Source organism: Pseudomonas sp. LB3P14 (assembly GCF_054898045.1).
This window is the reverse complement of sequence record NZ_CM142714.1, coordinates 6686140-6743810: the sequence shown is the minus strand read 5'-3', so window position 1 is coordinate 6743810 and position 57671 is coordinate 6686140. Positions and strand designations below refer to the sequence as shown.

Genomic DNA, 57671 nt, shown 5'->3' with positions numbered 1-57671 from the left:
CGTAGCGAAAGGCGATGGAGAACAAGGTGTCTTTAGGTCGGACGACGTATTGACCCGTGGTCACTGCCGGACGCTGCGCGACGGCGTTGTTGCGATCGACGACGCGTACATCACTCGACTTGTTGCTGGAGCAACCGACCAGCAAGGTGCTCAAGACAAGGCCAGTCACCAGGCGCTGAAAGCTCGTTTTACCCATTCGCTGCGCAATGACTGTGAGACTCACCCGCCGCTCCCTTTGTGGTGGCTGAAAATGTGGATTGCCGTGTTCCGGCATGAAATGTCGCAAGTATAACGGGCCGTGCAGGCTTTACCTTTAATGAAGCGAAAGGGCTTCGCGCACACGTTTGCTGCCTGACGATGAATCCCGTTTAACTTATCGATGCCGCTGTAAGACAGGAGCAATCGAAGAGAATTCAGCACGCTGAAACAAATGCTCAGGCGAGTGGCCCATTGAGTAATGGGACGAAGCGAACAGCCCCCAGAACACGCCTGGAAAAGCCCTGCTCTTCCCGGATGATCAGCATCAATTGTTGAACCTCACCCGACCCGACCGGGATCACCAGCCGTCCTCCCGGCGCTAGTTGATCGAGCAGCGCCTGAGGTACATCGGTCGCCACCGCGGTCACGATAATACCGTTGTACGGCGCCAGAGCCGGCCAGCCTTCCCAACCATCGCCCCAGCGGAACACCACGTTGCGCAGGTTCAGTTCCACCAGGCGTTCCTTGGCCCGATCCTGCAGAACCTTGATGCGCTCGACGGAAAATACCCGCTCGACCAGTTGCGACAGCACCGCCGTCTGGTAGCCCGAGCCGGTGCCGATTTCCATCACCTTGTCGAGAGGACCTGCCTCCAGCAGCAACTCGCTCATGCGAGCCACCATATAAGGCTGCGAGATGGTCTGGTTATTCCCGATTGGCAGTGCAGTATCTTCGTAAGCGCGATGGGCCAGCGCCTCGTCGACGAACAGGTGGCGCGGTGTACGGCGGATGACTTCCAGCACCTTGGCGTTGGAAATCCCCTCCTCATACAGGCGCTGAATAAGGCGTTCGCGGGTCCGCTGAGAGGTCATCCCGATGCCGCGACGCAGAATATCGTCTTGTTCACGAGCCATTATTTCAGCCCCTCCAGCCAGCCATCGAGACTTCTGAAGGCATCATTAAAGGTGCGATCCAGTTGCAGTGGTGTGATTGAAACATAGCCTTGCATCACCGCATGAAAATCGGTACCCGGGCCGCCGTCTTCGGCATCCCCCGCCGCCGCAATCCAGTAACCGGATTTACCGCGCGGATCGACCACTTTCATCGGCGCTGCAGCACGTGCGCGATGCCCGAGGCGGGTCAGCTGAATACCGCGGATGTGGTCCAGCGGCAAATTGGGAATGTTCACGTTCAGTACCGTACGCGGTGGCAGTTCAAGGTCCGCGTGAGCTTCTACCAGTTTGCGCGCAAAGTACGCGGCCGTGGGAAGGTTCTCCACTTGCCGTGAGACCAACGAAAATGCAAACGAGGGACGCGTCAGGAAACGCCCCTCAAGGGCCGCCGCCACGGTGCCGGAATACAACACGTCGTCACCCAGGTTGGCGCCCAGGTTGATGCCCGAAACCACCATGTCCGGCTCGTGCTCCAGCAAGCCGTTGAGGCCCAGGTGCACGCAATCGGTCGGTGTGCCATTGAGGCTGATAAAGCCATTGGCCAGGGTTTGCGGGTGTAACGGACGGTCGAGCGTCAGCGAGCTGCTGGCGCCGCTTTTGTCCTGGTCCGGGGCAATAACCACGCACTCGGTGTAATCCGCCAGCGCAGCATAAAGCGCGGCGAGACCGGGTGCGGTTACCCCATCGTCGTTAGAAATCAGAATACGCATGGGCTGTCCGTCTGCCCCACCGGCACCAGATCAACGAGCTCGCGCACCAATACGGTGGCGAAGCATCCGGCCGGGAGGACGAATTCCAGTTGCAGAATGTCAGGCTCGGGATAATGCCACGTCAACCCACCAATGGGCAGCCGCAGGATGCGACGTTCGTGGCTCATACCGGCGTTAATCAACCAATCACGCAAGTCCGCTTCGCGAGTGGCGATTGCCTGCTCCAGTTCATGGACAACGCCAGTCGCCGGCGAGTCACCTTCGCCCCACTGCGGACCGGTCGGGTGCAGATCGAGAATCGCCAGACGCGGGTCGCTGCACTCGGCAACACCTGCCGGAAAGAAGCTGCGGCTGTCGGTAAAGGCCAGCAGATCACCGACCTGGGCACGCTGCCAGGTGCCATCAGCGACGCGCGCCGCCAACACCTGATTGAATAGAAAACTGCGCGCGGTGGAGAGCAACCGCGAACGCACGTTGCGTTGTTCCGGCAAGGCCTTGCGAGCAGCCCACGCACGGGCATCGACCACGTTACCGCCGTCAAACCCAAAACGCTGAGCGCCGAAATAATTGGGAATACCTTGCTTGGCGATCAGTTGCAGACGCTCCTCGATCGCCGCTTTGTCACCAGCGAATTGCGTCAGTCGCAACGTGAAGCCATTGGCCGAGTGAGCACCGCGTTGCAGCTTGCGTTTGTGCCGGCCGGTCTTGAGGATTTTCAGCGTATCGTTTTCCGCCGCCGACAGGTCAGGATCGGCCTTGCCCGGCAGCTGCACGCTGAACCACTGGCGAGTCAGCGCCTGACGATCCTTGAGGCCCGCGTAACTGACGGTGCGCAATGGCACGCCTGCCGCCTTGGCGATCCGCCGTGCCGCTTCTTCGGTATTCAGACCGCGCTTTTCCACCCAGATCCACAGGTGCTCGCCATCGCCACTGAGGGGAATATTAAGGACTTCATCGACCTGAAAATCTTCCGCCGTGGCTTTCAACACCGCGGTGCCGAGAGCGTCACCATAGGCCCGCGGGCCAAGCAGTTGCAGTTCGTTCATGCGCGCAGCAACAAGGCAACGGAGTGCACGGCAATGCCTTCTTCGCGACCGACAAAGCCGAGCTTTTCGGTGGTGGTAGCTTTCACGTTCACTTGATCCAACTCAACTTGAAGATCCGCGGCAATCAGCGCGCGCATCGATTCGATATGTGGGGCCATTTTCGGGGCCTGGGCGACGATGGTGTTATCGACGTTGCCGACCTTCCAGCCCTTGGCGTGGATCAGTGCGACGACGTGACGCAACAGCACGCGACTGTCGGCGCCCTTGAATGTGGGGTCGGTGTCCGGGAAATGTTTGCCGATATCACCCAACGCAGCGGCGCCGAGCAAGGCATCGCTCAAGGCGTGCAGCAGGACGTCACCGTCGGAATGAGCGAGCAGCCCGAAGCCGTGTGCAATCCGCACGCCGCCCAGAGTAATGAAATCGCCTTCAGCGAAACGGTGCACATCATAGCCGTGGCCAATACGCATAAAAAAAACGCCCCGATTTTTGTCAGGGCGTGATTCTACCTGCTTTGTCGGACATTAGGGTCTGTTGACGTTTGGTGGCGAGCCGCGTTGCAGTGCCAAGTTGTGCGAGGCAAGGCGGGGGATGCCGCCAATGGTTGTTCCCTTGGCAAATCCCCCAACGCAGCATCGCGCAACTTGGCGCGCAACGCGGCCGTGACCGAACGTCAACAGACCCTACGCGCTTAGAGCGCGCCCGTGATGCTGCAAGTGGTCGTCGATGAAGCTGGCGATGAAGAAATAGCTGTGGTCGTAGCCGGGTTGCAAGCGCAACGTCAGCGGATGACCTGCCAATTTGGCGGCCTGTTGCAAGGCTTCAGGCTTGAGCTGGGTGGCCAGGAAATCGTCGCGATCACCTTGGTCGACCAGCAACGGCAGCTTCTCGTTTGCCTCGGCGATCAAGGCACAGGCATCCCACTCGCGCCATTTCGATCGATCTTCACCCAAGTAGCGGGAAAAGGCCTTCTGACCCCAAGGGCAATCCATCGGATTGTTGATCGGCGAGAACGCCGACACCGACTGATAACGCCCCGGATTACGCAACGCGCAGACCAACGCACCGTGGCCACCCATGGAGTGACCGCTGATGCCGCGCTTGTCCGACGCAGGGAAATGGGCTTCGACCAATGTGGGCAATTCCTGCACGACATAGTCATGCATCCGATAGTGGCGGGACCAGGGTTCCTGCGTGGCATTCAGATAAAACCCGGCACCGAGACCGAAGTCCCAGGCGCCATCCGGATCACCCGGCACATCGGGACCGCGAGGGCTGGTGTCCGGTGCAACGATGATCAGCCCCAGCTCGGCGGCCATGCGCATCGCACCGGCCTTTTGCATGAAGTTCTCGTCGGTGCAGGTCAGGCCGGACAACCAATACAGCACCGGCAGTTTGCCGCCCTGCTCCGCTTGCGGCGGCAGGTACACGGCAAACACCATGTCGCAGCCGAGTACATCGGAGCGGTGCCGGTAGCGCTTGTGCCAGCCGCCGAAGCTTTTCTGACAGGAGATATTTTCCAGGCTCATGACCGACCTCAGAAATGGATGACGCTACGGATGCTTTTGCCTTCATGCATCAGGTCGAAAGCCGTGTTGATATCTTCCAGGCCCATGGTGTGGGTGATGAAAGTATCCAGCGGGATTTCGCCGGTTTCGGCCATTTCGACATAGCTCGGCAACTCGGTGCGACCACGCACGCCGCCGAACGCCGAACCGCGCCAGACGCGACCGGTCACCAGCTGGAATGGACGAGTGGAGATTTCCTGGCCGGCACCGGCAACACCGATGATCACCGACTCGCCCCAACCTTTGTGGCAGCACTCAAGTGCAGCACGCATCAATTGGACGTTGCCGATGCACTCAAAGGAAAAGTCGACGCCGCCGTCGGTCATGTCGACGATGACTTCCTGGATCGGACGATCGAAATCTTTCGGGTTCACACAATCAGTTGCACCCAACTGCTTGGCGATCTCGAACTTGGCCGGGTTGATGTCGATGGCAATGATCCGCGCAGCCTTGGCTTTGACGGCACCGATCACTGCCGACAGACCGATGCCGCCGAGGCCGAAAATGGCGACGGTATCACCTGGTTTCACTTTGGCGGTATTGAGGACTGCACCGATGCCAGTAGTGACACCGCAGCCCAGCAGGCAGACTTTTTCCAGTGGCGCTTCTTTAGGAATCTTGGCGACGGAGATTTCCGGCAATACGGTGTACTCGGAGAATGTCGAAGTACCCATGTAGTGGAAAATTGGTTGGCCCTTGTAGGAAAAGCGCGAAGTGCCATCTGGCATCAGGCCTTTACCCTGAGTCGCGCGAATGGCCTGACACAGGTTGGTTTTGCCCGACAGACAGAATTTGCACTGGCGGCATTCCGGGGTGTACAGCGGGATCACATGATCGCCGACAGCAACGGAGGTCACGCCCTCGCCGATCGCCTCAACCACCGCGCCACCTTCGTGACCGAGAATCGACGGGAAGATGCCTTCCGGGTCCGCGCCCGACAGCGTGTAGGCGTCGGTATGGCAGACACCGGAGGCAACCACGCGCAGCAGGACTTCACCGGCCTTGGGCATGGCGACATCGACTTCAACGATCTCGAGGGGTTTCTTGGCCTCGAAGGCAACGGCAGCGCGCGACTTGATCATGTGGATTCTCCAGTGAATAAAAACGAGACAGGGAGTGTAATACAGCGCTCCACGGTGAATAATCCGGACAAAAGCAAAACATTATTGCTGCACAGGGATAATCCTCGATGTCCGAAAACCGCTGGGAAGGTATCGACGAATTCGTCGCCGTCGCCGAATGCAGCCAGTTCACGGCTGCCGCGGAACGCCTTGGGGTTTCGTCCTCCCATATCAGTCGACAAATTGTACGCCTTGAAGAGCGGCTGCAAACCCGCCTGCTTTACCGCAGTACCCGCCGGGTCACCCTCACCGAGGCCGGGCAAACCTTTCTTCAACATTGCCAGCGTTTACAGGATGGTCGCGAAGAAGCACTGCGAGCGGTGGGTGACTTGACCAGCGAACCCAAAGGCATGCTGCGCATGACCTGCGCCGTGGCGTATGGCGAACGATTCATCGTGCCGCTGGTGACCCGCTTCATGGGGCTCTATCCGCAACTGCGAATCGACATCGAACTGAGCAATCGTCAACTCGACCTCGTGCACGAAGGCCTGGACCTGGCAATCCGCCTCGGTCGCCTGCAAGACTCGCGGCTGGTGGCGGCACGTCTGGCGCCACGGCGCATGTACCTGTGCGCATCGCCGTCCTACCTGGAACGGTATGGTCGCCCGCATAGCTTGTCGGAACTGAGCCGCCACAACTGTCTAATCGGCAGCTCGGACCTCTGGCAACTGGAACAGAACGGGCGGGAATTTTCACAGCGGGTACAGGGAAACTGGCGCTGCAACAGTGGGCAAGCGGTGCTGGATGCGGCGCTACAAGGGGTTGGATTGTGCCAACTGCCGGACTACTACGTACTGGAGCATCTCAAAAACGGTGAATTGATTTCGCTGCTGGAAGCCCACCAACCGCCGAACACCGCCGTGTGGGCGCTTTATCCACAGCAGCGGCATCTGTCGCCGAAGGTGCGCAAGTTGGTGGATTATTTGAAGGAAGGACTGGCCAAACGGCCGGAGTACGCAGCCTAGCGACGGGTAGACCAACGCTGACGCAACCATTCGAGGTCTTCAGGGCGAGTGACCTTGAGGTTGTCGGATCGACCTTCAATCAGCCGCGGCGCCAAGCCTGCCCACTCCATGGCCGAAGCCTCATCGGTGATAACCGCATCAGCCACCAGACTGTCCGCCAAGGCCCGATGCAACGCGCCAAGTCGAAACATCTGCGGTGTGTACGCTTGCCAGATCACACTGCGATCCACGGTTTCAACTACACGACCGAACTTGTCGACCCGCTTCAGGGTATCGCGAGCCGGAACCGCCAACAGTCCGCCGACCGGGTCGTCAGCCAGTTCAACCAGCAACTTGTCCAGATCATCACGGCTGAGATTGGGCCGCGCAGCATCGTGGATCAACACCCAATCCTCGTCGCCAGCACCCAGCGCATGCAGATGCAGCAAGGCATTGAGCACCGACCCGGAACGCTCGGCGCCGCCGTCAACGCGTTGAATACGCGAATCGCCAGCGCACGCCAGATTCGGCCAGTAAGGATCATCCACAGCAAGACTGACCACCAACCCCTTCAGGGAAGGATGATCAAGGAAACAGCCGAGGCTGTGTTCGAGAATAGTGCGCCCGCCCAGTTGCAAGTATTGCTTGGGACGGTCCGCGGCCATACGGGCACCGACGCCCGCGGCAGGAATCACGGCCCAGAAGGCCGGTAGCGAGGGGTTCATTGAGCCAACTGGTAAAGGGTTTCACCGTCCTTGACCATGCCCAACTCATGGCGGGCCCGTTCTTCAACGGTCTCCATGCCCTTTTTCAACTCACTGACTTCAGCGTCCATCACCCGATTGCGCTCAAGCAGCCCCTCGTTCTCAGCGTGTTGATCTGCGATCTGCTGAGTCAATTCGGCCACTTGCGCCAGACTGCCATTACCCACCCACAGGCGGTATTGCAGGCCAGCCAGCAGCAGGAGCAAGACGAGGAACAACCAATTGGGACTGCGCATCGAATATCAGGTATCCAGTGAAAAAAGACAGCCATGCCAAAACTTTGAAGCTTCTGATAGCACGAAGCCTGGAAAAACCAGGCTTGTGCACTTAAGGCATCAGATTAGTGGCAAAAACGTCGCTGTAGCGATTTTTCCGACACAATCCGGTGTCTTTTTACTATCCAGTAATCAGCCGCGGAATTCGCTGCGACCGTTGTACTTGGCTTTGCCATTCAACTGCTCTTCGATACGCAGCAGTTGGTTGTACTTGGAAACGCGGTCGGAACGGCACAGGGAACCGGTCTTGATCTGGCCAGCCGCAGTGCCCACAGCCAGGTCGGCAATGGTCGAATCTTCGGTTTCGCCGGAACGGTGCGAGATTACGGCGGTGTAACCAGCGGCCTTGGCCATCTGGATGGCTTCCAGGGTTTCGGTCAGGGTGCCGATCTGGTTGAACTTGATCAGGATCGAGTTGGCGATCTTTTTATCGATGCCTTCTTTCAGGATCTTGGTGTTGGTCACAAACAGGTCGTCGCCCACCAGCTGAGTCTTCTCGCCGATCTTGTCGGTGAGGATTTTCCAGCCAGCCCAGTCGGACTCGTCCAGACCGTCTTCGATGGAGATGATCGGGTAACGCTCGGTCAGACCTTTCAGGTAGTCGGCGAAACCTTCAGCGGTGAACACCTGGCCTTCGCCGGACAGGTTGTATTTACCGTCTTCGTAGAATTCGCTGGCCGCGCAGTCCAGTGCCAGGGTCACGTCGGTGCCCAGCTTGTAACCGGCGTTGGCCACGGCTTCAGAGATCACTTTCAAAGCGTCTTCGTTGGAAGCCAGGTTAGGTGCGAAACCACCCTCATCCCCCACAGCAGTGCTCAGGCCACGGGCCTTCAGAACAGCTTTCAGGTGATGGAAAATCTCGGTGCCCATGCGCAGACCTTCCGAGAAAGACTTGGCGCCAACCGGCTGAACCATGAATTCCTGGATGTCGACGTTGTTATCGGCGTGCTCGCCACCGTTGATGATGTTCATCATCGGAACCGGCATCGAGTAAACACCCGGGGTGCCGTTCAGGTTGGCGATGTGAGCGTACAGCGGCAGGTCCTGGTCCTGTGCTGCTGCCTTGGCCGCGGCCAGGGAAACGGCGAGGATCGCGTTGGCGCCCAGGGAACCTTTGTTTTCAGTACCGTCGAGCTTGATCATCGCGTGATCCAGCGCTTTCTGGTCGCTTGGGTCTGCACCTTTCAACAGGTCGCGGATCGGGCCGTTGATGTTGGCGACGGCTTTGAGCACGCCCTTGCCCAGGTAACGGCTCTTGTCGCCATCACGCAGCTCGAGCGCTTCACGCGAGCCAGTGGAAGCACCGGACGGCGCGCAAGCACTACCGATGATGCCGTTATCGAGAAGCACGTCCGCTTCCACGGTGGGGTTGCCACGGGAGTCGAGAACTTCACGACCTTTGATGTCGACGATTTTTGCCATTGTTGTAAACACTCCAAAGTTGACGAAAACGACGCAGCTGAAGGAAATCTTGTATCGCCGGCAAGTGATGTGCAGCGGGCAGACTTGCGGACGATAAGGCCCAGGCCCGAAGGCCTGAGCATTAATTCGTGCGGTACTTTACCGGAGAAATGAGGATTACGCGGTTTCTACCGTCGGAAAACTCTTCACCAGTTCGTCCAAAGCTTTGAGCTGGGCCAGGAATGGCTCCAGTTTGTCCAGACGCAAGGCGCAAGGGCCGTCGCATTTGGCGTTGTCCGGGTCCGGGTGTGCTTCGAGGAACAGGCCAGCCAACGACTGGCTCATACCGGCCTTCGCCAGATCGGTGACCTGGGCGCGGCGACCGCCGGCGGAATCGGAGCGACCGCCGGGCATTTGCAGCGCGTGGGTCACATCGAAGAACACCGGGTATTCGAACTGCTTCATGATGCCGAAGCCGAGCATGTCGACGACCAGGTTGTTGTAGCCGAAGCTCGAACCGCGCTCGCAGAGGATCAACTGATCGTTACCCGCTTCCACGCATTTGCTCAGGATGTGTTTCATCTCATGAGGCGCGAGGAACTGGGCTTTCTTGATGTTGATCACCGCACCGGTCTTGGCCATCGCGACCACCAGGTCGGTCTGGCGCGACAAGAAGGCCGGCAGCTGGATGATATCGCAGACTTCAGCGACGACCGCGGCCTGATCAGGCTCGTGGACGTCGGTGATGATCGGCACGCCGAAAGCTTGCTTGATGTCCTGGAAAATCCGCATGCCCTCTTCCAGGCCGGGGCCACGGTAAGAGGTCACGGAGGAACGGTTGGCCTTGTCGAAGCTGGCCTTGAACACGTAAGGGATACCGAGTTTCTCGGTGACCTTTACGTATTCTTCACAGACCTGCATCGCCATGTCGCGGCTTTCCAGCACGTTCATGCCACCGAAAAGCACCATTGGCTTGTCGTTGGCAATCTCGATATCGCCTACGCGGATGATCTTCTGGGCCATTGGATTTACGCCTTCTTCTGGTGTTGAACCAAAGCTGCTTTAACGAAACCGCTGAACAACGGGTGACCGTCGCGTGGTGTCGAGGTGAACTCAGGGTGGAACTGGCAAGCGACGAACCATGGATGATCCGGGGCTTCAACCACTTCAACCAGCGCGCCATCACCGGAACGACCGGAGATTTTCAGACCGGCCTCCATGATTTGCGGCAGCAGGTTGTTGTTCACTTCGTAGCGGTGACGGTGACGCTCGACAATCACGTCCTTGGCGTAGCAATCGTGCACCAGGGAACCCGGTTCCAGCAGGCAATCCTGAGCGCCGAGGCGCATGGTGCCGCCCAGGTCGGACGCTTCGGTACGGATTTCGACAGCGCCGGTGGCATCTTCCCACTCGGTGATCAGACCCACGACCGGGTGACCGCTTGCACGATCGAACTCGGTGGAGTTGGCGTCTTTCCAGCCCAGCACGTTACGAGCGAACTCGATCACGGCCACTTGCATGCCCAGGCAGATGCCCAGGTAGGGAACCTTGTTTTCGCGAGCGTATTGAACGGCAGTGATCTTGCCTTCCACGCCACGCAGACCGAAGCCGCCAGGTACCAGAATCGCGTCGACACCTTCCAGCAGCGCGGTGCCCTGGTTTTCGATGTCTTCGGAGTCGATGTAGCGCAGGTTGACCTTGGTGCGGTTGCTGATGCCGGCATGACTCATCGCTTCGATCAGCGACTTGTAGGCGTCCAGCAGTTCCATGTACTTGCCGACCATGGCGATGGTGACTTCATGCTCAGGGTTGAGCTTGGCGTCGACCACGGCTTCCCACTCGGACAGATCGGCGCCGCCACATTGCAGGCCGAAACGCTCGACAACGAAATCATCCAGGCCCTGGGAGTGCAGAATGCCCGGGATCTTGTAGATGGTGTCGGCGTCTTCCAGCGCGATCACCGCACGTTCTTCAACGTTGGTGAATTGCGCGATCTTGCGACGAGAAGAGATATCGATCGGGTGATCGGAACGGCAGACCAGCACGTCGGGTTGCAGGCCGATGGAACGAAGTTCCTTGACCGAGTGCTGAGTAGGCTTGGTTTTGGTTTCGCCGGCAGTGGCGATGTACGGCACCAGTGTCAGGTGCATCAGCATCGCGCGCTTGGCGCCGACTTCGAAACGCAGTTGACGGATCGCTTCGAGGAACGGCTGGGATTCGATGTCACCCACGGTGCCACCGATTTCGACCATGGCCACGTCGGCATCGCCGGCGCCCTTGATGATCCGGCGCTTGATTTCGTCGGTGATGTGCGGGATCACCTGAATGGTGGCGCCCAGGTAATCACCACGGCGCTCTTTGCGCAGGACGTGTTCGTAGACACGGCCGGTGGTGAAGTTGTTGTTCTGGGTCATGGTCGTGCGGATGAACCGCTCGTAGTGGCCCAGGTCCAGGTCGGTCTCGGCGCCGTCGTGGGTGACGAACACTTCACCGTGCTGGAACGGGCTCATGGTGCCCGGGTCAACGTTGATGTACGGGTCCAGCTTCAGCATGGTGACCTTAAGTCCCCGCGCCTCCAGGATGGCCGCCAATGAAGCCGATGCGATGCCTTTCCCCAATGAAGAAACAACACCGCCCGTGACGAATATGTAGCGCGTCATGAAAAACCCTAGAAGTCTGCGTTAAAGCGGTCCGAGCCGCCGGGGAAAGCGAAGGAAGGCCGAAGCCCCCGATCACCTGCATTAATCACAGCGCACCTTTCAAAAAAACCGCCGCGTTGGGACAGACCGGAAAATGAAACACCGGTACGTTGCTCGCTACACATTTTTTGGAATCGCCCAGCAAAGACTGCTTGGTAATCGGCAACTCCTGCAATTCAGGCGAATCCACAGAAGTTGTATCAAGAAGGGAGCGTAGTCTACCGGAAAGCCCCTTTCAGCTCAAACCTTGATCTTCGGTCAGTGGCTGCCAATGCAAATTCCAACGCTCCTTTGCACTGCCGTCCAAGCCCCGCAGGTTGGCCACCGCCAGCAATTGCTCGCCTCGGTAGAGCAGCGGCAATCTGCCACGGGCGAAACCCGGCACGCCGCTTTCGTTGAGCAATCGCTTCAGATCGCGATGACCGCGACCGGGCAGACTCATGACCTCACCTCCCTCACGATAGCGGATATGCAGCGGACCATCGGGGATTTGGCCGGTGAGTGTGATCCCACCGTTGTCCGGCAACCCCAGCGATAGCGAGGGATCAGGCCAGTTTCCGACGGCGGGCGGCGTGCGCAACCAACTACCGGACAACCACCAGATACGCCCACCCGCGCGATGCAATTCGCCATCCGCCAGCCGCCAGATCGGACGGGCATCGCCGGTGGCATCGCGTAAATCCTCCCAACCCGACCAATGGTCACTGTCTGGCAGTCGCGTCAGCGGTTCGAGCCAATGGCTTAACGCATTACGCTGACGAGCAGCGGACAGCATTTCCAATGCCGCCAGCTCCAGCGACGGCAATCCCAGCCAATCAAAATCATTGGCAGTGCTGGCGTCAGTCAGGTCGATTTGCGCAAGTTCATCGAGCAATCCCTGCGCTTCACTCAGATGTGCAACGCTGCGGGCCATGGTCGCCAGCGCTTGCGGCCAGCGCTCGGTCAACACAGGGAAAACCTGATGCCGCAGGTAATTACGCGAGAATTGGCGGTCCTGGTTCGAAGGGTCTTCGATCCAGCTCAGCCGATGCTCGGCCGCATAGGCTTCAAGTTCAGCCCGCGTGACATCGAGCAATGGCCGAAGCAGCTGCCCTTTACCGAGCGGGCGCTGGCGTGGCATCCCCGACAAACCCCTCACCCCTGCCCCGCGCAGCATCCGAAACAACAGGGTTTCCGCCTGATCGTCACGGTGCTGGGCGGTCATCAACACTTCATTGGCCTGAGTCGCCTCGATGAACGCGGCATATCGCGCATCCCGAGCTGCACGCTCAAGGCTGGCGCCGGGTTGAACCTGCACGCGAACAACTTGCAGCGGCACACCCAGAGCATCGCAGACCGACTGACAATGATCCGGCCACGCATCAGCCACAGCCTGAAGGCCGTGATGGACGTGGATGGCGTTTAGCGCCGGCAGGGATTCGGTTTTTGCGAGGTGTGCGAGAAGGTGCAGCAGAACGGTGGAGTCGAGACCACCGGAGAAGGCGATGCGCCAGGTTGTAGCGTTGCGCCAGGGGGCAAGTTGCTTGAGAAGTACTGCGCTGAGAGTCATGAACGCACCAAAACCTGTAGGAGCCGAGCTTGCTCGCGATAAACGATAACGCGGTCGGCCTGTTAAACCGAGGCGTCCCGATCGCGGGCAAGCCTTGCTCCTACATGATGGAGGAGCGTTCGATCAGAGACCGTAGCTCATCAGACGCTCGTAACGACGGGCCAACAGCGCTTCGTTGTCGAACTTCTTCAACATCGCCAGCTGAGAGCTCAGCTCGGCACGGATCGATGCAGCCGCAGCGGCTGGATTACGGTGCGCGCCGCCCAAAGGCTCGCTGATCACTTTATCCACAATACCCAGGCCTTTGAGGCGCTCGGCAGTGATGCCCATGGCTTCAGCGGCGTCCGGTGCTTTCTCGGCGGTCTTCCACAGAATCGAGGCGCAACCTTCCGGCGAAATGACCGCGTAGGTCGAGTACTGCAGCATGTTCAGTTGATCGCAAACGCCGATTGCCAGAGCACCACCGGAACCGCCTTCACCGATTACGGTGGCGATGATTGGGGTTTTCAGGCGCGCCATGACGCGCAGGTTCCAGGCAATCGCTTCGCTCTGGTTGCGCTCTTCAGCGTCGATACCCGGGTAGGCGCCCGGAGTGTCGATGAAGGTCAGGATCGGCATTTTGAAACGTTCGGCCATTTCCATCAGACGGCACGCCTTGCGGTAGCCTTCCGGACGCGGCATGCCAAAGTTGCGACGAACTTTCTCGCGTACTTCGCGGCCTTTCTGGTGACCGATGATCATCACCGGCTGGTCGTCCAGACGGGCAATGCCGCCAACGATGGCGGCGTCGTCGGAGAAGTGACGGTCGCCGTGCAATTCGTCGAACTCGGTGAAGATGTGTTCGATGTAGTCCAGGGTATACGGACGTTTCGGATGACGCGCCAGACGCGCGATCTGCCAGCTGGTCAGCTTGCCGAAGATGTCTTCGGTCAGCGTGCTGCTTTTGTCCTGCAGGCGGGAGATCTCATCGCCGATATTCAGCGAATTGTCATTACCGACCAAGCGCAACTCTTCGATCTTGGCTTGCAGGTCGGCGATCGGCTGTTCGAAATCTAGAAAATTCGGGTTCATAGGCGTCCGTCTTGGGTCGACTTCCAAGGGAGCTTGGGCCGGCCGGTTGTCTATTCGCGCCCTACCTTAAGGGAGAGGCGCGTTCAGGTCGAGATTAAAAATTCAGGTCGAGATCAGGCCCTAACAATAGGGCCTGACCGTCAACGGTATTGGAGGAAGACGTTGTCTCGCCCGAACTGGTCACGCAGGGCTTGAATCAAGGTATCCGCCGGGTCGATTCGCCAGGTCTCGCCGAACTGCAACAAGGCCTTCGCATCAGGACTCGTGTATTCCATGGTGATCGGGCACGCACCGCGGTGACGCTTGAACAACTCACCCAGCCAGCGTAGCTGATCGCCCTTGAGGTCTTTTGTCTGCAGCTTCAAGCGAAGGCTTTCGGCCAGATTGGTGCGCGCATCTTCCATGCTCATCACCCGCTTGACCCGCAGCCGCAGCCCGCCAGAGAAATCGTCGTTGCTGACTTCGCCTTCGACCACCACCATCGCGTCGGTCTGCAACAGCGACTGCGCCGAATGGAATGCTTCGGCAAACAGTGAGGCCTCGATCCGTCCAGAGCGGTCGTCGAGGGTGATGAAACCCATCTTGTCGCCCTTTTTGTTCTTCATGACTCGCAAGGCGATGATCATGCCCGCGACGGTCTGGGTATCACGAGCCGGTTTCAGGTCGATGATGCGCTGACGGGCGAAGCGGCGGATCTCGCCTTCGTATTCGTCGATCGGGTGACCGGTCAGGTACAGGCCCAGGGTATCTTTCTCCCCTTTCAGGCGTTCCTTGAGGGTCAGCTCCTTGGCCTTGTGGTGATTGGCGTAGACGTCGGCGTCTTCTTCGACGAACAAGCCGCCAAACAGATCGACATGACCGCTGTCTTTGGTACGCGCGGTTTGCTCGGCCGCTTTGATCGCCCCTTCCATGGCGTTCAGCAAGACCGCCCGGTTGCGGTCGATGTTGGCCTGATAGGCTTTCTGCTCGTCATGGAAGTAAGGCCCCAGACGATCCAGTGCACCGCTGCGAATCAAACCGTCGAGGGTGCGTTTGTTGATACGTTTGAGATCGACACGGGCGCAGAAATCGAACAGATCCGTGAACGGACCCTCCCGACGCGCCTCGGTGATCGCTTCCACCGGACCTTCGCCCACACCCTTGATCGCGCCGAGGCCGTAAATAATGCGGCCTTCGTCATTTACCGTGAACTTGAATTCCGAAGTATTCACATCCGGCGCGTCGAGACGCAGCTTCATGGTGCGAATTTCTTCGATCAAGGTCACGACCTTGTCGGTGTTGTGCATGTCTGCCGACAGCACCGCGGCCATGAACGGCGCCGGGTAGTGGGTTTTAAGCCACGCCGTTTGGTACGACACCAGACCGTAAGCGGCCGAGTGAGATTTGTTGAAGCCGTAACCGGCGAACTTCTCTACCAGGTCGAAGATGTTACCGGCCAGGTCGGCTTCGATATTGTTGGTCTTGCAACCTTCAATGAAACCGCCGCGCTGCTTGGCCATTTCTTCGGGCTTTTTCTTACCCATGGCCCGACGCAGCATGTCCGCACCGCCGAGGGTGTAACCGGCCATGACCTGGGCAATCTGCATCACCTGCTCTTGATACAGGATGATGCCGTAAGTCGGTGCCAGAACCGGCTTGAGGCCTTCGTACTGGTAGTCCGAGTGCGGGTACGCCAGTTCGGCGCGACCGTGCTTACGGTTGATAAAGTCATCCACCATGCCCGATTGCAGCGGGCCCGGACGGAACAGGGCCACCAGTGCAATCAAGTCTTCCAGGCAGTCGGGCTTGAGCTTTTTGATCAGCTCTTTCATGCCGCGCGACTCAAGCTGGAACACCGCGGTGGTTTCAGCTTTTTGCAGCAACTGGTACGTCGGCTTGTCATCCAGCGGGATGAAAGCGATATCCAGCGGCGGCTCATCAACCTTGGCGCGGTCGCGGTTAATCGTTTTCAGCGCCCAGTCGATGACCGTCAGAGTCCGTAGACCGAGGAAGTCGAACTTCACCAGACCGGCAGCCTCAACGTCGTCCTTGTCGAACTGGGTTACCAGGCCATCACCGGCTTCGTCGCAATAGATCGGCGAAAAGTCCGTCAGTTTGGTCGGGGCAATAACGACACCACCGGCGTGCTTACCGACGTTACGTACAACGCCTTCAAGCTTGCGGGCCATTTCCCAGATTTCAGCGGCCTCTTCATCGACCTTGATGAAGTCACGCAGGATTTCTTCCTGTTCGTAGGCCTTTTCCAGGGTCATGCCGACTTCGAACGGGATCATCTTCGACAGACGATCCGCCAGTCCGTAGGACTTGCCCTGCACCCGTGCCACGTCACGGACCACCGCTTTTGCTGCCATGGAACCGAAGGTGATGATCTGGCTTACGGCGTTGCGGCCGTATTTTTCGGCCACGTATTCGATGACCCGGTCGCGACCATCCATGCAGAAGTCGACGTCGAAGTCGGGCATCGATACCCGTTCCGGGTTAAGGAAACGTTCGAACAGCAGGTCATATTCCAGTGGATCGAGGTCGGTGATCTTCTGCACATAGGCCACCAGCGACCCGGCACCCGACCCCCGGCCCGGACCTACCGGTACGCCGTTGCTCTTGGCCCACTGGATAAAGTCCATAACGATCAGGAAGTAACCGGGGAAACCCATCTGGATGATGATATCCAGCTCGAAATTCAGCCGGTCGACGTAAACCTGACGCTTGGCCTCGTAATCTTCGGTGGTGTCCTTGGGCAGCAGAACCGTCAGACGTTCTTCCAGGCCATCGAAGGAAACCTTGCGGAAATACTCGTCGATGGTCATGCCATCGGGAATCGGGAAGTTGGGCAGGAAGTGCTTGCCCAGCTTCACTTCGATGTTGCAGCGCTTGGCGATCTCGACGGTGTTTGCCAGCGCCTCGGGCAAGTCACTGAACAGCTCGGCCATTTCCTCGGCACTTTTGAGGTATTGCTGATCGCTGTAATTCTTCGAACGCCGCGGATCGTCGAGGGCGCGGCCCTCACCGATGCAGACGCGGGTTTCGTGGGCTGCGAAGTCTTCCTGTTTGATGAAGCGCACGTCGTTGGTCGCCACCAGTGGCGCGCCGATTTTCTCGGCCAGGGCCACGGCGCCGTGCAGTTGCTCTTCATCATTGGGGCGATTGGTGCGCTGGATTTCCAGATAGAAGCGATCCGGGAACACGGCCATCCATTCCCGGGCCAGGGTTTCGGCTTCAGCCGGGTTGCCACTGAGCATGGCCAGGCCGATCTCACCTTCTTTAGCCGCCGACAGCATGATCAAGCCTTCGCTGGCTTCGGCCACCCACTCGCGCTCGATGATGATCGAGCCATTGCGCTGGCCGTCGATGAAGCCGCGGGAGATCAGTTCGGTCAGGTTGCGATAGCCGACGGCGTTCATTGCCAGCAGGCTGATCCGGCTCAGGGCGTTGTCCGGATCCTTGTTCGACAGCCACAGGTCAGCGCCGCAGATCGGCTTGATCCCGGCACCCATGGCGGCTTTATAGAATTTGACCAGGGAACACATGTTGTTCTGATCGGTGACCGCTACGGCAGGCATGTTCATGCCGACCAGGGTCTTGACCAGCGGTTTGATCCGCACCAGACCGTCGACCAGGGAGTATTCAGTGTGCAGGCGTAGGTGAACGAATGAAGCCGGCATAGTGATCCTGTCTAGTAACCGTGAAGACAACAAGGCCCGGATTGTACCGGGCCTTGGAAAAAACATCAGCCTTGCGACTAACTCTCGATCAGGTTTTCCCGCGCCTCGTAAGCCAGACGTACCGGAGCAAACGAGCGGCGGTGAATCGGCGTTGGCCCCAAGCGGGCGAGCGCCTCCAGATGAACGGGCGTCGGGTAGCCTTTGTGGCCCCCAATCCCGTAACCCGGGTAAATCAGCTCGAACGCCGCCATCTCGCGGTCGCGGCTGACCTTGGCCAGAATCGACGCAGCAGCGATGGCCGGAACCTTACCGTCGCCCTGCACCACCGCTTCGGCGCGCATGGACAATTTCGGGCAACGGTTGCCGTCGATCATCGCCAGTTTCGGTGTGATGTGCAGGCCTTCGACTGCGCGCTGCATGGCCAGCATGGTGGCGTGAAGGATGTTCAGCTCGTCGATTTCTTCGACTTCGGCCCGGGCGATGCACCAGCTCAGGGCTTTTTCGCAGATCTCGTCGTAGAGTTTTTCGCGGCGGGCTTCGGTGAGTTTTTTCGAGTCGTTCAGGCCGAGGATCGGACGACTCGGATCGAGGATCACCGCAGCTGTCACCACGGCGCCACAGAGTGGGCCGCGACCGACTTCGTCAACACCGGCAACCAATTCTTCAACTTCAGCGACCAAGGTGAAATCCAGCCCCATTTGCATGCTTGTTTTACTCATTGTACTTGGCCGATCAGGTTCAGCACTGCATCTGCAGCCTGGTTGGAGGCATCCAGACGAAGGGTCCGGTGGATTTCGTCGAAGCCACGGGTCTGCTCTTCGCCACCGTCGATGAGCGGCGACAAGATCTGGGCCAGAGCTTCAACCGTCGCATCGTCCTGCAGCAACTCGGGCACCAAGAGGCGCTGGGCCAGCAGGTTCGGCAAGGAAACGTAGGGGCTTTTCACCATTCGCTTGAGAATCCAGAACGTCAGCGGCGCCAGGCGATAAGCGACCACCATCGGCCGCTTGTACAACAACGCTTCAAGCGTAGCGGTCCCGGAGGCGATCAGCACGGCGTCACAGGCCGCCAGGGCCAGATGGGATTTGCCATTGAGTAAGGTCAATGGCAAATCGCGGCCGGCCAGCAATTCTTCCAGCTGCGCTCGGCGCTCAGGGCTGGCGCACGGCATGACGAAACGTACGCCGGGGCGCAAAGCCCGCAGGCGCTGGGCGGTATCGAGGAACAGCGCACCGAGACGGCCGACTTCGCCACCGCGACTGCCCGGCATCAGCGCAACCAGCGGCCCGTCAGGCAAGCCGAGTTCAGCCCGCGCGGCGGCGCGATCAGCTTCCAGCGGAATAGCATCAGCCAGGGAGTGCCCGACAAACCGCACCGGCACGCCCTTCTCTTCATAAAATTTCGCTTCGAACGGGAACAGCGTCAGCATCAGGTCGCAGCCTTCGCGAATCTTCAGCACCCGCTTCTGCCGCCACGCCCAAACCGACGGGCTGACGTAATGCACGGTCTTGATCCCGGCCTGACGCAGCTTCAGTTCGATATTGAGGTTGAAATCCGGGGCATCGATACCGATGAACACATCCGGCTTCTCGGCGATCAGGTCAGCGATCAGCTTTTTGCGACGAGCCATCAGCTCGCGCAATCGGCCCAGCACTTCCACCAGGCCCATGACCGAGAGACGCTCCATCGGGAAATACGAGGTCAGGCCTTCGGCCTGCATCAGCGGACCGCCGACACCGATGAACTCGACAGCCGGATGCTGAGCCTTGAGTGCGCGCATGAGACCCGTGCCAAGAATGTCGCCGGAAGCCTCACCCGCCACCAGCGCAATACGCAGATTAGCCATGATTAACGAGTGATGCCGCGGGTCGAAGACTGGATGGAATCACGGAATACCGCGACTTCCGGGAACTGGGCCGACGGTTCGGCCAGTTCGGCGAGCGCCTGTTCGACCGTCAGCCCCTGGCGGTAAACCACCTTGTAGGCACGACGCAGCGCGTGGATCGCATCTTCGCTGAAACCGCGACGACGCAGGCCTTCGAAGTTCATGCTGCGGGCTTCGGCCGGGTTGCCGAACACAGTGACATACGCCGGGACGTCCTTGCCGATGGCGGTGCCCATACCGGAAAAGCTGTGGGTGCCGATATGGCAATACTGATGAACCAGGGTAAAACCGGACAGGATCGCCCAGTCTTCAACGTGCACGTGGCCCGCCAGCGCGGTGTTGTTGACCAGGATGCAGTGGTTGCCGATGACACTGTCGTGGCCGATGTGGGCATAGGCCATGATCAGATTGTGATCGCCCAGGGTCGTTTCAGAACGGTCCTGAATGGTCCCACGGTGAATGGTCACGCCTTCGCGGATAACGTTGTGGTCACCGATGACCAGACGGGTTTCTTCACCCTTGTATTTCAGATCGGGCGTGTCCTCGCCTACCGAAGAAAACTGGTAGATGCGGTTGTGCTTACCGATTCGGGTCGGGCCTTTGAGAATCACATGCGGCCCGATCACTGTCCCCTCGCCGATTTCCACACCTGCGCCGATGATCGACCAAGGGCCGACCTCGACGCCGTCAGCCAGGATGGCCGTCGGATCGATGATTGCGCGAGGGTCAATCAAACTCATAGTTTGCGTTCCGCGCAGATAATTTCAGCGGAGCAGACTGGTTTGCCATCGACCGAAGCCTGGCACTCGAACTTCCAGATCTGACGCTTGCAGCTCAGGAACTTTGCCTCCAGCACAAGCTGATCACCCGGCAAAACCGGCTGGCGGAAGCGCAGCTTGTCGGAGCCAACAAAGTAGTAAAGGGTGCCGTCGGCCGGTTTCACGTCGAGCATTTTGAAACCAAGGATCCCGGCAGCCTGAGCCATCGCTTCGATGATCAACACGCCCGGCATGATTGGATGCGCAGGGAAGTGACCATTGAAGAAGGGTTCGTTGATGCTGACATTCTTGTAGGCGCGAATGCGCTTGCCTTCCACATCCAGTTCCACAACTCGGTCCACCAGCAGGAACGGGTAACGGTGAGGCAGGTATTCGCGAATCTCGTTGATGTCCATCATTTCGGGGGGAAGCCTATGTAAAGATTGGGAGCGCGCGACTGACGCGCACCCCTCTAGCAAATCAAGGAGGCAGTCTAGCGGCTGTGCACACTTGATATGGAAATGGTATCAGCCATCTGATGAAGCATTACCGTCAGGGGTCACTTCCCCTACACGCTTTTCCAGCTGTCGCAGACGTCGCGCGATGTCATCGAGCTGACGGATGCGGGCCGCGCTTTTGCGCCATTCGGCTGCTGGTTGCATCGCCGTACCGGATGAATAGGAACCCTTTTCGGTAATCGAGTGGGTCACCATGGTCATCCCGGTGATAAAAACGTTGTCACAAATTTCGATATGCCCCACCAGCCCTACGCCACCGGCGAGCATGCAATGCTTGCCGATTTTGGTGCTGCCGGAGATCCCTACGCACGCGGCCATGGCGGTGTGATCACCAACCTGGACGTTGTGGGCGATCTGAATCTGATTGTCGAGTTTCACACCATTGCCGAGGATGGTATCGGCCAGCGCACCGCGATCGATAGCGGTATTCACGCCAATTTCCACATCGTCACCGACCAGGACACCACCGATCTGAGCGATCTTCTGCCAGACACCTTTCTCGTTGGCAAAACCGAAACCTTCGCCACCGAGTACGGCACCCGATTGAATCACCACACGTTTACCGACGCGAACATCGTGGTACAGCGTGACTCGCGGGGCCAGCCAGCCACCCTCGCCAATCTCGCAGCGGGCACCGATGAAGCAGTGCGCGCCAACGGTCACACCCGCAGCAATACGCGCGCAGCTTTCGATCACCGCAAAGGCACCAATGCTCGCCGCCGGATCGACCACTGCATCCGCTGCCACAACGGCTGTCGGATGAATACCGACAGCGGCCTTTGGCTTGGGATCGAACAGATGGGAAACCCGCGCGTAGGCCAGATATGGATCAGGTACCACCAGCGCATTACCTGCAAAACCTTCAGCGTCAGCGGCCTTCAGCAACAGGGCTGCGGCCCGGCTGTCAGCCAGGTACTTACGGTATTGGGGGTTTGCGAGAAAGCTCAACTGAGCTGGGCCAGCCTCTTGCAAAGTGGCTAGCCCAGTAATTTCTTTCTCCGGGTCGCCACGCAGTGTGGCACCGAGGAACTCGGCCAATTGGCCGAGCTTTATAGTCGCAGTCATGGTTACTTCAGCTGATTCATGCGCTCGATAACCTGGCGAGTGATGTCGTACTGAGGTTTGACATCAATCACTGCGCCACGCTCGAAGACCAGGTCAAAAGCACCTTTCTTGATGACTTCTTCCACAGCGCTGTCCAGTTTCGGCTTGAGCTGCTTCAGCATTTCACGGTCGGCAACGGCTTTGGCTTCGTTCAGTTCCTTGGATTGGAACTGGAAGTCACGGGCCTTTTGCTTGAACTCGAGTTCCAGGCGTTCACGCTCGCCTTGCTGCATCTTGTCGCCGCCAGCCATCAGACGGTCCTGGATGCCTTTGGCACTGCTTTCCAGAGTCTTGAGCTTGGTCAGCTGAGGGCCGAACTTCTTCTCGGCATCCACAGCGTATTTCTTGGCCGCGTCGGACTCCAGCAGAGCCATCTGATAGTTCAGAACGGCGATTTTCATGTCGGCAAAAGCCGGACCCGCTACCAGTACGGTCGCCAGGAGAACCAATTGAGTCAACTTACGCACGATGCACTCCTACAAAATCCATTGTCGTTATCTTGGGTCAGACGCTTAGAACGTCTGGCCGAGGGAGAATTGGAACACTTGAGTCTCAGCGTCATCCGGTTTCTTGACCGGCATGGCCAACGCGAAGCTCAGAGGACCCAGTGCGGTAACCCAGGTCACGCCTACACCGACGGAGCTGGCCATGTTGCTCAGGCTGATGTCGTTGCACTCTGTTTGAGCGGTTGAACCGACATTTGCGTTCGTGGTCTTTTCGCACTTGGAGTCGAATACGTTACCCACATCCCAGAATACCGAAGTACGCAGCGAGCGCTGATCCTTGATGAATGGCAGCGGGAACAACACCTCGACACCACCCTGGATCAGAACGTTACCACCAAACGGCAGCGGGTCCTGGTCCGGGTCAGCGAGCGTACCGGTGTTACCCGTCACAGCCGCACCGCGACTCGGGGTACTGCGAGGACCGAGGGTGCTGTCCTTGAAGCCACGAACCGAGTTGAAACCACCAGCATAGTAGTTTTCATAGAACGGCAAGCCATCGGTAGAACCATAACCATCGCCATAGCCCAGCTCGGTGTGCAGGCGCATGGTGTAGTTTTCGGACAATGGCTGGAACAACTGGCCACGGTAATCAAGTTTGAAAAACGACAGATCACTGCCAGGCGTGGTGGTTTCCAGGGTCAGGCTCTGGGAATGACCACGGGTCGCCAATACGCCTTTGTTCAGTGTGGACTCGGACCAGCCGGCCGAGGCCTTGAAGTTCAGGTAGTTGTCGCCTTCCCTGTTAACGAAGTCGAAGATCTCGTCAACGGTGTATTGACCGGTCTTGATCTTGTCTTGTTGCGCAGTCAGGCCGAAGGTCAGACGCGAAGTCTCGCTAATCGGGTAACCGACGCTCACGCCTGCACCCAGACTGTCCACGGCATAGCTGGCTACGTCGACGTCGAGGTCTTTGTAGTCAGTGGTGCGATAAAACGCGTTGTAACCCAGGCTCACGCCATCAGCAGTCCAGTACGGGTCGACATAACCGAAGTTATAGCGGCTTTGGTATTGACTGCGGGTCAAGCCGATGCTGACCTTGTTACCCGTACCCAGGAAGTTGTTCTGGGTGATCGAACCACCGAGGATCAGACCGGCGCTCTGGGCGAAACCGACGCTGGCGGTAATCGAACCGGAAGCCTGCTCTTCAACGCTGTAGTTCACGTCAACCTGGTCGTCGACGCCCGGCACGGCCGGCGTTTCGACGTTGACTTCCTTAAAGAAGCCCAGACGCTCAAGACGAGTCTTGGATTGGTCGATCAGGTAGGTCGAAGCCCAGCCGCCTTCCATCTGACGCATTTCACGGCGCAGCACTTCGTCTTCAGACTTGGTGTTGCCACGGAAGTTGATGCGGTTCACGTAAGCACGCTTGCCCGGATCGACGGCGAACGTGATGTCGACGGTGTGGTCTTCATCGTGAGGCTGAGGCACGCCATTGACGTTGGCGAAGGTGTAACCCTCGTTACCCAGACGGCGGGTGATCAGTTCTGATGTGGTGGTCATCAACTTGCGCGAGAACACCTGGCCTTTCTGGACCAGCAGCAGGGACTTGACCTGGTCTTCAGGGACTTTCAGGTCGCCGCTCAGCTTGACGTCACGGACGGTGTACTTCTCGCCTTCATTGACGTTGACGGTGATGTAGACGTGCTTCTTGTCCGGGGTGATGGACACCTGGGTCGAAGCGATATCCATGTTGATATAGCCACGGTCCAGGTAATAGGAACGCAGACGCTCCAGGTCACCGGAAAGTTTTTCACGAGCGTACTTGTCATCGTTCTTGAAGAACGACAGCCAGTTGGTGGTCTTGAGTTCGAACAGGTCGATCAGGTCTTCATCAGGGAAGACGGTGTTACCCACCACATTGATGTGCTGGATGGCAGCAACCGTGCCTTCGTTGATATTGACCTTCAGCGCAACGCGGTTACGCGGCTGCGGCACCACTTCGGTGTCGACGGTAGCCGAGTAGCGACCCTGAGCGACATACTGGCGCTGCAGCTCGTTACGCACACCTTCGAGGGTGGCGCGCTGGAAGATCTCGCCTTCGGCCAGGCCGGATTGTTTGAGGCCTTTCATCAGGTCTTCAGTGGAGATCGCCTTGTTACCCTCGATCTCGATACTTGCAACCGACGGGCGCTCGACTACCGTGATGACCAGGACGTTGCCATCTCGGCCCAGCTGGATATCTTGAAAGAAACCGGTTTTGAACAACGCACGAGTGGATTCCACCAGGCGACGATCATCCGCCTGTTCACCGACGTTCAACGGCAAAGCACCAAAGACGCTACCCGCGGAGACCCGCTGGAGGCCATTGACGCGAATATCAGAGATAGTGAAGGACTCGGCGTGAACTTCGGCGATCATCAATACGGTGAGAACCGCAGTTAGCAGCAGACGTTTCATGAAGTCCTTTCTTATTCCAACTGGCAATAAACAAACTGCCGCAAAATGCGGCAGATTCGCAATTCAGCGAAGCGTTACAGTCGACCCAGATCATTGACCAGAGCAAGCAACATTACCCCGACCACCAAACTGATACCGATCTGTATCCCCCAACCCTGCACCCGATCCGACAAGGGGCGACCACGCGCCCACTCGATCAGATAAAACAACAAATGTCCCCCATCCAGTACAGGAATGGGCAACAAATTCAGAACTCCCAAGCTAATACTCAGATAAGCAAGGAAATTCAGGAAATCAGCGACACCCGACTGGGCAGAAGCGCCCGCCACTTTAGCAATGGTTATCGGTCCACTCAAGTTTTTTACCGAGAGCTCACCGAACAACATTTTCTTGAGCGAATCGAGGGTCAGTACGCTCATGGTCCAGGTGCGTCGAGCACCCTCCCCAATCGCGGCCACAGGACCGTAACTGACTTCGCGAATCATCTCTGGCGGCCAATCGACTGCTTTAACCCCGGCGCCCAGATAACCACTGGGTGCCTTCTTCTCGCCGCGAGCGGCCAGCGTCACAGGGACGTCGATTTGAGCACCATCACGCTCGATACGCAGCATGATTTTGGTATCAGGGTGCATACGGACCGTGTCAACCACCTGCTGCCAGTCATCGAGCGACTTGCCATCCAGAGCCAACAGTCGGTCACCGGTCTTGAGGCCTGCAGCCTGTGCCGGGCCTTTCGGGTCAAGTTCGGCCAGGACCGGTGGCAGCGCCGGACGCCAAGGGCGTATACCCAGCGAGCGAATCGGGTCCGGCTCATCGGCACCCTTGAGCCATTTATCCAACGCCAGCTCATGGGGCGAATCCGCCGTGGAACCCTGTTCACGGACCAGCAACTGCAGGGAACCGCTCTCCCCAAGACGACGGACCAGCTGCAGGTTCACCGCAGCCCAGCCGGATGTTGGCTCGCCATCGATGGCGATGATTTCCTGGCCCGGGTTCAAACCCGCCTTGGCGGCGATACTGCCGGATTCGACCGCACCAATGATCGGGCGCACTTGCTCGCTGCCGAGCATTGCGAGCACCCAGAAAAAAATCATCGCCAATAAAAAGTTGGCAATCGGGCCAGCAGCAACGATAGCGATGCGTTGACGGACGGATTTACGATTAAAGGAGTGATCAAGCTGATCGGCAGGCACTTCGCCTTCGCGCTCATCGAGCATTTTCACGTAACCGCCCAGCGGGATCGCGGCGACGACAAACTCAGTGCCTTTCTTGTCGTGCCAGCGCAGCAACGGCATACCGAAGCCCACGGAGAAACGCAGCACTTTGACCCCACAGCGACGCGCGACCCAAAAATGGCCGAATTCGTGGAAGGTGACCAGCACACCCAAAGCCACCAGGGTGCCGACAATCATATAGAGCGCGCTCATCTACTTTCTCCGCAATCCTATCCAGTGCTGCATGGGCTAACGTATTGCAGCACTTACCGCCCGTGACGACTCAACCATTGTCCGGCCAGAACTCGCGCTTTCGCGTCGGCCGTGAACACTGCCTCGAGATCATCAACCGCAACCACAGGCTCAAGATTCAAGACTTCTTCGATGATACTCGCGATTTCCGGGTAGCGAACCCGCCCGTCGAGAAAGGCCGCGACAGCCACTTCATTCGCCGCATTAAGCATGGCCGGTGCGCTATTGCCGGATTCGGCTGCCTGACGCGCAAGGCGCAGACACGGGAATCGCTCTTCATCAGGCGCCTGGAAGTCCAGCCGCGCAATTGCAAACAGGTCCAGCGGCGCAACACCCGAGTCGATTCGCTCCGGCCAGGCCAGCGCGTTAGCGATCGGCGTGCGCATGTCAGGGTTACCTAACTGGGCCAATACCGAACCGTCGATGTAATCGACCAGCGAATGAATCACGCTTTGAGGATGAATCACCACTTCGACCTGGGACGGCTTGGCATCAAACAGCCAGCAAGCTTCGATTAACTCAAGCCCCTTGTTCATCATGCTGGCCGAATCCACCGAAATCTTGCGCCCCATGGACCAATTCGGGTGGGCACACGCTTGCTCAGGGGAAACATGCACCAGTTCAGCCATAGGCGTCTGTCGGAACGGACCGCCAGAGGCTGTGAGTAAAATCCGACGGACCCCGACTGCACCCAGCCCACGAGCGAAATCCTGTGGCATGCATTGGAAAATCGCGTTGTGCTCGCTGTCGATCGGCAGCAACACCGAACCACTCTTGCGCACCGCCTGCATGAACAGCGCACCGGACATCACCAATGCTTCTTTGTTGGCCAGGAGGATTTTCTTGCCGGCCTCGACCGCCGCCAGGGTCGGTCGCAAGCCCGCTGCGCCAACGATGGCCGCCATGACCGCATCGACCTCAGGATCGGAGGCAACCTGACACAACCCCTCCTCACCCACCAGCACGCGAGTCGGTAGACCTGCGGCGCGCAAGTCGTCCTGCAAGCCCCGGGCAGCACTGGCCTCAGGCACCACGGCGAATCGCGGCGTATGGCGAACGCACAGCGCCAGCAGCTCGCTCAGACGCGTGAAACCGCTCAAGGCGAAAACCTGATAACGCTCGGGATGACGAGCGATGACATCGAGAGTACTCAGACCAATCGAGCCGGTCGCCCCCAGAACAGTAATCTGCTGTGGGCGGCTCACGGTGCTGCCATCCACAGCAGCACGGCAAACACCGGAATCGCTGCCGTCAGACTGTCGATACGGTCCAGCACGCCGCCGTGACCCGGCAGCAGATTACTGCTGTCCTTGATCCCGGACTGACGCTTGAACATGCTTTCGGTGAGATCACCTACCACCGAGACAAACACGATGATTGCTGCGCCAATCAGGCCTTTGAACAGCTGCGCCACCGTCCAGTCGCGGACCAGACCGACAACGACAGTGATAACCAGACTCACCGCGAGGCCGCCATAGACGCCCTCCCAGCTTTTGCCGGGACTGACCTGTGGCGCCAGCTTGCGCTTGCCAAAGGCCCGGCCAGAGAAGTAAGCACCGATATCAGCGCCCCAGACCAGCACCATCACCGCCATGATCAGCCAGTTGCCCAACGGCTCCTGCTTGATCTGAATCAGACCTTGCCAGGCCGGCAACAGGATCAGCAGACCGATCACCAGCTTGCAGGCAGCGCTGGCCCAATGTTCGCTGGTGCGCGGATAAGTCAGTACCAGGTAGGTTGCAACGCCCCACCAAAGCACTGAAGCGCCCAACACCCAAGGCGCGAGCCCAGGCAGGATATGCATGAAAAACAGCATCAACGCGACAACAACCGCATAGGCAACGCGGATCGGCTGTTCTGTGAAGCCCGCCAGGCGAGCCCACTCCCATGCACCGAGGGTCACGACCAGCCCGATGAACAGCGCAAAACCGGTGCCTTCGAGCAGGAAAAACCCGCACAGGGCAATCGGCAGCAGGATCAGCGCGGTGATGATTCGTTGTTTAAGCATTAAACCCTGGCCCCAGACTCGACCTGCTCGCTCGTTTTACCGAAGCGGCGCTGGCGAGAAGCAAAATCGGCCAGCGCATTACGCATGGCATCGTGTTTGAAGTCCGGCCAGAACAGGTCGGAGAAGTACAACTCGGCGTAAGCCAGTTGCCACAGCAGGAAGTTACTGATGCGGTGCTCGCCACCGGTACGGATGCACAAGTCCGGCAACGGCAAATCGCCGGTCGCCAGACAGGTTTGCAACAGTTCCGGGGTGATGTCTTCCGGACGCAGGTGCCCGGCCTGAACTTCCCGCGCCAGACGCTGTGCGGCCTGCGCGATGTCCCACTGACCGCCGTAGTTGGCTGCGATCTGTAGAACGAAGCGATTAGCGCCCGCTGTCATTGCTTCAGCTTCACGCATGGCAGCTTGAAGCTCTGGATGAAAGCGCGAACGGTCGCCAATGATGCGCAAGCTGATGTTGTTTTCGTTCAGGCGCTTGGCTTCGCGGCGCAATGCCTTGAAGAACAGATCCATCAAGGCACTGACCTCGTCAGCCGGGCGCTGCCAGTTCTCGCTGGAGAAGGCGAACAGGGTCAATACTTCAACCTTGGCCTCGAAACACACCTCGATCACCGCACGAACGGCATCCACACCCGCTTTATGACCGGCGACACCCGGCATAAAGCGCTTTTTCGCCCAGCGATTATTACCATCCATGATGATCGCGACATGGCGCGGCACCGCGGACGGCGCAGTCTGCTTAGTCTTTTCCATGAAAACGCGACCCTTATACGGCCATCAGGTCTTTTTCTTTCTGCGCCAGATTTGCGTCGATTTCAGCCACGTACTTCTTGGTCAAATCGTCGATCTCGCCAGTGGCACGACGCTCTTCGTCTTCGCTGATTTCTTTTTCCTTGACCAAATCCTTCAGCGAGCTATTGGCATCGCGACGGATGTTGCGCACCGCAACACGGGCATCTTCAGCGACATCGCGAGCCTGCTTGGTGAAGCCCTTGCGGGTTTCTTCGGTCAGGGCCGGCATGGAGATCAGCAGCAACTCACCCAGGTTGGTCGGGTTGAGGTTCAGACCCGCGCTACCAATGGCTTTGTCGACGGCACCCAGCATGTTGCGTTCAAAGGCAACGACTTGCAGGGTACGGGCGTCTTTAACGGTGATGTTCGCCACCTGCTTGATCGGCGTGTCGGAACCGTAATACGGCACCATCACACCTTCCAGAATGCTTGGGTGCGCCTGGCCGGTACGAATACGGCCGAAGTTGTGCGCCAGCGACTCCACGGATTTTTTCATGCGCTCTTGAGCGTCTTTCTTGATTTCGTTGATCATTGTTGGCCTTCCTCGATCAGGGTCCCTTCAGCGCCGCCATGCACGATGTTCAGCAGGGCGCCGGGCTTGTTCATGTTAAATACGCGCAATGGCATCTTGTGGTCGCGGCACAGGCAAATGGCGGTCAGATCCATCACGCCCAGCTTGCGATCCAGCACTTCATCGTAAGTCAGATGATCGAACTTCTCGGCATGCGGGTCTTTGAATGGGTCAGCGGTGTAGACGCCATCGACCTTTGTCGCCTTGAGCACGACATCGGCATCGATTTCGATTGCACGCAGACACGCTGCCGAATCCGTGGTGAAGAACGGATTGCCAGTACCGGCCGCGAAAATCACGACTTCCTTGGCGTTCAGGTGGCGCATGGCTTTGCGGCGATCATAGTGATCGGTCACGCCAACCATGGAAATGGCCGACATCACGATGGCCGAGATATTGGCACGTTCCAGCGCATCGCGCATGGCCAGGGCGTTCATCACAGTGGCCAGCATGCCCATGTGGTCGCCAGTGACCCGATCCATGCCGGCCGCGCTCAGTGCGGCACCGCGGAACAGGTTACCGCCACCGATCACCAGACCGACCTGAACACCGATGCCGACCAATTGACCGACTTCCAGCGCCATGCGATCCAGAACTTTCGGATCGATCCCGAACTCTTCCGAGCCCATCAGGGCCTCGCCGCTAAGCTTGAGTAGAATGCGTTTATAGCGAGCCTGATAACCACTGCCCTGCTGAGCCATTGCGAATCTCTCCTGCGGCGTATTTTAAAAATTCTTTGCGAGCTGTTTACAGCTGGCGTTCACTCTATCTTGGCACTGCTTCAGCGCCATCGGAACATGGCTTTGTAAGCCAGTTCCAAAAGGAAACCAATTAAAAATTGGTGCCCCATCTGAAAAGAGGCTGCGCGCGTAAGCGGGCAGCCTCTTCAGGGCGACAGTTAAAAAACCGTCTTATTGCTTGGCGGCAGCCAGCTGGGCAGCAACTTCTTCAGCGAAGTTGTCGACCGGCTTCTCGATGCCTTCGCCTACTTTGAAGTAGGTGAAAGAAACGATTTCTGCACCGGCTTTCTTGGCCAGGTCGCCGACCTTGATTTCAGGGTTCTTGACGAACGCCTGCTCAACCAGGCTCGCTTCAGCCAGGAACTTGCTGATACGGCCTTTGACCATGTTTTCAACGATGTTTTCCGGCTTGCCGGCGATCTTGTCAGCGTTGAGGGTCAGGAACACGCCTTTCTCGCGCTCGACCGCTTCAGCGGAAACTTCCGATGGCAGTAGGAATTCAGGGTTGGTGGCCGCTACGTGCATAGCGATGTCTTTGGCCAGCTCAACGGTGCCGCCCTTGAGAACAACCGCAACACCGATCTTGTTGCCGTGCAGGTAACCACCAACAACATCACCTTCAACGCGAGCCAGGCGACGGATATTGACGTTTTCGCCAACCTTGCCGACCAGAACCAGGCGATCGGCTTCTTGAGCTTCGATCAGCGGAGCTACGTCAGTCAGCTTGTCAGCGAACGCTTTTTCAACGCTGGAAGCAACAAATGCCTTGAAGTCGTCCTGCAGAGCCAGGAAGTCGGTCTGCGAGTTCACTTCCAGCAGAACGGCGGTTTTACCGTCTTCCTTGAGAGCGATAGCGCCTTCAGCAGCCACGTTGCCTGCTTTTTTGGCAGCCTTGATGGCGCCCGAAGCACGCATGTCATCAATGGCTTTTTCGATGTCGCCGCCAGCCTTGGTCAAGGCCTTTTTGCAGTCCATCATGCCTTCGCCAGTACGCTCGCGCAGTTCTTTGACCAACGCTGCAGTAATCTCTGCCATTTCAAAATTCCTCTTGGATAGGTTTTCAACCATTCCACCCGATCGAACGGGCGATCAATTCTTCCCGAACCACCCTTGTAAGCCGCTGCACGTTACAGAAGCTGTAGCTGCGCCGCCGACAAACGGTTTTCGAGGTGGCAAAAAGGGGGCCAAGCCCCCTTTTTGCTTACTGAGTCAACGCCAAGGCGTCAATTACTCAGCTGCTGCTACCGGAGCTTCTTCAACGAACTGCTCGGTGCCGCCAGCAACGTGGTTGCGACCGCGGATTACAGCGTCAGCCATCGAACCCATGTACAGCTGGATAGCGCGGATTGCGTCATCGTTGCCTGGGATGATGTAGTCAACGCCTTCCGGGCTGCTGTTGGTATCGACTACGCCGATAACCGGGATGCCCAGCTTGTTGGCTTCGGTGATCGCGATGCGCTCGTGATCAACGTCGATAACGAACAGAGCGTCTGGCAGACCGCCCATGTCCTTGATACCACCCAGGGAACGATCGAGCTTCTCAAGATCGCGAGTGCGCATCAGCGCTTCTTTCTTGGTCAGCTTGGCGAAAGTACCGTCTTCGGCTTGCACTTCAAGGTCACGCAGACGCTTGATGGAAGCACGGATGGTTTTGAAGTTGGTCAGCATGCCGCCCAACCAGCGGTGATCGACGTACGGCGAACCGCAACGTGCTGCTTCTTCAGCAACGATCTTGCCAGCGGAACGCTTGGTGCCGACGAACAGAATCTTGTTTTTGCCCTGGGCCAGACGCTCTACGAAAGTCAGAGCTTCGTTGAACATTGGCAGGGTTTTTTCAAGGTTGATGATGTGGATCTTGTTACGCGCGCCGAAAATGTATTTACCCATTTTCGGGTTCCAGTAACGGGTCTGGTGACCGAAGTGCACACCGGCCTTCAGCATATCGCGCATGTTGACTTGGGACATGATAGTTCCTTAATAAGTCGGGTTTGGCCTCCACGTATCCCAATGACCAACCAGCAGCATCAGCTGAAGGCACCCAGGTCATCGTGTCGACACGTGTGTGGATTTAGGCTTTTCAGGGGATCCCCGGAAAGCGGCGCATTTTATATCACAAGGCTGAAAAAAACGGAACCCGGTTTGTTAAATCCTGGCGCGTGCTAGGGCTCCGCCCCTTGGAATCCTCCAAGAATGCGCCATTCTATAAGGAGAAGCGATGCACAGAGGCTCAGATTTGCGCTGCTCGTCTGTTAGAATCGCGTTTTTCAGGGCCGTGAAGATCGATCGCGAAACGCCCATTTCGTTTTAGAAAGCGCCATCGAGCGCAGAGAGAGCCTGTATGACCGTCACCCTCAAAACCCCCGAGGACATCGCAAAAATGCGTATCGCCGGCAAACTGGCCGCCGATGTGCTGGAAATGATTGCCGAACATGTCAAGCCGGGCATCACCACTGAAGAACTGGACCGCATCTGCCACGACTACATCGTCAACGAGCAGAAAGCCATCCCTGCCCCGCTCAACTACAAGGGTTTCCCGAAGTCGATCTGCACCTCGATCAATCACGTGGTCTGCCACGGTATTCCGAACGAGAAGCCATTGAAGGACGGCGACACGCTGAACATCGACGTCACGGTCATCAAGGACGGCTACCACGGCGACACCAGCCGCATGTTCCACGTCGGCACCGTGCCGGTCTGGGCCGAGCGCTTGTCGCAAATCACCCAGGAATGCATGTACAAGGCCATCGAAATCGTCAAACCCGGCTGCCGCTTGGGCGACATCGGTGAAGTCATTCAGAAGCACGCTGAAAAGAACGGTTTTTCCGTGGTTCGCGAATTCTGCGGTCACGGCATCGGCAAAGTGTTCCACGAAGAGCCGCAGATCCTGCACTACGGACGTGCCGGCACCGGCATGGAACTGAAAGCCGGCATGACGTTCACCATCGAGCCGATGATCAATCAGGGCAAGGCCGACACCAAGGTACTGGGCGACGGCTGGACCGCAATCACCAAGGACCGCAAGCTGTCGGCACAGTGGGAGCACACCCTGCTGGTGACCGAAACCGGTTACGAGATCTTCACCCTGCGCGCCGACGACACCATCGCGCGCGTTTCGGCCTGATCCGAGCCGCGCAGCTCCTCAGCCTTATAGACAGGAAAGCCAATCGATGCCGCAGGTGGATCCCGAACTCTTCGACCGTGGCCAGTTCCAGGCTGAACTGGCCCTGAAGGCAAGCCCGATCGCGGCCTTCAAGAAGGCGATTCGACAGGCCCGCGAGGTGCTCGACGAGCGCTTTCGCAGCGGCCGCGACATTCGCCGGTTGATCGAGGACCGCGCCTGGTTCGTCGATAACATCCTGCAAAAGGCCTGGGAGCAGTTCAATTGGAGCGAAGACGCCGACATCGCGCTGGTCGCGGTCGGCGGCTACGGTCGCGGCGAGCTGCACCCTTATTCCGACATCGACCTGCTGATCCTGCTGGACAGCGCCGATCACGAAGTTTTCCGTGATTCCATCGAGCGTTTTCTGACGCTGTTGTGGGACATCGGCCTGGAAGTCGGCCAGAGCGTGCGCTCGGTGGACGAATGCGTCCAGGAGGCCCGCGCCGACCTGACGGTGGTCACCAACCTGATGGAAAGCCGCACCATCTGCGGCCCCGAGCGCTTGCGCCAGCGCATGCTGGATGTCACCAGCACCGCGCACATGTGGCCGAGCAAGGACTTCTTCCTGGCCAAACGCGCCGAGCAGAAGGCTCGTCACCACAAGTACAACGACACCGAATACAACCTGGAACCCAACGTCAAAGGCTCGCCCGGCGGCCTACGGGATATTCAGACGATTCTGTGGGTGGCCCGTCGTGAATACGGCACCCTGAACCTGCGGGCCCTGGCCGGCGAAGGTTTCCTGGTCGAGAGCGAAAACGCCCTGCTGGCCTCCTCCCAGGAATTCCTGTGGAAGGTTCGCTACGCCCTGCACATGCTCGCCGGTCGCTCCGAAGACCGCTTGCTGTTTGATCACCAGCGCACCATTGCCGGGCTGCTGGGTTTCAAAGGTGATGACGCCAAGCAAGCCATCGAAAACTTCATGCAGCAGTATTACCGGGTGGTCATGAGCATTGCCCAGCTCAGCGACCTGATCATCCAACACTTTGAGGAAGTCATCCTCGCGCCGGAAGATGAAGCGCCGCCGCAGCCGATCAACTCGCGATTCCAGCTGCACGACGGTTACATCGAGGCACGCAACGACAACGTGTTCCGCCGCACACCGTTCGCCATGCTGGAAATCTTCGTACTGATGGCTCAGCAGCCGGAAATCAAAGGCGTGCGCGCCGATACCATTCGTCTGCTGCGAGAAAATCGCCACCTGATCGATGACGACTTCCGCAACGACATCCGCAACACCAGCCTGTTTATCGAGCTGTTCAAGTGCAAGATCGGCATCCATCGCAACCTGAGACGGATGAATCGCTACGGCATCCTCGGGCGCTACTTGCCGGAGTTCGGCTTTATTGTCGGGCAGATGCAGCACGATCTGTTTCACATCTATACGGTCGATGCTCACACCCTGAACCTGATCAAACACTTGCGTAAGTTGCAGTACACCCAGGTGTCGGAAAAATTCCCGCTGGCCAGCAAGCTCATGGGCAAACTGCCCAAACCCGAGCTGATCTACCTGGCCGGCCTGTACCACGACATCGGCAAAGGCCGGCATGGCGATCACTCGGAAATCGGTGCAGTGGACGCCGAAGCCTTTTGCCAGCGCCATCAGTTGCCGGTGTGGGACAGCCGCCTGATCGTCTGGCTGGTGCAGAACCATTTGGTGATGTCGACCACTGCCCAGCGCAAGGACTTGTCCGACCCGCAGGTCATCCATGATTTCGCGCAGATCGTCGGCGACGAAACCCACCTCGATTATCTGTACGTGCTGACCGTCGCCGACATCAACGCCACCAACCCGACGCTGTGGAATTCCTGGCGCGCCAGTCTGTTGCGCCAGCTCTACACCGAGACCAAGCGTGCCTTGCGCCGTGGCCTGGAAAACCCGGTGGACCGCGAAGAGCAGATTCGCCAGACCCAGAGCGCCGCACTGGACATTCTGGTGCGCGGCGGCACCGACCCGGACGACGTCGAGCAGCTGTGGGCGCAATTGGGCGATGACTACTTCCTGCGCCACACTGCCGGCGACGTGGCCTGGCACAGTGACGCGATCCTCCAGCAGCCGGCCGACGGCGGGCCGCTGGTGCTGATCAAGGAAACCACTCAGCGCGAGTTCGAAGGCGGCACGCAGATCTTCATCTATGCACCGGACCAGCACGACTTCTTCGCCGTGACCGTGGCCGCGATGGACCAGCTCAACCTGAACATTCACGACGCCCGGGTCATCACCTCCAGCAGCCAGTTCACCCTCGACACCTACATCGTGCTCGACACCGACGGCGACTCGATTGGCGACAACCCGGCACGGGTCAAGCAAATCCGCGAAGGCCTGACCGATGCCCTGCGCAACCCGGACGATTACCCGACGATCATCCAGCGTCGGGTGCCGCGCCAGCTCAAGCATTTCGCGTTTGCGCCACAGGTGACGATCCACAACGACGCCCAACGCCCGGTAACCGTGCTGGAGCTCAGCGCCCCGGATCGCCCCGGTCTGTTGGCGCGGATTGGCACGATCTTCCTGGAGTTCGACTTGTCGCTGCAAAACGCCAAGATCGCGACCCTCGGCGAACGCGTGGAAGACGTGTTCTTCATTACCGACGCGAACAATCAGCCGCTGTCCGACCCGCTGCTGTGCAGCCGCTTGCAGGATGCGATCGTCAAACAACTGACCGTCAACCAGGAATCAGAAATCAAACTGTCGCGACTCAGTATCTGAATTAAAAAATTCCCCCTGTGGGAGCGGGCTTGCCCGCTCCCACATTAAAAGAGGCCCCGATGAACAACGCTCTGACCCAATTGCAGCCCTACCCGTTCGAGAAACTCCGCGCCTTGCTTGGCAGCGTCACGGCAAACCCGGACAAACGCGCCATCGCACTGTCCATCGGCGAGCCGAAACACCGTTCGCCAAGCTTTGTCGCCGAAGCCCTGGCCAGCAATCTGGATCAGATGGCCGTGTACCCGACCACCCTCGGCATCCCGGCCCTGCGTGAAGCCATCGCCGCGTGGTGTGAACGTCGTTTCAGCGTTCCGCACGGCTGGCTCGACCCGGCGCGCAATGTGCTGCCGGTCAACGGTACCCGCGAAGCGCTGTTCGCCTTCACCCAGACCGTGGTCAACCGTGGCGACGACGCACTGGTGGTCAGCCCGAACCCGTTCTATCAGATCTACGAAGGCGCGGCGTTCCTTGCCGGGGCCAAGCCGCATTACCTGCCGTGCCTGGACGAAAACGGCTTCAACCCGGATTTCGATGCGGTTTCGCCAGACATCTGGAAACGCTGCCAGATCCTGTTCCTGTGCTCGCCAGGCAACCCGACCGGCGCCCTGATCCCGGTTGAAACCCTTAAGAAGCTGATTGCCCTGGCCGACGAATACGACTTCGTGATCGCCGCCGACGAGTGCTACAGCGAACTGTACTTCGACGAACAAACCCCGCCGGCGGGCTTGCTCAGCGCCTGTGTGGAACTGGGCCGCAAAGACTTCAAGCGTTGCGTGGTGTTCCACAGCCTGTCCAAGCGCTCCAACCTGCCGGGCCTGCGTTCAGGCTTCGTGGCCGGTGATGCGGACACTCTCAAAGGCTTCCTGCTGTATCGCACCTACCACGGCTGCGCGATGCCGGTTCAGACTCAACTGGCCAGCGTTGCCGCGTGGAATGACGAAGTGCACGTGCGCGCCAACCGTGCGTTGTATCGCGAGAAATACGATGCGGTGCTGGAAATCCTCAGCCCGGTAATGGACGTGCAGCGCCCGGATGGCGGGTTTTACTTGTGGCCGAGCGTTGACGGTGATGATGAAGCGTTTTGCCGCGACCTGTTTGTCGAAGAGCATGTGACGGTGGTGCCGGGGTCATATTTGTCCCGTGACGTCGACGGCGCTAATCCCGGCGCTGGCCGTGTACGTATGGCTTTAGTCGCGCCGTTGGCCGAATGCATAGAAGCCGCCGAGCGAATTCGCGCGTTTATTACCCGCAACAAGTAGTCTCCCGCCCGCACTGTGCAACGCAGTGCGGGCAAACTTTTATAACCGGTAACACTTCACCCGAAATTAAAGCTCACTGAACTGCAGAGTCCCCCTTACTCTCGTGCAGCGCATTAGCGTTGTATTCACGCAACCCACTTCAAGGAAGAAGTAGCCAATGAACAGTATTGAAGACTGCACCCTTATCCAATGGCCCGACGATCAACAATCCTACGAAGCCGCCATCAACGAGAATCCTGATAATGCCGGTATTGGCGGCGGCACTCGTCGCAAGCGCTCACTGATCAATTACTCAAAACTGTGGGCAAACGGACGCACACTAAAGATCGTGTTTATCGACGGCCCCGACGATGAACACAAACAGAAGATCATCAAGGCGGCCCGCCAATGGCTGCCCCATATCAATCTGAGCTTCGATTTCGTCGAGGGGCTCGAAGGTGATATCCGAATCGCAACCAAAAACAATGACAACAGCTCAATGCTGGGCACTGACGCGCTATTGATTCATCCAGACTGGCCAACCATGAACCTGGGGGTCAAACCTGAACATGAAGATTTCGAAGTGATCGTGATTCATGAGTTCGGACATGCATTAGGCGCGATGCACGAACATCAACACCCCGAGGCTAATATTCCCTGGGACAAACCGAAAGTGTATGAGTTCTACCAGAATAGAGAGATGAATCCACTGACCAAAGAGCAAGTGGATAGGAATCTCTTTGAGCCCTTCAATACAATCGAAGCGATTTATACGCCTTACGACAAGAAGTCCATCATGCACTACCCGGTGGCTAACACACTGACGCTGGGCAATTGGGAAATCCCTATCAACCGAAAGATCAGCAAAAAAGACAAGCGCCTTATGAAGCTTCTGTACCCGAAGCGCTGATACGTTATTAACGGGCTTGCTCGCCAAGGCGGGCTGACATTCCAATGATGTCGCCTGACCCGCCGCTTTCGCGAGCAAGTCGAATCGTCCTACCGCCGCTCCCACAGGTTTTTGCAATGGCTTACCGACCACGGCCGACGCGAAACCGTCCGGTCATGGCATAATCCGTCACCTTTAATTTCCAGCACCTGCAAAGGGGGCAATTCCTTGACCGTTTCAAGCAAAACGTTGCACCTTTTCGGCATCAAAGCCTGCGACACCATGAAAAAGGCGCGCACCTGGCTCGATGAACACGCAGTCAGCTATGACTTTCATGATTACAAGACGGTCGGAATCGACCGTAAACACCTGACCCAATGGTGCGACGAGCACGGCTGGCAAGTGGTGTTGAACCGTGCAGGCACGACCTTTCGCAAGCTCGACGACGAACGCAAAGCCGATCTCGACCAGCCGAAAGCCATCGAGCTGATGCTCGCACAACCCTCGATGATCAAGCGCCCGGTGCTTGATCTCGGTGACCGAACCCTGATTGGCTTCAAGCCAGATATCTACGCGGCAGCTCTCAAGTAAGGCAGCCCGTTCCATTTTGTTAGAGGTATCAACATGTCCACTACCCTGTTCAGCCTGGCCTTTGGTGTCGGCACTCAAAACCGTCAAGGCGCATGGTTGGAAGTGTTTTACGCGCAGCCACTGCTCAACCCCTCGGCCGAACTGGTCGCAGCCATCGCCCCTGTTCTGGGCTACACCGAAGGCAATCAGGCCATCGCGTTCAGCACCGCTCAGGCGTCCCAACTGGCTGAAGCCCTGAAAAGCGTCGACGCTGCCCAGGCTGCCTTGCTGACCCGTCTGGCCGAGAGCCACAAGCCGCTGGTCGCGACCATTCTGGCCGAAGACGCTCAGTTGACCTCCACCCCCGAGGCCTACCTGAAACTGCACCTGCTGTCCCATCGCCTGGTCAAGCCGCATGGCCTGAACCTGGCCGGCGTGTTCCCTCTGCTGCCGAACGTGGCGTGGACCAGCCAGGGCGCGATCGACCTGGCCGAACTGGCCGAGCATCAACTCGAAGCCCGTCTGCGCGGCGAGCTACTGGAAGTGTTCTCGGTGGACAAGTTCCCGAAAATGACCGACTACGTGGTTCCGGCCGGCGTGCGTATCGCTGACGCGGCACGTATTCGTCTGGGCGCTTACGTCGGCGAAGGCACCACCGTGATGCACGAAGGTTTCGTCAACTTCAACGCCGGCACCGAAGGCCCGGGCATGATCGAAGGTCGCGTGTCGGCTGGCGTGTTCGTCGGCAAGGGTTCGGACCTGGGCGGCGGTTGCTCGACCATGGGCACCCTGTCGGGCGGCGGCAACATCGTGATCAAGGTCGGCGAAGGCTGCCTGATCGGCGCCAACGCCGGTATCGGTATCCCGTTGGGCGATCGCAACACCGTTGAATCGGGCCTGTACGTGACCGCTGGTACCAAAGTGGCGCTGCTGGACGAGCACAACAAACTGGTCAAAGTCGTGAAGGCCCGTGAACTGGCCGGTCAACCTGACCTGCTGTTCCGTCGCAATTCGGAGACCGGTGCCGTGGAATGCAAAACCCACAAATCGGCCATCGAACTGAACGAAGCGCTGCACGCTCACAACTAAGCTGAGCGTCAAACGATCACCTGACCTGTAGGAGCGAAGCTTGCTCGCGAAGCTTTTGGCGGCCTCAAAGGCCCCTTCGCGAGCAAGCTTCGCTCCTACACAGGTCAGGCGTACACCCGCCCATGTTTAACAGGGCCCAATAGCATGATGATTCCTTCTCCCTGGCGCGCCGATTTTCCGGCCATCGCCGCATTGCAACGGCAAGACCAGACGTATCTGGACAGCGCCGCCACCACGCAAAAACCTCAAGCCCTGCTGGATGCCCTGGCGCATTACTACGCCAACGGCGCGGCCAACGTGCATCGGGCGCAACATTTGCCCGGCGCTCATGCCACGCAGGCGTTCGAGGCCAGCCGCAGCAAAGTCGCCCATTGGCTCAATGCCGGCGATTGTGGGCAGATCATCTTTACCCATGGCGCAACGTCTGCGCTGAACCTCCTGGCTTATGGCCTGGAGCATCTTTTCAATCCGGGCGATGAAATTGTCATCAGCGCCCTGGAGCATCACGCCAATCTGTTGCCGTGGCAGCAACTTGCCCTCCGTTGCGAGCTGAAACTGGTGATCCTGCCGCTGGATGCCGACGGCTTGATCGACCTTGATGCCGCCGCGCAGTTGATCGGTCCGCAAACCCGTTTGCTGGCGGTCAGTCAGCTGTCCAACGTCCTCGGTGCCTGGCAGCCGTTGCCCGCGCTGTTGGCGATGGCCCAGGCGCACAACGCGCTGACCGTGGTCGATGGCGCTCAAGGCGTGGTCCATGGTCGGCATGACGTGCAGGCGCTGGGTTGCGATTTTTATGTGTTTTCCAGCCACAAGCTCTATGGCCCCGATGGTCTGGGCGTACTGTTCGGGCGCAATGAAGCGCTTAAGCAACTGCGTCATTGGCAATTCGGCGGTGAAATGGTGCTGGATGCGGATTACCACAGCGCTCGCTTTCGCCCAGCGCCACTGGGGTTCGAGGCGGGAACGCCGCCGATCGCCAGTGTGATCGGTCTGGGCGCGACCCTGGATTATCTGGCAGGGCTCAATCAGGACGCCGTGACTGCCCATGAAGCAGCGCTGCATGACTATTTGCTCAAAGGCCTTGAAGCGCGCAACGGCATTCGGTTGCTGGGCAAGCCGCAACTGGCGCTGGCCAGTTTTGTCGTCGAGGGTGTGCATAACTCTGATTTGGCGCATTTGCTGACGGAACAGGGGATCGCGGTGCGCGCCGGTCATCATTGCGCCATGCCGTTGCTCAAGCGTTTTGAACTGGCCGGGGCGATCCGGGTGTCGTTGGCGCTGTACAACGACTCCGAAGACCTGGAGCGCTTCTTTGAAGCGCTGGATCAGGCGTTGGAGTTGCTGCGATGAGCTTACCCGCCGATGCCGCTACGGCGCTGGACACTTTTCAGATTGCCGCTGGCTGGGAACAGCGGGCGCGTCTGCTGATGCAATGGGGCGATCGCCTGCCGGTGTTGAGCGATGTGGATAAGGTCGACGCCAACCGCGTACATGGCTGTGAAAGCCAGGTGTGGCTGGTGGGCGAGTTGCAGGATGGCCACTGGCAGTTTGCCGCGAGCAGTGATGCGCGGTTGATTCGCGGGTTGGTGGCGTTGTTGCTGGCGCGGGTTAACGGGTTGTCGGCTGTCGAGTTGCAGCAAGTGGATTTGCCGGGGTGGTTTAATCAGCTTGGACTGAGCCGTCAGCTCTCTCCGTCGCGCAGCAATGGCCTCAACGCCGTGCTACAGCGAATGCGAGAACTCGCCGCCTGACTGATCGTTCCCACGCTCTGCGTGGGAATGCCTCAAGGGACGCTCCGCGTTCCAGCTCTCGAAAGGGACGCGGAGCGTCCCGGGCTGCATTCCCACGCAGAGCGTGGGAACGATCAGCATCAAGCAGGCTTGATCCTGTCGGCCGGGCGTCTTACACCCGCCACAATCTTATCCACAGCCTTGGTCGCCGCGACCATGCCAAACGTCGCCGTCACCATCATCACCGCACCAAATCCTCCAGCGCAGTCCAGCTTCACACCATCCCCGACAAAACTCTTCTGCAAGCAAATGCTGCCATCCGGTTTCGGGTAGCGCAGTTGTTCGGTGGAAAACACACACGGCACGCTGTAATGACGGGTCACGGTGCGGGAGAAGTTGTAGTCGCGACGTAAGGTCGAGCGCACTTTCGAGGCCAATGGATCATTGAATGTCCGGTTCAAGTCGCAGACCTGAATCAGCGTCGGATCAATCTGCCCGCCCGCACCGCCGGTGGTGATGATCTGGATCTTGCGGCGCTTGCACCAGGCGATCAGCGCAGCCTTGGCATTCACGCTGTCGATGCAGTCGATCACGCAGTCGATGTTCGGCGTGATGTACTCGGCCATGGTCTCGCGGGTCACGAAATCCGCCACGGCGTGCACCGTGCAGTCCGGGTTAATCCCGCGCAGGCGCTCGGCCATCACGTCAACCTTGGGTTTGCCGACGGTGCTGTCCAGCGCGTGCAGTTGACGGTTGGCGTTGCTGACACAGACGTCGTCCAGGTCAAACAGCGAAATCTCGCCCACGCCACACCGGGCAACGGCTTCCGCCGCCCACGAACCGACGCCACCAACGCCGACAATCGCCACGTGGGCTGCGCGCAGGCGCTCCAGGCCGTCGATACCATACAAACGGGCGATGCCTGCAAACCGCGGATCTTCTGTACTCATGACCATTACCCCAAAAACCGGCGCGCATTATAGGGCCACAGCGCGATAACTTTTAACCTTCCGGCTACAAGTGTAAGAACTTATGTGAAACGGGATTGCCCAACGTCAGGCTTTTCCCTGCCTGCTGTACGGTCGGTGAAAGCACGGTGTAGGATGCGCGCCGCTTGGCAACCGCCGACCGTTCCTTCGTTCCACAGCCTTTGGAACCCGAAATAGCTATGTCATCGCGTAAATTTGGACTCAACCTGGTCGTGGTGCTCGCCATCGCTGCCTTGTTTACCGGCTTCTGGGCGCTGATCAATCGCCCGGTCACCGCCCCCAACTGGCCTGAACAGATCTCCGGTTTTTCCTACTCGCCGTTTCAACAAGGCCAGTACCCTCAGAAAGACCAGTACCCGACCGACGATGAAATGCGTCGCGATCTGGAGATCATGAGCAAGTTGACGGACAACATCCGTACTTACTCGGTCGATGGCACCCTTGAAGACATTCCCAAACTGGCCGAAGAATTCGGTTTGCGGGTGACCCTGGGGATCTGGATCAGCCCGGACCAGGAACGCAACGAGCGCGAGATCCTGCGCGCCATCGAACTGGCCAATACGTCCCGCAGCGTGGTTCGCGTAGTGGTGGGTAACGAGGCGATTTTCCGTAAGGAAATCACCGCCAAGGACCTGAGCGTGATTCTGGATCGCGTTCGCGGGGCAGTGAAAGTGCCGGTCACCACGTCCGAGCAGTGGCACGTCTGGGAAGAACACCCGGAACTGGCCAAGCACGTCGACCTGATTGCCGCGCACGTTCTGCCTTACTGGGAATTCGTCCCGGTCGAGAAGGCTGGTCAGTTCGTCCTCGACCGCGCCCGGGACCTGAAAAAGATGTTCCCGAAAAAACCGCTGCTGCTCTCGGAGGTTGGCTGGCCGAGCAACGGCCGCATGCGTGGCGGCACCGATTCAAGCCCGGCGGATCAGGCGATCTACCTGCGTACATTGGTCAACAAGCTCAACCGCCAGGGCTTCAACTACTTCGTGATCGAAGCCTTTGACCAGCCGTGGAAGGCCAGTGACGAAGGGTCCGTGGGCGCTTACTGGGGTGTTTTCAACGCGGCGCGCCAACAGAAATTCAACTTTGAAGGCCCAGTCGTCGCGATCCCGCAGTGGCGCGTGCTAGCGATCGGTTCGGTGGTTCTGGCCCTGCTGTCCCTGACCCTGCTGATGATCGACGGCTCGGCCCTGCGCCAACGCGGTCGCACCTTCCTGACCTTTACCGCGTTCCTCTGCGGTTCGGTATTGGTGTGGATCGGTTACGACTACAGCCAGCAATACAGCACCTGGTTCAGCCTGACGGTGGGTTTCTTGCTCGCCCTCGGTGCACTCGGGGTGTTTATCGTACTGCTGACCGAAGCCCACGAACTGGCCGAAGCGGTCTGGACCCACAAGCGCCGGCGAGAATTCCTGCCAGTCGTGGGGGATTCGGACTACCGACCGAAAGTCTCGATCCACGTACCGTGCTACAACGAGCCGCCGGAGATGGTCAAACAGACCCTCAATGCGCTGGCCAACCTCGATTATCCGGACTTTGAAGTCCTGATCATCGACAACAACACCAAGGACCCGGCGGTCTGGGAACCGGTGCAGGCCTACTGCGAAACCCTCGGCCCGCGCTTCAAGTTCTTCCACGTCGCGCCTTTGGCCGGCTTCAAGGGTGGCGCGCTGAATTACTTGATTCCGCATACCGCCAAAGATGCCGAAGTGATTGCGGTGATCGACTCGGACTACTGCGTCGACCCGAACTGGCTCAAGCACATGGTGCCGCACTTCGCGGATCCGAAAATCGCCGTGGTGCAGTCGCCGCAGGATTATCGCGATCAGAACGAAAGCACCTTCAAGAAGCTCTGCTACGCGGAATACAAAGGTTTCTTCCACATCGGCATGGTCACCCGTAACGACCGTGACGCGATCATCCAGCACGGCACCATGACCATGACCCGGCGCTCGGTGCTCGAGGAGCTCGGCTGGGCTGACTGGTGCATCTGTGAAGACGCCGAGTTGGGTCTGCGCGTGTTCGAAAAAGGCCTGTCGGCGGCGTATTACCACACCAGCTACGGCAAAGGCCTGATGCCCGATACCTTTATCGACTTCAAGAAACAGCGTTTCCGCTGGGCCTATGGCGCGATTCAGATCATCAAGCGTCACACCGCCAGCCTGTTGCGCGGCAAGGGCTCCGAGCTGACCCGTGGCCAGCGTTATCACTTCCTCGCGGGCTGGTTGCCGTGGGTGGCGGACGGCATGAACATCTTCTTCACCGTGGGCGCCTTGTTGTGGTCGGCGGCGATGATCATCGTGCCGCAGCGGGTCGATCCGCCATTGTTGATTTTCGCGATCCCGCCGCTGGCGCTGTTCGTGTTCAAGGTTGGCAAGATCATCTTCCTTTACCGTCGTGCGGTCGGGGTCAATCTGAAGGACGCTTTCTGCGCGGCACTGGCAGGGTTGGCGTTGTCGCACACCATCGCCAAAGCGGTGTTGTACGGCTTCTTCACCAGCAGCATTCCGTTCTTCCGCACACCGAAGAACGCCGATAACCACGGCTTCTGGGTGGCGATTTCGGAAGCACGCGAAGAAGCGTTCATCATGCTGCTGTTGTGGGGCGCGGCGCTGGGGATCTTCCTGGTGCAAGGTCTGCCAAGCAACGACATCCGCTTCTGGGTGACCATGTTGCTGGTGCAGTCGCTGCCGTACCTGGCGGCATTGATCATGGCGTTCTTGTCCTCTCTGCCAAAACCGGCAGCCGAAGCCGAGACTCTACCAGTGGTCTAAATCGCGACAGATGCACTAAACGGCGGCCAATGGCCGCCGTTTTGCTTTAAGATAACCGCCATTTTGCGCGCCCAGCCCTATCCCCTGTAGGAGCGAGGCTTGCCCGCGAATGAAGCGACTCGGTGTAACAGATACACCGCATTATCGTTCTTCGCGGGCAAGCCTCGCTCCTACAAATAAAAGTTTCCGGAGTTTTCCCATGACGGCCCACGCCGACCTTTCGCCGACCCTTCAACTCGCCATCGACCTGATCCGCCGTCCGTCCGTGACGCCGGTCGACGCCGATTGCCAGAAGCAGATGATGCAGCGCCTGGGCGATGCCGGTTTTGCGCTTGAGCCAATGCGTATCGAAGATGTGGATAACTTCTGGGCAATCCACGGCAAACACGACGGTCCGGTGCTGTGCTTCGCCGGCCACACCGACGTGGTGCCGACCGGCCCGGTGACCGCCTGGCAGATCGACCCGTTCAACGCGGTGATCGATGAACACGGCATGCTCTGCGGCCGTGGTGCAGCAGACATGAAAGGCAGCCTCGCTTCCATGACCGTGGCGGCCGAGCGTTTCGTCACCGACTACCCGGATCACAAGGGTAAGGTGGCATTCCTGATCACCAGCGACGAAGAAGGCCCGGCGCACCACGGCACCAAGGCTGTTATTGAGCGCCTCGCCGCGCGCAAGGAACGCCTGGACTGGTGCATCGTCGGCGAACCGTCGAGCACCACGTTGGTGGGTGATGTGGTGAAGAACGGCCGTCGCGGCTCCCTCGGCGCCAAGCTGACGGTGCGCGGGGTGCAGGGCCACGTGGCGTATCCGCACCTGGCGAAGAACCCGATCCACCTCGCCGCCCCGGCGCTGGCCGAACTGGCCGCCGAGCATTGGGACCACGGCAACGACTTCTTCCCGCCGACCAGCTTCCAGATTTCCAACGTGAACTCCGGCACTGGCGCGACCAACGTGATCCCGGGTGATCTGGTGGCGGTATTCAACTTCCGCTTCTCCACTGAATCCACCGTCGAAGGCCTGCAAAAGCGCGTTGCCGACATCCTCGACAAGCATGGTCTGGACTGGCACATCGACTGGGCGCTGTCCGGTCTGCCATTCCTGACCGAGCCGGGTGCGTTGCTGGATGCCGTTGCGTCGAGCATCAAGGACATCACCGGCCGAGAGACCAAGGCGTCCACCAGTGGCGGCACTTCTGACGGTCGTTTCATCGCGACCATGGGCACACAAGTGGTTGAACTGGGCCCGGTCAACGCGACGATTCACCAAGTCAACGAGCGTGTGCTGGCTGCCGACCTCGATGTGCTGACCGAAATCTACTACCAGACCCTGATCAAGTTGCTCGCCTGATGCTCGCCTGCCCGATCTGCAGCGAACCGCTGAACGCGGTGGACAACGGCGTGGCCTGCCCCGCCGGGCATCGTTTCGACCGCGCTCGTCAGGGTTACCTGAACCTGTTGCCGGTGCAGCACAAAAACAGCCGCGACCCTGGGGATAACCTGGCGATGGTGGAAGCCCGGCGAGATTTTTTGAACGCCGGTCATTACGCGCCGGTGGCCAAGCGTCTGGCCGAACTGGCTGCGCAATACGCGCCCCAGCGCTGGCTGGACATCGGTTGTGGCGAGGGTTACTACACCGCGCAAATCGCCGAGGCCTTGCCGAACGCCGACGGTTACGCGCTGGATATTTCCCGGGAAGCCGTCAAACGCGCCTGCAAACGCAACCCGCAACTGACCTGGTTGATCGCCAGCATGGCGCGGGTGCCGTTGGCCTCGGGCAGCTGCCAGTTTCTCGCCAGCGTCTTCAGTCCGCTGGACTGGGAGGAAGCCAAACGCCTGCTCAGCCCCGGCGGCGGTTTGATGAAAGTCGGGCCGACCAGTGGCCATCTGATGGAATTGCGCGAGCGTCTGTACGACGAAGTTCGTGAATACACCGACGACAAGCATCTGGCCCTGGTGCCGGAAGGCATGGCGCTGCAACACAGCGAAACCCTGGAATTCAAACTGACGCTGGAAAAGGGTCAGGACCGTGCAAACCTGCTGGCCATGACGCCACACGGCTGGCGCGCCAGTGCTGAACGCCGGGCAGCGGTCATCGAACAGGTAGAGCCGTTCGAGGTCACTGTTTCGATGCGCTACGATTATTTCGTACTTCAATAATTTTTGGTCTTGAGCAACGGCTCAAGGCCGGCTAAATCCGCGAATGGATTTTTCAGACCCGCAGTGAGGACATCCATGCGCCAACCCGATATCGAGATTTACCTGAAAGACGCCGACGTCGACTACAAGGCCATCGCGGCGTGGCTCGGCGCGGCTTTGGGCCCATGCACCGACTGGGTCCAGAAAGGCCAGACCTATAAGTGCAAGGCCGGCAACGTGCCCGTGACCTGGCTACCGAAAGCCGTGGGCAAATGGAACAGCCTGTACCTGGAAAGCGACCAGACCCCGTGGGAAGACGACATCGCCTGTGCCCGCGCTGCGTTTGCCGCGCTGAACATTGAAGTGCGTTGTGCACCGGGTAGCTGGGTCGAGGAAGAAGGTGAAGAATCGGCCGATCGCTGGATGCGCATCAGCGCTGATGGTGAAGAAGAAATCACCTGGAAAACTGCCTGACACTGATCGTTCCCACGCTCCGCGTGGGAATGCCTCAACGGACGCTCTGCGTTCGGCTGTGAAAGGGACGCAGAGCGTCCCGGGCTGCATTCCCACGCAGAGCGTGGGAACGATCTTTAGAGGCCCACCACATCCTCTGCCTGCAAGCCTTTCTCGCCGGTCACCACGCCGTATTCAACCTGCTGGCCTTCAGCCAACGAGCGGTGCCCTTCGCCGCGGATCGCGCGGTAATGCACGAACACGTCCACCCCGTCCTCGCGCTGAATGAAGCCGTAGCCCTTGGCGTCGTTGAACCACTTCACATTGCCGGTTTCGCGCGTTGCCATGAATCAGTACCCCTTTCTTTTTATTTTGAGCCGCCGAGTATATGACAGGCGCGAAAACTCTCAACTCAACTTTACTTAGGCGCTTTTTTGCCGATTTTCGACGAATACGGCACACTATCGGTCGCCCGAGCAAACGCTCGGTTTTATTCACTCACGCAGATGCCGTATGACCCGTTCCCCGCTCCGCCGTCTTGTGTTTGGCACCCTGCGCCGACTGTTGTACCTCTGGGTTCGCTCGGAGACGATCAACCAGTCGTCGTTCACCCTCAACCTCGACCGCAGTCGTCCGGTGTTCTACGTCCTGCAAAACCCTTCGCTGACCGACCTTGCCGTGGTCGACACCGAATGCAGCAAGGCCGGCCTGCCGCGCCCGGTGCTGCCGGTATCGGTAGGAACCTTGGTGGAACCCGCCGCGTTCTTTTACCTGACGCCGGAGCCCGATTGGCTCGGCCGCCAGGACAAACGTGGCGCGCCGCCGACCCTGACTCGCCTGGTCAGTGCCCTGAGCCAGAACGCCGCTGAAGATGCACAGATCATTCCGGTCAGCGTGTTCTGGGGTCAGTCGCCGGACAGCGAATCGAGCCCGTGGAAACTGCTCTTCGCCGACAGCTGGGCGGTCACCGGGCGTCTGCGCCGGTTGCTGAGCATCATTGTGCTGGGGCGCAAAACCCGGGTGCAGTTTTCGGCACCGATTCACCTGCGTGAGCTGATCGATCACAACAAGGGCCACGAGCGCACCGTGCGCATGGCCCAGCGAATTCTGCGGGTGCACTTCCGCAACCTGAAAGCCGCCGTGATCGGCCCGGACATTTCCCACCGTCGCAACCTGGTCAAGGGCCTGCTCAACCAGCCCCTGGTCAAGCAAGCGATCCTCGACGAAGCCGAGCGCGAGAACATCGCCCCGGAAAAAGCCAAGGCCCAGGCCCTGCGCTATGGCAACGAAATCGCCTCGGACTACACCTACACCGCGATCCGTTTCCTGGAAGTGGTGCTGAGCTGGTTCTGGAACAAGATCTACGACGGGATCAAGGTCAACCACATCGAAGGCGTGCAGAAGGTCGCTCAGGGTCACGAAGTGATCTACGTGCCCTGCCATCGCAGCCACATCGACTACCTGCTGCTGTCCTACTTGCTGTTCCGCAACGGCCTGACCCCGCCGCACATCGCCGCCGGGATCAACCTCAACATGCCAGTGATCGGCAGCCTATTGCGGCGGGGCGGTGCGTTCTTCATGCGCCGCACCTTCAAGGGCAACCCGCTTTACACCTCGGTGTTCAACGAATACCTGCACACCCTGTTCACCAAAGGCTTCCCGGTGGAGTACTTCGTCGAGGGTGGCCGTTCGCGCACCGGGCGCATGCTGCAACCGAAAACCGGAATGCTCGCGATCACCCTGCGCAGCTTCTTGCGTTCGTCGCGGATGCCGATCGTTTTCATCCCGGTCTACATCGGCTACGAGCGCGTGCTGGAAGGCCGGACTTATCTCGGCGAACTGCGTGGTGCGAGCAAGAAGAAAGAATCGATCTTCGACATCTTCAAAGTCATCGGCGCCCTCAAGCAGCGCTTCGGCCAAGTGGCGGTGAACTTTGGCGAGCCGATCAAACTGGCGGAATTCCTCGACAGCGAACAGCCGGACTGGCGTAAACAGGAACTCAGCCCACAGTTCAAACCGGCCTGGCTCAACGAAACCACCAACCGCCTCGGCGAGAAAGTCGCACAGCATCTGAATGAAGCCGCGGCGATCAACCCGGTCAACCTCGTGGCCCTGGCGCTGCTGTCCACCAGCCGCCTCGCGCTGGATGATCGCGCCATGGCGCGGGTACTTGATCTGTATTTGGCGCTGTTGCGCAAGATCCCTTACTCGCCCCACACAACGTTGCCGGAAGGCGATGGCCGGGCGCTGATCGAGCACGTTAAGGACATGGATTTGTTGTCCGAGCAGAGCGATGCCCTGGGCAAGATTCTGTATCTGGACGAGCAGAACGCCGTCCTGATGACCTACTACCGCAACAATGTGCTGCACATCTTCGCCCTCCCTGCGCTGCTGGCGAGTTTCTTCCAAAGCGCGTCACGCATGAGCCGCGAACAGATCCTGCGCTACACCCGCGCTCTGTACCCGTACCTGCAATCGGAGCTGTTCATTCGCTGGTCGCTGGACGAACTGGATGCGGTGATCGATCAATGGCTCGAAGCGTTCGTCGAGCAAGGTCTGCTGCGTTTTGAGAATGACGTCTACCTGCGTCCGGCGCCGAGTTCGCGGCATTTCGTGCTGCTGACGCTGCTGTCGAAAAGCATCGCCCAGACCCTGCAACGCTTCTACATGACGGTTTCCCTGCTGCTCAACAGCGGCCAAAACAGCATCAGTGCCGAGGAGCTGGAAGACCTGTGCACGGTCATGGCCCAGCGTCTGTCGATCCTCCACGGCCTCAACGCCCCGGAGTTCTTCGACAAGAGCCTGTTCCGCCACTTCATCCAGACCATGCTGGATCTGGACGTGCTCAAGCGTGACGAGGCCGGCAAGTTGAGTTATCACGAACTGCTCGGTGAACTGGCGGAAGGTGCGGCCAAACGGGTGTTGTCGGCGGAGATTCGCTTGTCGATCCGTCAGGTTGCGCTGCATCGCAGTGAAGATGCGGCGGATCAGATCGCAGCACCGGTGCAGACCGACTAAATTCCTACAGGCGCCAGGCTGTTTCTGGCGCCTTCGATACGGAGATCTCCGATGAAAAAACTCACTCTATTGGCCATGACCACCCTGCTAGGCGCCTGTCAGTCGATGCAACCCGCCGCGAAAACCAGCCTCGATGGCGAAGTGTTCTACCTGCAACGCATCGCCCTGCCGCCCAGCGCTACCTTGAGCGTCAGCTTGCAGGACGTGTCCCTGGCCGATGCGCCTGCCGTGGTCCTCGACGAACAGAAAGGCCCGGTCAAAGGCCAGGTGCCGCTACCGTTTCATCTGAGTTACGATCCGGAACAGGTCAAACCGGGTCATCGCTATTCGGTCAGCGCACGGATCGAAGTCAACGGCGAGCTGATGTTCATCACCACCGAACATCATGCCGTACAGCTTGATGGCAGCGACCCGCAGCCACTGAAAATCCGCGTCGACGCCGCCCGCTAATTCTCTATTTTGAACAAGGAAGCTGCCATGTTCCGCCCTACCCTTCGCTTCGCCGGCCTGTGTGCAGGCTTGATGATCTCCGCCAGCGCGCTGGCGCTGTCACTCAGCGACCTGTCGCAAAAAGACGCCACCGGCGGCCTCAAGGATGCCCTGACTCAAGGTGCGCAACTGGCCGTGAAACAACTTGGCACGCCGGGCGGGTTCAGCAACAACCCGGACGTGAAAATCGAGCTACCCGGCAAACTGGGCAAAGTCGCCAGCAAGATGAAGCAATTCGGCATGGGTGATCAGGTCGACCAGCTGGAAACCAGCATGAACAAAGCGGCTGAAACCGCCGTGACCCAGGCCCAACCGATCCTGGTGGATGCGGTGAAGAAGATGAGCGTGGAGGATGCCAAGGGCATTCTCAGCGGCGGTAAGGACTCCGCCACTCAGTACCTGAGCAAAACCAGCCGCGAACAGATCCGCGCGAAATTCCTGCCGATCGTCAAGCAAGCCACCGATCAGGTGGGCCTGGCCAAACAATACAACTCGTTCGCAGGGCAAGCCGCGACGCTCGGTGTGGTGGATGCGAAGAACGCCAACATCGAAAGCTACGTGACCGAGCAGGCGTTGAACGGTTTGTTCGAGATGATTGGTAAACAGGAAGAAACCATTCGCCAGAATCCCGCGGCGGCAGCGACCAGTCTGGCGAAGAAGGTGTTTGGTACGCTCTAATACTCTCTCCCGCTGATCGTTCCCACGCGCAGCAAAGGAATGCATCCCATGACGCTCTGCGTCACAGCGGACGCGGAGCGTCCTTGGCGGCATTCCCACGCGGAGCGCTCATCGTTCTACACAACTCTCGATGAGCGCACGCTGGGCGTCTAATGCGATAACAAACTCACGTATTCGTTGCATCCCTATCCACATGGCCTTGGGGCCGGGAGGTCCGTCATTTTTACGCCCCAAGTAGCCTCCCAGGCTCGTGACCAGTAAAACCATTTCTCCTAAAGAAGGGGGCGCAGTGGGCGGTTGGCACCGTTTGACCACGATATAGGCTGCTTTCCACTCCGAAGCCTCAAACACCATCTCGCAGCTTAGATCGGGACAAGCACGTCCCAGCATCAGGCTGTACAGCACACGCCAGGTCGTGATCAGGTACAAACCAATGCAGGGCAACAACCGTTCCTCGGTCTCCAGCTGCAATCGACTGACCTGACAACCATTCTTCAGCACATTGAAAAACACTTCGATAGACCAGCGTACCCCGTACCACTCAACCACGGTGCTCGCCTGCTCCAGGCTAGTGACCGGCAGACTGGTCAGCAGCAGCCACTCCAGAGGTTCAACACCGTCTATGGCGTTTTCTTCACGGGCCAACACAGCATTGATCGAGACACTGGGCAATTTGTAACCCGACCTGTCGGGGGCACGCAGGGTCACGGTTGCCGCGCGCAAGGTGACATCAGCCAGTCGGGCGGGGCGCTGGGGACGAGCTTTGACTTCAACCTTGAGTGTTCCCAAGGACGGTGCCTGATCCAGTGCCGACCACAACTTCCCGTTGTCAGCCCCCAGCAAGCGCCTGTCTTGAGCCGCCCGCACGATCCATTGGGCCCGGGTGTCTGGACTGAACTCTTGATGATCAACAAACCATTCGTACAGATCGCCCTCAGCATCGGCGAGGTTGACCACCAGGGTCTGCGGTAGCTGCCCCTGAATCGCGCAACTGGTTTGATAACTGTCAATCCAGCGCTGACTCTCTTTCTCATCAATCCCTTTATCTCGGCGCTCATGGCGGGGGCTCGGTTTATCGCGGCTCCACCACTGAGCATCGACGACGCCCAGACAAATACGTTCGGGGGTAAAGGCAATGGTTGGGTGCAGACGTCGAGAAAACTTCTTCTGCGCCTTGATCGTGCCCATTCCTTTGGGACCGAGATTGACCCATTTGTCCATCTCGGTCGTGTCTTGCGCCAACAGCACCACGGGACTGCTTTGCATCCGTTGCAGGGTCGCGTCCTGATGGGGCCGCAACACCTTCTGGAACGTGACTTTCTCATTATCAAGAAATCGATAAGCCGCCGTGGTTTCTGCCAGCCCTCGACAAGCGGTCGGGATGCTGTTGCCGGGATGATCGGCTAGGCGTCCTAAAAAGCTGGCGAGCCTGGCATTTAAACGGCCATCACCCAAGTCGGCGGTTTTCATTTCGTCCTGTGCCCAATTCAATCTTCGTTCTCCATTTCTTCGAGTTTCAAAAATACTTGAAAACAGAGTTATGTAGAACGATGAGCGCGGAGCGTGGGAACGATCAGAACGTGGTTGTGTTTTGAGCCCGCAGAAAGAACACCCACTCGCGCCCCATCTTTCGCTTCTCAAACACTCGGCATACGCCAGACTTTTCCGATAAGCCTCGGTAAAACCGCTGACAGCCCGCAGGATGACCGAACACTGGAAATCGATGAAATAGGTCAGGTCCAAGTCATCAGCTTCAGTGTTCAGATACGACCGCCCGTATTTCACCGGCGCGTTGCGCAGCAAAATACTGATAGCAATGTAGCGAAAGGCAGAGAAGTCATTCTTGAACATGAACCAATAAAACAACGCCCTTGCGACCCGGCCGTTGCCATCGCGGAACGGATGCCCATAGCCCAGAGCAAAATGCAGTGCGATGCCTTTGATCAGTCAAATCGTTGAGCAGATAGCTGAAGTGCGCATGCCCACCAATCTGACTGGTCATGTACTCCAGCGCGGCCGTTGTGGCTTGTCGATCGACGGCGGAAACAGCTTTCTGCGCCAGCGGTGTGAGCACGAAGTTGCCCCACCGTATCGGCTCGCCCAAGGGCAGAAGGCTGGAATACTGCGCTGCCCGGGTAGGAAGTCAGACCGGCTCTTTCTTGACCCTGAACCAAGCCGCATACAGCGCCGGCAAAAACAGCAACGTCAACGCCGTCGCCACAATCAACCCGCCCATGATCGCCACCGCCATCGGCCCGAAGAACACACTGCGCGACAGCGGAATCATCGCCAGCACCGCCGCGAGCGCAGTCAGCACAATCGGCCGGAAACGCCGCACCGTGGCTTCGATAATCGCTTGCCACGGCTTGAGCCCGGCAGCGATGTCCTGCTCGATCTGGTCCACCAGAATCACCGAGTTACGCATGATCATCCCGGACAACGCGATGGTCCCAAGCATCGCCACAAAACCAAATGGCTGACGAAACACCATCAAGAACAGCGTCACACCAATCAAGCCCAGCGGCGCTGTAAGAAACACCATCACCGTGCGTGAGAAACTGCGCAGTTGCAGCATCAGTAACGTCAGCACCACCACGATGAAAAGCGGCACACCGGCCTTCACCGAGTTCTGCCCGCGAGCCGAGTCCTCCACTGTGCCACCGACCTCCAGCAGATACCCGTCCGGCAGCTCGGCACGAATCGGATCGAGGGTCGGCATGATCTGCTGCACCAGCGTTGCCGGTTGTTCCTTGCCGTAAATGTCGGCGCGCACCGTCACGTTAGGCAAGCGGTTGCGGTGCCAGATGATGCCTTCTTCGAAGCCGTATTCCAGCGTCGCGATCTGCGACAGCGCTACGCTGCGGCCGTTATCAGTCGGCACCGCCAGACTCGGCAGCAACGACAGCTCAGTGCGCTCATGCAACGTGCCGCGCAACAGAATCTCGATCAATTCGTTGTCTTCACGGTACTGGCTGACGCTGGAACCGGTCAGAGAGCTTTGCAGGAACTTCGACAGGTTCGCGGTGCTCACGCCAAGCGCCCGGGCGCGGTCCTGATCGACGTTCAGGTAAACAACTTTGCTCGGTTCCTCCCAGTCCAGGTGGACGTTGACCACGTGCGGGTTCTCGCGAACCTTGGCCGCGACTTTGCGAGCCAGCGCGCGGACTTCTTCGATGTGCTCACCAGTGACCCGGAACTGCATCGGATAGCCAACCGGTGGCCCGTTCTCCAGACGCGTAACCCGCGCGCGCAGGGCCGGGAATTGTTCGTTGAGGGTTTCGATCAGCCAGGTGCGCAGGGTTTCGCGCTCCTCGATGGTCTTGGCCAGGACTACAAACTGCGCGAAGCTCGCCGCAGGAAGTTGTTGATCCAGCGGTAGGTAAAAACGCGGCGAACCGGTGCCAACGTAAGCGACATAGTTATCGATACCGGCGTGATCCTTGAGCAGTGCTTCGAGGCGCTTGACCTCATCGCTGGTGTTGCTCAACGAGGCGCCTTCGGCCAGTTTCAAATCGACCATCAATTCCAGTCGACCCGATGCCGGGAAAAACTGCTGTGGCACAAAACGAAACAGGACGACAGAACCGATAAACAACACGACCGTCAGGACAATGACCGTCTTGCGCCGCCGCACGCACCACTCCACCAGGCGTCTGACGCGCTGATAGAACGGCGTGCCATAAGGGTCGGGCTGGCCGTCGCCGGTGCCGTGTTTGGCTGCATGAATTTTCGCCAGATCCGGCAGGAGTTTCTCCCCCAGATACGGCACAAACACCACGGCGGCAACCCACGAGGCCAGCAGCGCGATGGTCACGACCTGGAAGATCGAACGGGTGTATTCGCCGGTACCCGATTGCGCAGTGGCAATCGGCAGGAAGCCGGCAGCAGTGATCAGCGTACCGGTGAGCATCGGGAATGCGGTGCTGGTCCAGGCGTAACTGGCCGCCTTGATCCGGTCGAAACCCTGCTCCATTTTGATCGCCATCATTTCCACGGCGATGATCGCGTCGTCCACCAACAGGCCCAGCGCCAGTACCAACGCGCCGAGGGAAATTTTGTGCAGGCCGATGCCGAGGTAATACATACAGGCGAAGGTCATCGCCAATACCAAAGGAATCGCCAGCGCTACCACCATGCCGGTGCGCACGCCCAGGGAGAAGAAGCTCACCAGCAGGACGATTGCCAACGCTTCCACCAGCACCTGAACAAATTCGCCGACACTGCTTTTCACTGCGGCTGGCTGGTCGGAGACCTTGCGCAGCTGCATACCGGCAGGGAGATTTTTCTGGATCCGGTCGAACTCGATTTCCAGTGCCTTGCCCAGCACCAGAATGTCGCCACCGTCCTTCATGGCCACGGCCAGACCGATGGCGTTTTCCGCCATGAAGCGCATGCGCGGCGCCGGCGGATCGTTGAATCCTCGACGCACATCGGCCACATCGGAGATGCGGAACGTACGATCACCGACGCGAATCGGGAAGTTTTTAATCTCTTCGACTGTCTGAAAATTCCCCGAGACGCGTAGCTGCAAGCGCTCGCTGGTGGTCTCGAAGAACCCGGCGGTGGACACCGCATTCTGCTCTTCAAGGGCCTGCTGCACCGCCGCCAAAGGTAGGCCGAGGGTGGCGAGTTTGACGTTGGAGAGTTCGATCCAGATCTTCTCGTCCTGTAAACCAAGCAGATCGACCTTGCCGACATCCTTGACCCGTTGCAGCTGAATCTGGACGCGGTCGGCGTAGTCCTTTAGCACTGCATAATCAAAACCGTCGCCGGTCAGCGCATAGATATTGCCGAAGGTGGTGCCGAACTCATCATTGAAGAATGGCCCCTGGATGCCCGGCGGCAGGGTATGACGAATGTCGCTGATTTTTTTGCGGACCTGATACCAGAGCTCCGGAATCTGCGCCGAGTGCATCGAATCCCGGGCCATGAACGTCACCTGGGATTCACCCGGACGGGAGAACGAAACGATGCGCTCGTACTCGCCGGTTTCCATCAATTTCTTTTCAATGCGCTCGGTGACCTGGCGTGACACTTCCT

Annotated in this window: 50 protein-coding genes and 1 pseudogene (2 of these 51 only partly in view); 16 read left to right on the top strand and 35 right to left on the bottom strand. The window is 58.8% G+C overall.

The features are described 5' to 3' along the window. The 7 genes from ACYZT5_RS30955 to ACYZT5_RS30925 form a co-directional block, all read right to left on the bottom strand. Nucleotides 1-223: the 5' end (the start) of a peptidoglycan DD-metalloendopeptidase family protein gene (locus ACYZT5_RS30955; protein WP_462048697.1), read on the bottom strand. The gene continues 635 nt to the left of window position 1, outside the view; only the first 223 of its 858 coding nucleotides appear in the window; its start codon is at nucleotides 221-223; its stop codon lies beyond the left edge, outside the window. Between the two features lie 211 nt (nucleotides 224-434). Further along, on the bottom strand, nucleotides 435-1070 hold the full coding sequence (locus tag ACYZT5_RS30950; protein ID WP_173860469.1) for a protein-L-isoaspartate(D-aspartate) O-methyltransferase: 636 nt from the start codon (nucleotides 1068-1070) through the stop codon (nucleotides 435-437). Between the two features lie 41 nt (nucleotides 1071-1111). After that, entirely contained in the window at nucleotides 1112-1861 is a 750-nt protein-coding gene (gene surE / locus ACYZT5_RS30945; RefSeq protein ID WP_462048696.1) for a 5'/3'-nucleotidase SurE, read from the bottom strand. Continuing rightward, nucleotides 1849-2907 carry a tRNA pseudouridine(13) synthase TruD gene (truD, locus tag ACYZT5_RS30940; RefSeq protein ID WP_462048695.1) on the bottom strand — a complete coding sequence of 353 codons (1059 nt, stop codon included), beginning with the start codon at nucleotides 2905-2907 and terminating at the stop codon, nucleotides 1849-1851. The genes surE and truD overlap by 13 nt, the downstream gene beginning before the upstream one ends. Then, a complete protein-coding gene (gene ispF / locus ACYZT5_RS30935; protein ID WP_010462780.1) occupies nucleotides 2904-3377 on the bottom strand; it encodes a 2-C-methyl-D-erythritol 2,4-cyclodiphosphate synthase in 474 nt (157 codons plus the stop codon). The genes truD and ispF overlap by 4 nt, the downstream gene beginning before the upstream one ends. A 213-nt stretch (nucleotides 3378-3590) precedes the next feature. Next, nucleotides 3591-4436 carry an S-formylglutathione hydrolase gene (fghA, locus tag ACYZT5_RS30930; RefSeq protein ID WP_462048694.1) on the bottom strand — a complete coding sequence of 282 codons (846 nt, stop codon included), beginning with the start codon at nucleotides 4434-4436 and terminating at the stop codon, nucleotides 3591-3593. 8 nt (nucleotides 4437-4444) lie between these two features. Continuing rightward, nucleotides 4445-5557 carry an S-(hydroxymethyl)glutathione dehydrogenase/class III alcohol dehydrogenase gene (locus ACYZT5_RS30925; protein WP_462048693.1) on the bottom strand — a complete coding sequence of 371 codons (1113 nt, stop codon included), beginning with the start codon at nucleotides 5555-5557 and terminating at the stop codon, nucleotides 4445-4447. A gap of 107 nt (nucleotides 5558-5664) precedes the next feature. Here ACYZT5_RS30925 and ACYZT5_RS30920 point away from each other — a divergent pair, with 107 nt between their 5' ends. Further along, nucleotides 5665-6561, top strand: a complete 897-nt coding sequence (locus ACYZT5_RS30920; RefSeq protein WP_462048692.1) for a LysR family transcriptional regulator — start codon at nucleotides 5665-5667, stop codon at nucleotides 6559-6561. On the opposite strand, the gene ispD is transcribed toward ACYZT5_RS30920, so the two are convergent. From ispD to rpsB, 23 genes are all read right to left on the bottom strand, one after another. Then, nucleotides 6558-7265: a 2-C-methyl-D-erythritol 4-phosphate cytidylyltransferase gene (ispD, locus tag ACYZT5_RS30915; RefSeq protein WP_462048691.1), complete on the bottom strand. Its 708-nt coding sequence runs from the start codon at nucleotides 7263-7265 to the stop codon at nucleotides 6558-6560. The two genes, ACYZT5_RS30920 and ispD, sit on opposite strands and share 4 nt — an antisense overlap. Next, nucleotides 7262-7540, bottom strand: coding sequence for a cell division protein FtsB (ftsB, locus tag ACYZT5_RS30910; protein ID WP_008028992.1), 279 nt, complete (start codon nucleotides 7538-7540; stop codon nucleotides 7262-7264). Before ftsB ends, ispD begins: the two co-directional genes overlap by 4 nt. Nucleotides 7541-7711: 171 nt before the next feature. After that, nucleotides 7712-9001, bottom strand: coding sequence for a phosphopyruvate hydratase (gene eno, locus ACYZT5_RS30905; protein ID WP_008154033.1), 1290 nt, complete (start codon nucleotides 8999-9001; stop codon nucleotides 7712-7714). 156 nt (nucleotides 9002-9157) lie between these two features. Then, nucleotides 9158-10003, bottom strand: a complete 846-nt coding sequence (kdsA, locus tag ACYZT5_RS30900; protein WP_007949350.1) for a 3-deoxy-8-phosphooctulonate synthase — start codon at nucleotides 10001-10003, stop codon at nucleotides 9158-9160. Nucleotides 10004-10008: 5 nt separating this feature from the next. After that, a complete protein-coding gene (locus ACYZT5_RS30895; RefSeq protein ID WP_462048690.1) occupies nucleotides 10009-11640 on the bottom strand; it encodes a CTP synthase in 1632 nt (543 codons plus the stop codon). Nucleotides 11641-11914: 274 nt separating this feature from the next. Beyond that, nucleotides 11915-13228, bottom strand: a complete 1314-nt coding sequence (tilS, locus tag ACYZT5_RS30890; RefSeq protein ID WP_462048689.1) for a tRNA lysidine(34) synthetase TilS — start codon at nucleotides 13226-13228, stop codon at nucleotides 11915-11917. A gap of 123 nt (nucleotides 13229-13351) precedes the next feature. Then, nucleotides 13352-14299 (bottom strand): acetyl-CoA carboxylase carboxyltransferase subunit alpha, encoded by a 948-nt coding sequence (locus ACYZT5_RS30885; RefSeq protein ID WP_008154040.1) that lies wholly within the window; start codon nucleotides 14297-14299, stop codon nucleotides 13352-13354. Nucleotides 14300-14439: 140 nt separating this feature from the next. Beyond that, complete coding sequence (gene dnaE, locus ACYZT5_RS30880) at nucleotides 14440-17961, bottom strand: DNA polymerase III subunit alpha (protein WP_462048688.1); 3522 nt, start codon at nucleotides 17959-17961, stop codon at nucleotides 14440-14442. 77 nt (nucleotides 17962-18038) lie between these two features. Continuing rightward, on the bottom strand, nucleotides 18039-18665 hold the full coding sequence (gene rnhB, locus ACYZT5_RS30875) for a ribonuclease HII (protein ID WP_415774006.1): 627 nt from the start codon (nucleotides 18663-18665) through the stop codon (nucleotides 18039-18041). Between the two features lie 11 nt (nucleotides 18666-18676). Beyond that, on the bottom strand, nucleotides 18677-19807 hold the full coding sequence (gene lpxB / locus ACYZT5_RS30870) for a lipid-A-disaccharide synthase (protein ID WP_462048687.1): 1131 nt from the start codon (nucleotides 19805-19807) through the stop codon (nucleotides 18677-18679). Nucleotides 19808-19809: 2 nt separating this feature from the next. After that, nucleotides 19810-20586 (bottom strand): acyl-ACP--UDP-N-acetylglucosamine O-acyltransferase, encoded by a 777-nt coding sequence (gene lpxA / locus ACYZT5_RS30865; RefSeq protein ID WP_462048686.1) that lies wholly within the window; start codon nucleotides 20584-20586, stop codon nucleotides 19810-19812. Continuing rightward, the gene (fabZ, locus tag ACYZT5_RS30860) at nucleotides 20583-21023 is read right to left on the bottom strand and encodes a 3-hydroxyacyl-ACP dehydratase FabZ (RefSeq protein ID WP_462048685.1); all 441 of its coding nucleotides are present in this window, start codon (nucleotides 21021-21023) and stop codon (nucleotides 20583-20585) included. Before fabZ ends, lpxA begins: the two co-directional genes overlap by 4 nt. 108 nt (nucleotides 21024-21131) lie before the next feature. After that, nucleotides 21132-22187, bottom strand: coding sequence for a UDP-3-O-(3-hydroxymyristoyl)glucosamine N-acyltransferase (gene lpxD, locus ACYZT5_RS30855; protein ID WP_462048684.1), 1056 nt, complete (start codon nucleotides 22185-22187; stop codon nucleotides 21132-21134). 2 nt (nucleotides 22188-22189) lie between these two features. Then, nucleotides 22190-22693 carry an OmpH/Skp family outer membrane protein gene (locus ACYZT5_RS30850; protein WP_008028980.1) on the bottom strand — a complete coding sequence of 168 codons (504 nt, stop codon included), beginning with the start codon at nucleotides 22691-22693 and terminating at the stop codon, nucleotides 22190-22192. Between the two features lie 45 nt (nucleotides 22694-22738). Next, nucleotides 22739-25129, bottom strand: a complete 2391-nt coding sequence (bamA, locus tag ACYZT5_RS30845) for an outer membrane protein assembly factor BamA (protein ID WP_462048683.1) — start codon at nucleotides 25127-25129, stop codon at nucleotides 22739-22741. A 74-nt stretch (nucleotides 25130-25203) separates the two neighbouring features. Continuing rightward, on the bottom strand, nucleotides 25204-26556 hold the full coding sequence (gene rseP / locus ACYZT5_RS30840; RefSeq protein WP_462048682.1) for a sigma E protease regulator RseP: 1353 nt from the start codon (nucleotides 26554-26556) through the stop codon (nucleotides 25204-25206). Between the two features lie 53 nt (nucleotides 26557-26609). Next, entirely contained in the window at nucleotides 26610-27800 is a 1191-nt protein-coding gene (gene ispC / locus ACYZT5_RS30835) for a 1-deoxy-D-xylulose-5-phosphate reductoisomerase (protein WP_462048681.1), read from the bottom strand. After that, a complete protein-coding gene (locus ACYZT5_RS30830) occupies nucleotides 27797-28603 on the bottom strand; it encodes a phosphatidate cytidylyltransferase (protein WP_462048680.1) in 807 nt (268 codons plus the stop codon). The genes ispC and ACYZT5_RS30830 overlap by 4 nt, the downstream gene beginning before the upstream one ends. After that, nucleotides 28603-29358, bottom strand: a complete 756-nt coding sequence (uppS, locus tag ACYZT5_RS30825) for a polyprenyl diphosphate synthase (RefSeq protein WP_462048679.1) — start codon at nucleotides 29356-29358, stop codon at nucleotides 28603-28605. Before uppS ends, ACYZT5_RS30830 begins: the two co-directional genes overlap by 1 nt. A gap of 13 nt (nucleotides 29359-29371) precedes the next feature. Beyond that, complete coding sequence (gene frr / locus ACYZT5_RS30820) at nucleotides 29372-29929, bottom strand: ribosome recycling factor (protein WP_403104918.1); 558 nt, start codon at nucleotides 29927-29929, stop codon at nucleotides 29372-29374. Then, nucleotides 29926-30669 carry a UMP kinase gene (gene pyrH / locus ACYZT5_RS30815; RefSeq protein WP_003172271.1) on the bottom strand — a complete coding sequence of 248 codons (744 nt, stop codon included), beginning with the start codon at nucleotides 30667-30669 and terminating at the stop codon, nucleotides 29926-29928. The genes frr and pyrH overlap by 4 nt, the downstream gene beginning before the upstream one ends. A 210-nt stretch (nucleotides 30670-30879) precedes the next feature. Continuing rightward, nucleotides 30880-31743 (bottom strand): translation elongation factor Ts, encoded by an 864-nt coding sequence (gene tsf, locus ACYZT5_RS30810; RefSeq protein WP_438660655.1) that lies wholly within the window; start codon nucleotides 31741-31743, stop codon nucleotides 30880-30882. Nucleotides 31744-31935: 192 nt separating this feature from the next. Further along, nucleotides 31936-32673 (bottom strand): 30S ribosomal protein S2, encoded by a 738-nt coding sequence (gene rpsB, locus ACYZT5_RS30805; RefSeq protein ID WP_003219330.1) that lies wholly within the window; start codon nucleotides 32671-32673, stop codon nucleotides 31936-31938. Nucleotides 32674-33046: 373 nt separating this feature from the next. Here rpsB and map point away from each other — a divergent pair, with 373 nt between their 5' ends. From map to ACYZT5_RS30765, 8 genes are all read left to right on the top strand, one after another. Continuing rightward, nucleotides 33047-33829, top strand: a complete 783-nt coding sequence (gene map, locus ACYZT5_RS30800; RefSeq protein WP_462048678.1) for a type I methionyl aminopeptidase — start codon at nucleotides 33047-33049, stop codon at nucleotides 33827-33829. A 46-nt stretch (nucleotides 33830-33875) separates the two neighbouring features. Then, the gene (locus tag ACYZT5_RS30795; RefSeq protein ID WP_462048677.1) at nucleotides 33876-36578 is read left to right on the top strand and encodes a [protein-PII] uridylyltransferase; all 2703 of its coding nucleotides are present in this window, start codon (nucleotides 33876-33878) and stop codon (nucleotides 36576-36578) included. Nucleotides 36579-36637: 59 nt separating this feature from the next. Next, nucleotides 36638-37837 (top strand): succinyldiaminopimelate transaminase, encoded by a 1200-nt coding sequence (gene dapC / locus ACYZT5_RS30790; RefSeq protein ID WP_462048676.1) that lies wholly within the window; start codon nucleotides 36638-36640, stop codon nucleotides 37835-37837. 157 nt (nucleotides 37838-37994) lie between these two features. Continuing rightward, nucleotides 37995-38726, top strand: coding sequence for a M12 family metallopeptidase (locus ACYZT5_RS30785; RefSeq protein WP_462048675.1), 732 nt, complete (start codon nucleotides 37995-37997; stop codon nucleotides 38724-38726). A gap of 261 nt (nucleotides 38727-38987) precedes the next feature. Further along, nucleotides 38988-39296 carry an arsenate reductase gene (locus tag ACYZT5_RS30780; RefSeq protein WP_462052339.1) on the top strand — a complete coding sequence of 103 codons (309 nt, stop codon included), beginning with the start codon at nucleotides 38988-38990 and terminating at the stop codon, nucleotides 39294-39296. A gap of 33 nt (nucleotides 39297-39329) precedes the next feature. Continuing rightward, on the top strand, nucleotides 39330-40364 hold the full coding sequence (gene dapD, locus ACYZT5_RS30775; protein WP_448723124.1) for a 2,3,4,5-tetrahydropyridine-2,6-dicarboxylate N-succinyltransferase: 1035 nt from the start codon (nucleotides 39330-39332) through the stop codon (nucleotides 40362-40364). Between the two features lie 144 nt (nucleotides 40365-40508). Further along, on the top strand, nucleotides 40509-41714 hold the full coding sequence (locus ACYZT5_RS30770) for an aminotransferase class V-fold PLP-dependent enzyme (RefSeq protein WP_462048674.1): 1206 nt from the start codon (nucleotides 40509-40511) through the stop codon (nucleotides 41712-41714). Then, nucleotides 41711-42115, top strand: coding sequence for a SufE family protein (locus ACYZT5_RS30765; protein WP_462048673.1), 405 nt, complete (start codon nucleotides 41711-41713; stop codon nucleotides 42113-42115). The genes ACYZT5_RS30770 and ACYZT5_RS30765 overlap by 4 nt, the downstream gene beginning before the upstream one ends. Before the next feature lie 119 nt (nucleotides 42116-42234). On the opposite strand, the gene tcdA is transcribed toward ACYZT5_RS30765, so the two are convergent. After that, nucleotides 42235-43044 (bottom strand): tRNA cyclic N6-threonylcarbamoyladenosine(37) synthase TcdA, encoded by an 810-nt coding sequence (gene tcdA / locus ACYZT5_RS30760; protein ID WP_409212682.1) that lies wholly within the window; start codon nucleotides 43042-43044, stop codon nucleotides 42235-42237. 218 nt (nucleotides 43045-43262) lie between these two features. Between tcdA and ACYZT5_RS30755 the strand changes: the two genes are divergently transcribed. The 4 genes from ACYZT5_RS30755 to ACYZT5_RS30740 all read left to right on the top strand — a co-directional run bounded on the left by ACYZT5_RS30755 (nucleotide 43263) and on the right by ACYZT5_RS30740 (nucleotide 48467). Further along, a complete protein-coding gene (locus ACYZT5_RS30755) occupies nucleotides 43263-45854 on the top strand; it encodes a glycosyltransferase (RefSeq protein ID WP_462048672.1) in 2592 nt (863 codons plus the stop codon). Between the two features lie 199 nt (nucleotides 45855-46053). After that, nucleotides 46054-47205: a succinyl-diaminopimelate desuccinylase gene (gene dapE / locus ACYZT5_RS30750; protein ID WP_462048671.1), complete on the top strand. Its 1152-nt coding sequence runs from the start codon at nucleotides 46054-46056 to the stop codon at nucleotides 47203-47205. Further along, nucleotides 47205-48014 (top strand): putative RNA methyltransferase, encoded by an 810-nt coding sequence (locus ACYZT5_RS30745; protein WP_218536281.1) that lies wholly within the window; start codon nucleotides 47205-47207, stop codon nucleotides 48012-48014. The genes dapE and ACYZT5_RS30745 overlap by 1 nt, the downstream gene beginning before the upstream one ends. A 75-nt stretch (nucleotides 48015-48089) precedes the next feature. Next, nucleotides 48090-48467 carry a hypothetical protein gene (locus ACYZT5_RS30740; RefSeq protein WP_462048670.1) on the top strand — a complete coding sequence of 126 codons (378 nt, stop codon included), beginning with the start codon at nucleotides 48090-48092 and terminating at the stop codon, nucleotides 48465-48467. Between the two features lie 116 nt (nucleotides 48468-48583). Here the strand turns inward: ACYZT5_RS30740 and ACYZT5_RS30735 are convergent, their stop codons facing one another. After that, a complete protein-coding gene (locus tag ACYZT5_RS30735; RefSeq protein ID WP_008146705.1) occupies nucleotides 48584-48793 on the bottom strand; it encodes a cold-shock protein in 210 nt (69 codons plus the stop codon). Nucleotides 48794-48959: 166 nt separating this feature from the next. On the opposite strand from ACYZT5_RS30735, the gene plsB reads away from it, so the two are divergent. The 3 genes from plsB to ACYZT5_RS30720 are packed head-to-tail and all read left to right on the top strand — an operon-like array spanning nucleotide 48960 to nucleotide 52631. Further along, nucleotides 48960-51464 (top strand): glycerol-3-phosphate 1-O-acyltransferase PlsB, encoded by a 2505-nt coding sequence (gene plsB / locus ACYZT5_RS30730; RefSeq protein ID WP_462048669.1) that lies wholly within the window; start codon nucleotides 48960-48962, stop codon nucleotides 51462-51464. Between the two features lie 51 nt (nucleotides 51465-51515). Beyond that, nucleotides 51516-51914, top strand: coding sequence for a YbaY family lipoprotein (locus ACYZT5_RS30725; protein ID WP_462048668.1), 399 nt, complete (start codon nucleotides 51516-51518; stop codon nucleotides 51912-51914). Between the two features lie 27 nt (nucleotides 51915-51941). Then, nucleotides 51942-52631 (top strand): DUF4197 domain-containing protein, encoded by a 690-nt coding sequence (locus ACYZT5_RS30720; protein ID WP_462048667.1) that lies wholly within the window; start codon nucleotides 51942-51944, stop codon nucleotides 52629-52631. A gap of 108 nt (nucleotides 52632-52739) precedes the next feature. Here the strand turns inward: ACYZT5_RS30720 and ACYZT5_RS30715 are convergent, their stop codons facing one another. The 3 genes and pseudogenes from ACYZT5_RS30715 to ACYZT5_RS30705 all read right to left on the bottom strand — a co-directional run. Further along, nucleotides 52740-54101, bottom strand: coding sequence for an IS4 family transposase (locus ACYZT5_RS30715; RefSeq protein ID WP_462047587.1), 1362 nt, complete (start codon nucleotides 54099-54101; stop codon nucleotides 52740-52742). Between the two features lie 153 nt (nucleotides 54102-54254). Continuing rightward, nucleotides 54255-54765 (bottom strand): annotated as a pseudogene (locus tag ACYZT5_RS30710) (Fic family protein); the annotation flags it as partial. A 9-nt stretch (nucleotides 54766-54774) separates the two neighbouring features. Continuing rightward, nucleotides 54775-57671: the 3' portion of an efflux RND transporter permease subunit gene (locus ACYZT5_RS30705; protein ID WP_462048666.1), read on the bottom strand. Its footprint extends 175 nt past the window's final position; the window shows 2897 of its 3072 coding nt (coding positions 176-3072); its start codon lies off the right edge, out of view — the gene reads right to left on this strand; it ends in the stop codon at nucleotides 54775-54777.

Excerpts from the sequence above, each read along its gene's own strand:
- ACYZT5_RS30715 (WP_462047587.1), bottom strand. The coding sequence starts at position 54,101 with ATGAAAACCGCCGACTTGGGTGATGGCCGTTTAAATGCCAGGCTCGCC.
- ACYZT5_RS30895 (WP_462048690.1), bottom strand. The coding sequence starts at position 11,640 with ATGACGCGCTACATATTCGTCACGGGCGGTGTTGTTTCTTCATTGGGG.
- tcdA (WP_409212682.1), bottom strand. The coding sequence starts at position 43,044 with ATGAGTACAGAAGATCCGCGGTTTGCAGGCATCGCCCGTTTGTATGGT.
- dapD (WP_448723124.1), top strand. The coding sequence starts at position 39,330 with ATGTCCACTACCCTGTTCAGCCTGGCCTTTGGTGTCGGCACTCAAAAC.
- lpxA (WP_462048686.1), bottom strand. The coding sequence starts at position 20,586 with ATGAGTTTGATTGACCCTCGCGCAATCATCGATCCGACGGCCATCCTG.
- ispD (WP_462048691.1), bottom strand. The coding sequence starts at position 7,265 with ATGAACCCCTCGCTACCGGCCTTCTGGGCCGTGATTCCTGCCGCGGGC.
- ACYZT5_RS30745 (WP_218536281.1), top strand. The coding sequence starts at position 47,205 with ATGCTCGCCTGCCCGATCTGCAGCGAACCGCTGAACGCGGTGGACAAC.
- frr (WP_403104918.1), bottom strand. The coding sequence starts at position 29,929 with ATGATCAACGAAATCAAGAAAGACGCTCAAGAGCGCATGAAAAAATCC.
- ACYZT5_RS30780 (WP_462052339.1), top strand. The coding sequence starts at position 38,988 with ATGAAAAAGGCGCGCACCTGGCTCGATGAACACGCAGTCAGCTATGAC.
- lpxB (WP_462048687.1), bottom strand. The coding sequence starts at position 19,807 with ATGGCTAATCTGCGTATTGCGCTGGTGGCGGGTGAGGCTTCCGGCGAC.
- ACYZT5_RS30740 (WP_462048670.1), top strand. The coding sequence starts at position 48,090 with ATGCGCCAACCCGATATCGAGATTTACCTGAAAGACGCCGACGTCGAC.
- bamA (WP_462048683.1), bottom strand. The coding sequence starts at position 25,129 with ATGAAACGTCTGCTGCTAACTGCGGTTCTCACCGTATTGATGATCGCC.
- dnaE (WP_462048688.1), bottom strand. The coding sequence starts at position 17,961 with ATGCCGGCTTCATTCGTTCACCTACGCCTGCACACTGAATACTCCCTG.
- ACYZT5_RS30830 (WP_462048680.1), bottom strand. The coding sequence starts at position 28,603 with ATGCTTAAACAACGAATCATCACCGCGCTGATCCTGCTGCCGATTGCC.
- lpxD (WP_462048684.1), bottom strand. The coding sequence starts at position 22,187 with ATGACTGCGACTATAAAGCTCGGCCAATTGGCCGAGTTCCTCGGTGCC.
- ACYZT5_RS30920 (WP_462048692.1), top strand. The coding sequence starts at position 5,665 with ATGTCCGAAAACCGCTGGGAAGGTATCGACGAATTCGTCGCCGTCGCC.
- dapE (WP_462048671.1), top strand. The coding sequence starts at position 46,054 with ATGACGGCCCACGCCGACCTTTCGCCGACCCTTCAACTCGCCATCGAC.
- ftsB (WP_008028992.1), bottom strand. The coding sequence starts at position 7,540 with ATGCGCAGTCCCAATTGGTTGTTCCTCGTCTTGCTCCTGCTGCTGGCT.
- ACYZT5_RS30885 (WP_008154040.1), bottom strand. The coding sequence starts at position 14,299 with ATGAACCCGAATTTTCTAGATTTCGAACAGCCGATCGCCGACCTGCAA.
- dapC (WP_462048676.1), top strand. The coding sequence starts at position 36,638 with ATGAACAACGCTCTGACCCAATTGCAGCCCTACCCGTTCGAGAAACTC.
- tsf (WP_438660655.1), bottom strand. The coding sequence starts at position 31,743 with ATGGCAGAGATTACTGCAGCGTTGGTCAAAGAACTGCGCGAGCGTACT.
- ACYZT5_RS30925 (WP_462048693.1), bottom strand. The coding sequence starts at position 5,557 with ATGATCAAGTCGCGCGCTGCCGTTGCCTTCGAGGCCAAGAAACCCCTC.
- surE (WP_462048696.1), bottom strand. The coding sequence starts at position 1,861 with ATGCGTATTCTGATTTCTAACGACGATGGGGTAACCGCACCCGGTCTC.
- rnhB (WP_415774006.1), bottom strand. The coding sequence starts at position 18,665 with ATGCAAATGGGGCTGGATTTCACCTTGGTCGCTGAAGTTGAAGAATTG.
- ACYZT5_RS30725 (WP_462048668.1), top strand. The coding sequence starts at position 51,516 with ATGAAAAAACTCACTCTATTGGCCATGACCACCCTGCTAGGCGCCTGT.
- ACYZT5_RS30785 (WP_462048675.1), top strand. The coding sequence starts at position 37,995 with ATGAACAGTATTGAAGACTGCACCCTTATCCAATGGCCCGACGATCAA.
- fabZ (WP_462048685.1), bottom strand. The coding sequence starts at position 21,023 with ATGATGGACATCAACGAGATTCGCGAATACCTGCCTCACCGTTACCCG.
- rpsB (WP_003219330.1), bottom strand. The coding sequence starts at position 32,673 with ATGTCCCAAGTCAACATGCGCGATATGCTGAAGGCCGGTGTGCACTTC.
- map (WP_462048678.1), top strand. The coding sequence starts at position 33,047 with ATGACCGTCACCCTCAAAACCCCCGAGGACATCGCAAAAATGCGTATC.
- truD (WP_462048695.1), bottom strand. The coding sequence starts at position 2,907 with ATGAACGAACTGCAACTGCTTGGCCCGCGGGCCTATGGTGACGCTCTC.
- fghA (WP_462048694.1), bottom strand. The coding sequence starts at position 4,436 with ATGAGCCTGGAAAATATCTCCTGTCAGAAAAGCTTCGGCGGCTGGCAC.
- ACYZT5_RS30765 (WP_462048673.1), top strand. The coding sequence starts at position 41,711 with ATGAGCTTACCCGCCGATGCCGCTACGGCGCTGGACACTTTTCAGATT.
- ispF (WP_010462780.1), bottom strand. The coding sequence starts at position 3,377 with ATGCGTATTGGCCACGGCTATGATGTGCACCGTTTCGCTGAAGGCGAT.
- plsB (WP_462048669.1), top strand. The coding sequence starts at position 48,960 with ATGACCCGTTCCCCGCTCCGCCGTCTTGTGTTTGGCACCCTGCGCCGA.
- ACYZT5_RS30755 (WP_462048672.1), top strand. The coding sequence starts at position 43,263 with ATGTCATCGCGTAAATTTGGACTCAACCTGGTCGTGGTGCTCGCCATC.
- ACYZT5_RS30770 (WP_462048674.1), top strand. The coding sequence starts at position 40,509 with ATGATGATTCCTTCTCCCTGGCGCGCCGATTTTCCGGCCATCGCCGCA.
- ACYZT5_RS30950 (WP_173860469.1), bottom strand. The coding sequence starts at position 1,070 with ATGACCTCTCAGCGGACCCGCGAACGCCTTATTCAGCGCCTGTATGAG.
- rseP (WP_462048682.1), bottom strand. The coding sequence starts at position 26,556 with ATGAGCGCGCTCTATATGATTGTCGGCACCCTGGTGGCTTTGGGTGTG.
- ACYZT5_RS30735 (WP_008146705.1), bottom strand. The coding sequence starts at position 48,793 with ATGGCAACGCGCGAAACCGGCAATGTGAAGTGGTTCAACGACGCCAAG.
- ACYZT5_RS30795 (WP_462048677.1), top strand. The coding sequence starts at position 33,876 with ATGCCGCAGGTGGATCCCGAACTCTTCGACCGTGGCCAGTTCCAGGCT.
- ACYZT5_RS30720 (WP_462048667.1), top strand. The coding sequence starts at position 51,942 with ATGTTCCGCCCTACCCTTCGCTTCGCCGGCCTGTGTGCAGGCTTGATG.
- tilS (WP_462048689.1), bottom strand. The coding sequence starts at position 13,228 with ATGACTCTCAGCGCAGTACTTCTCAAGCAACTTGCCCCCTGGCGCAAC.
- eno (WP_008154033.1), bottom strand. The coding sequence starts at position 9,001 with ATGGCAAAAATCGTCGACATCAAAGGTCGTGAAGTTCTCGACTCCCGT.
- kdsA (WP_007949350.1), bottom strand. The coding sequence starts at position 10,003 with ATGGCCCAGAAGATCATCCGCGTAGGCGATATCGAGATTGCCAACGAC.
- pyrH (WP_003172271.1), bottom strand. The coding sequence starts at position 30,669 with ATGGCTCAGCAGGGCAGTGGTTATCAGGCTCGCTATAAACGCATTCTA.
- uppS (WP_462048679.1), bottom strand. The coding sequence starts at position 29,358 with ATGGAAAAGACTAAGCAGACTGCGCCGTCCGCGGTGCCGCGCCATGTC.